This window comes from Acholeplasma granularum ATCC 19168 (assembly GCF_000526235.1).
Lineage (GTDB): Bacteria > Bacillota_I > Bacilli_A > Acholeplasmatales > Acholeplasmataceae > Acholeplasma > Acholeplasma granularum.
Map to the genome: position 1 here is coordinate 1 of NZ_JAFR01000001.1, position 57,671 is coordinate 57,671.

General features: G+C 29.5%; 43 protein-coding genes (1 of these 43 running past the window's edge). 39 read left to right on the forward strand and 4 right to left on the reverse strand.

The window, feature by feature from the left end; translation table 11 throughout:
* From G324_RS07910 to G324_RS0100020, 4 genes are all read left to right on the forward strand, one after another.
* The coding region (locus G324_RS07910; RefSeq protein ID WP_281172277.1) for a sigma factor-like helix-turn-helix DNA-binding protein at positions 1-3,352 on the forward strand (3,352 nt) is incomplete at its 5' end.
* Positions 3,349-5,178, forward strand: a complete 1,830-nt coding sequence (locus G324_RS07520; protein WP_162146754.1) for a hypothetical protein — start codon at positions 3,349-3,351, stop codon at positions 5,176-5,178. The genes G324_RS07910 and G324_RS07520, both read left to right, overlap by 4 nt.
* Entirely contained in the window at positions 5,165-6,046 is an 882-nt protein-coding gene (locus G324_RS0100015; protein ID WP_025724359.1) for a hypothetical protein, read from the forward strand. The genes G324_RS07520 and G324_RS0100015 overlap by 14 nt, the downstream gene beginning before the upstream one ends.
* 2 nt (positions 6,047-6,048) lie before the next feature.
* A complete protein-coding gene (locus tag G324_RS0100020) occupies positions 6,049-6,777 on the forward strand; it encodes a DUF6339 family protein (protein ID WP_025724360.1) in 729 nt (242 codons plus the stop codon).
* Here G324_RS0100020 and G324_RS0100025 read toward each other — a convergent pair.
* On the reverse strand, positions 6,774-8,171 hold the full coding sequence (locus G324_RS0100025) for a Sau3AI family type II restriction endonuclease (protein ID WP_025724361.1): 1,398 nt from the start codon (positions 8,169-8,171) through the stop codon (positions 6,774-6,776). The two genes, G324_RS0100020 and G324_RS0100025, sit on opposite strands and share 4 nt — an antisense overlap.
* 126 nt (positions 8,172-8,297) lie before the next feature.
* On the opposite strand from G324_RS0100025, the gene dcm reads away from it, so the two are divergent.
* Positions 8,298-9,536 carry a DNA (cytosine-5-)-methyltransferase gene (dcm, locus tag G324_RS0100030; RefSeq protein WP_025724362.1) on the forward strand — a complete coding sequence of 413 codons (1,239 nt, stop codon included), beginning with the start codon at positions 8,298-8,300 and terminating at the stop codon, positions 9,534-9,536.
* Positions 9,537-9,697: 161 nt separating this feature from the next.
* On the opposite strand, the gene G324_RS08125 is transcribed toward dcm, so the two are convergent.
* A complete protein-coding gene (locus tag G324_RS08125) occupies positions 9,698-9,832 on the reverse strand; it encodes a hypothetical protein (RefSeq protein WP_281172278.1) in 135 nt (44 codons plus the stop codon).
* A gap of 305 nt (positions 9,833-10,137) precedes the next feature.
* Here G324_RS08125 and G324_RS0100040 point away from each other — a divergent pair, with 305 nt between their 5' ends.
* Positions 10,138-11,253, forward strand: coding sequence for a trypsin-like peptidase domain-containing protein (locus G324_RS0100040; RefSeq protein WP_162146755.1), 1,116 nt, complete (start codon positions 10,138-10,140; stop codon positions 11,251-11,253).
* A 69-nt stretch (positions 11,254-11,322) separates the two neighbouring features.
* Here G324_RS0100040 and G324_RS0100045 read toward each other — a convergent pair whose 3' ends face one another.
* The gene (locus G324_RS0100045; RefSeq protein ID WP_025724364.1) at positions 11,323-12,261 is read right to left on the reverse strand and encodes a GGDEF domain-containing protein; all 939 of its coding nucleotides are present in this window, start codon (positions 12,259-12,261) and stop codon (positions 11,323-11,325) included.
* Positions 12,262-12,482: 221 nt separating this feature from the next.
* Here G324_RS0100045 and galE point away from each other — a divergent pair, with 221 nt between their 5' ends.
* From galE to G324_RS0100160, 23 genes are all read left to right on the forward strand, one after another.
* Entirely contained in the window at positions 12,483-13,475 is a 993-nt protein-coding gene (galE, locus tag G324_RS0100050) for a UDP-glucose 4-epimerase GalE (protein WP_025724365.1), read from the forward strand.
* Positions 13,476-13,643: 168 nt separating this feature from the next.
* Positions 13,644-15,035 carry a dicarboxylate/amino acid:cation symporter gene (locus G324_RS0100055; protein WP_025724366.1) on the forward strand — a complete coding sequence of 464 codons (1,392 nt, stop codon included), beginning with the start codon at positions 13,644-13,646 and terminating at the stop codon, positions 15,033-15,035.
* A 133-nt stretch (positions 15,036-15,168) separates the two neighbouring features.
* Positions 15,169-17,307 (forward strand): UvrD-helicase domain-containing protein, encoded by a 2,139-nt coding sequence (locus G324_RS0100060; RefSeq protein WP_025724367.1) that lies wholly within the window; start codon positions 15,169-15,171, stop codon positions 17,305-17,307.
* 105 nt (positions 17,308-17,412) lie between these two features.
* A complete protein-coding gene (locus G324_RS0100065) occupies positions 17,413-18,366 on the forward strand; it encodes a carbohydrate kinase family protein (protein ID WP_051457504.1) in 954 nt (317 codons plus the stop codon).
* Positions 18,367-18,391: 25 nt separating this feature from the next.
* A complete protein-coding gene (locus G324_RS0100070) occupies positions 18,392-19,159 on the forward strand; it encodes a S1 family peptidase (RefSeq protein ID WP_025724369.1) in 768 nt (255 codons plus the stop codon).
* Between the two features lie 265 nt (positions 19,160-19,424).
* Positions 19,425-20,888 carry an alkaline phosphatase family protein gene (locus G324_RS0100075; protein ID WP_025724370.1) on the forward strand — a complete coding sequence of 488 codons (1,464 nt, stop codon included), beginning with the start codon at positions 19,425-19,427 and terminating at the stop codon, positions 20,886-20,888.
* Positions 20,889-21,053: 165 nt separating this feature from the next.
* Positions 21,054-22,493, forward strand: a complete 1,440-nt coding sequence (locus tag G324_RS0100080) for an alkaline phosphatase family protein (protein ID WP_162146756.1) — start codon at positions 21,054-21,056, stop codon at positions 22,491-22,493.
* Complete coding sequence (locus tag G324_RS0100085) at positions 22,468-22,953, forward strand: GNAT family N-acetyltransferase (protein ID WP_162146757.1); 486 nt, start codon at positions 22,468-22,470, stop codon at positions 22,951-22,953. The genes G324_RS0100080 and G324_RS0100085 overlap by 26 nt, the downstream gene beginning before the upstream one ends.
* On the forward strand, positions 22,950-24,293 hold the full coding sequence (locus G324_RS0100090; protein ID WP_025724373.1) for a family 4 glycosyl hydrolase: 1,344 nt from the start codon (positions 22,950-22,952) through the stop codon (positions 24,291-24,293). The genes G324_RS0100085 and G324_RS0100090 overlap by 4 nt, the downstream gene beginning before the upstream one ends.
* Before the next feature lie 3 nt (positions 24,294-24,296).
* A complete protein-coding gene (gene chbG, locus G324_RS0100095) occupies positions 24,297-25,031 on the forward strand; it encodes a chitin disaccharide deacetylase (RefSeq protein ID WP_162146758.1) in 735 nt (244 codons plus the stop codon).
* A gap of 61 nt (positions 25,032-25,092) precedes the next feature.
* A complete protein-coding gene (locus tag G324_RS0100100; protein ID WP_025724375.1) occupies positions 25,093-26,184 on the forward strand; it encodes an ABC transporter ATP-binding protein in 1,092 nt (363 codons plus the stop codon).
* Positions 26,150-27,946 (forward strand): ABC transporter permease subunit, encoded by a 1,797-nt coding sequence (locus G324_RS07525; RefSeq protein WP_025724376.1) that lies wholly within the window; start codon positions 26,150-26,152, stop codon positions 27,944-27,946. The genes G324_RS0100100 and G324_RS07525 overlap by 35 nt, the downstream gene beginning before the upstream one ends.
* A complete protein-coding gene (locus G324_RS06940) occupies positions 27,946-29,001 on the forward strand; it encodes a carbohydrate ABC transporter permease (RefSeq protein WP_025724377.1) in 1,056 nt (351 codons plus the stop codon). The genes G324_RS07525 and G324_RS06940 overlap by 1 nt, the downstream gene beginning before the upstream one ends.
* Positions 29,001-30,419 (forward strand): extracellular solute-binding protein, encoded by a 1,419-nt coding sequence (locus G324_RS0100115; RefSeq protein ID WP_025724378.1) that lies wholly within the window; start codon positions 29,001-29,003, stop codon positions 30,417-30,419. Before G324_RS06940 ends, G324_RS0100115 begins: the two co-directional genes overlap by 1 nt.
* A 1-nt stretch (position 30,420) precedes the next feature.
* Positions 30,421-31,668 (forward strand): Gfo/Idh/MocA family protein, encoded by a 1,248-nt coding sequence (locus tag G324_RS0100120; protein ID WP_025724379.1) that lies wholly within the window; start codon positions 30,421-30,423, stop codon positions 31,666-31,668.
* Positions 31,669-31,670: 2 nt separating this feature from the next.
* Positions 31,671-33,293: an immunoglobulin-like domain-containing protein gene (locus G324_RS0100125; RefSeq protein WP_025724380.1), complete on the forward strand. Its 1,623-nt coding sequence runs from the start codon at positions 31,671-31,673 to the stop codon at positions 33,291-33,293.
* Between the two features lie 2 nt (positions 33,294-33,295).
* Positions 33,296-35,602 carry a metallophosphoesterase family protein gene (locus tag G324_RS0100130; RefSeq protein WP_025724381.1) on the forward strand — a complete coding sequence of 769 codons (2,307 nt, stop codon included), beginning with the start codon at positions 33,296-33,298 and terminating at the stop codon, positions 35,600-35,602.
* Position 35,603: 1 nt separating this feature from the next.
* Positions 35,604-36,197 (forward strand): RDD family protein, encoded by a 594-nt coding sequence (locus tag G324_RS0100135; RefSeq protein ID WP_162146759.1) that lies wholly within the window; start codon positions 35,604-35,606, stop codon positions 36,195-36,197.
* Between the two features lie 16 nt (positions 36,198-36,213).
* Positions 36,214-38,385, forward strand: coding sequence for a bacterial Ig-like domain-containing protein (locus G324_RS0100140; RefSeq protein WP_025724383.1), 2,172 nt, complete (start codon positions 36,214-36,216; stop codon positions 38,383-38,385).
* Positions 38,386-38,626: 241 nt separating this feature from the next.
* Positions 38,627-40,138, forward strand: a complete 1,512-nt coding sequence (locus G324_RS0100145; RefSeq protein WP_162146760.1) for an alkaline phosphatase family protein — start codon at positions 38,627-38,629, stop codon at positions 40,136-40,138.
* Entirely contained in the window at positions 40,135-41,271 is a 1,137-nt protein-coding gene (locus G324_RS0100150) for a glycerate kinase family protein (protein WP_025724385.1), read from the forward strand. Before G324_RS0100145 ends, G324_RS0100150 begins: the two co-directional genes overlap by 4 nt.
* A gap of 117 nt (positions 41,272-41,388) precedes the next feature.
* Entirely contained in the window at positions 41,389-42,144 is a 756-nt protein-coding gene (locus G324_RS0100155) for a MurR/RpiR family transcriptional regulator (protein ID WP_025724386.1), read from the forward strand.
* A gap of 13 nt (positions 42,145-42,157) precedes the next feature.
* Positions 42,158-42,802 (forward strand): SGNH/GDSL hydrolase family protein, encoded by a 645-nt coding sequence (locus G324_RS0100160; RefSeq protein WP_025724387.1) that lies wholly within the window; start codon positions 42,158-42,160, stop codon positions 42,800-42,802.
* Between the two features lie 176 nt (positions 42,803-42,978).
* Here the strand turns inward: G324_RS0100160 and G324_RS0100165 are convergent, their stop codons facing one another.
* Entirely contained in the window at positions 42,979-43,233 is a 255-nt protein-coding gene (locus G324_RS0100165) for a hypothetical protein (protein ID WP_025724388.1), read from the reverse strand.
* A gap of 196 nt (positions 43,234-43,429) precedes the next feature.
* Here G324_RS0100165 and G324_RS06945 point away from each other — a divergent pair, with 196 nt between their 5' ends.
* From G324_RS06945 to G324_RS06950, 10 genes are all read left to right on the forward strand, one after another.
* Positions 43,430-45,484 (forward strand): glycoside hydrolase family 36 protein, encoded by a 2,055-nt coding sequence (locus G324_RS06945; RefSeq protein ID WP_025724389.1) that lies wholly within the window; start codon positions 43,430-43,432, stop codon positions 45,482-45,484.
* A gap of 308 nt (positions 45,485-45,792) precedes the next feature.
* Complete coding sequence (locus tag G324_RS0100175; protein WP_025724390.1) at positions 45,793-46,773, forward strand: LacI family DNA-binding transcriptional regulator; 981 nt, start codon at positions 45,793-45,795, stop codon at positions 46,771-46,773.
* A gap of 58 nt (positions 46,774-46,831) precedes the next feature.
* Positions 46,832-48,259, forward strand: a complete 1,428-nt coding sequence (locus tag G324_RS0100180; RefSeq protein ID WP_025724391.1) for an ABC transporter substrate-binding protein — start codon at positions 46,832-46,834, stop codon at positions 48,257-48,259.
* Positions 48,260-48,270: 11 nt separating this feature from the next.
* Positions 48,271-49,191: a carbohydrate ABC transporter permease gene (locus G324_RS0100185; protein ID WP_162146761.1), complete on the forward strand. Its 921-nt coding sequence runs from the start codon at positions 48,271-48,273 to the stop codon at positions 49,189-49,191.
* Positions 49,188-50,084 (forward strand): carbohydrate ABC transporter permease, encoded by an 897-nt coding sequence (locus tag G324_RS0100190; RefSeq protein ID WP_025724393.1) that lies wholly within the window; start codon positions 49,188-49,190, stop codon positions 50,082-50,084. Before G324_RS0100185 ends, G324_RS0100190 begins: the two co-directional genes overlap by 4 nt.
* 21 nt (positions 50,085-50,105) lie before the next feature.
* Complete coding sequence (locus tag G324_RS0100195) at positions 50,106-51,683, forward strand: glycoside hydrolase family 43 protein (RefSeq protein ID WP_025724394.1); 1,578 nt, start codon at positions 50,106-50,108, stop codon at positions 51,681-51,683.
* A 9-nt stretch (positions 51,684-51,692) separates the two neighbouring features.
* Positions 51,693-54,662, forward strand: a complete 2,970-nt coding sequence (locus G324_RS0100200; RefSeq protein ID WP_025724395.1) for a sugar-binding protein — start codon at positions 51,693-51,695, stop codon at positions 54,660-54,662.
* 29 nt (positions 54,663-54,691) lie between these two features.
* The gene (locus G324_RS0100205) at positions 54,692-55,588 is read left to right on the forward strand and encodes a glycoside hydrolase family 43 protein (RefSeq protein WP_025724396.1); all 897 of its coding nucleotides are present in this window, start codon (positions 54,692-54,694) and stop codon (positions 55,586-55,588) included.
* A 14-nt stretch (positions 55,589-55,602) separates the two neighbouring features.
* Complete coding sequence (locus tag G324_RS0100210) at positions 55,603-57,396, forward strand: glycoside hydrolase family 2 protein (RefSeq protein WP_025724397.1); 1,794 nt, start codon at positions 55,603-55,605, stop codon at positions 57,394-57,396.
* 14 nt (positions 57,397-57,410) lie between these two features.
* The coding region annotated (locus G324_RS06950) for an Ig-like domain-containing protein (protein WP_035356944.1) crosses the window boundary (this coding region is incomplete at its 3' end): on the forward strand, positions 57,411-57,671 show 261 of its 4,474 nt. Its footprint extends 4,213 nt past the window's final position.

Consider the following 57,671-nt stretch of genomic DNA (forward strand, 5'->3'; position numbering starts at 1 on the left):
ATTCAACTTAAGAGAACTTCAAAGTTTATTATCAGATTCATTTAACGAAGTACTTCCAACATTAATCTATTATAAATTACCAAGAAGTATTGAGGACTTATCACTTTCAAATGAAGTTGTAAATGTCTTAGAAATTGTAGGTATTAAAGATTTAGAAGCATTAATAAAATATGACAAATCAATACTTTATCACATGTTTAAAGATGATGAGTTTTTACTTAATGAAATTAGCAATCTACTTAAGTTTTATGAAGAAGATCCTTTAATTGTAGAAACCTCTGAAACTGATAACAATAAAATACCAATTGATACATATTCAAATTTCTCTAAAAAAGAAATCATTGAGATTTTAAGGATACCTGTTGAAAAATTAAAAATTACCAAAGAAACTTACGATATGTTAAAAGCATCAAGTATTGAAATATTAGGTCATATTAATAGATTTAATTTAATAGATATACAGTTTATGATGGGACATTTATTTGAAGACCTTTTACCTATTTTAGCGTACTATAAAATGCCGAGAGAACTTGATAAACTATCACTAAAAAGTGAGGCAATTTCAATACTTGATAAAGCTGGAATAAGAAACACTAAAACCTTACTAATGCATGATTTAGAAATGCTTAGATATATATTTAAAAATAATGAAAATTTGCTGTATGAAGTTCAACAAATAGTGGAAATCTATAATAACTATAAAGATATTGATGAAAGTTCAATTATTGTTAAATATAATAGTTCTAATGTGAATAGCAACGACAGTCGAGGTATACTCGATGTATTATATAAACTTTATCCCGAATTTAGAATAAAACAAGACATCAAAGATTTAAACAATATATTCAAAGAAGGCATTCTTGTAATAGGGTGGGAGGAATTTACACGTGTAATTTATAACCAAAGTGAAATTAATAAACAGTTAAACTTGAAGCCTTTTAATGACTATATTCAAAATAAGTTTAATGAGTTTAGAAGATTCCACATAGTGAATAGATTGTTTCTCACAATACCGGAAACAAACTACGTCTTTAAGGAAGATAAGCGGACATATTTTGACAGAATGTATGATTTCTTCACAAATACAACTATATTTTTCATAGACTATAAAGATAGATTAAGGTTGGATTTATCTAAGAAAGCGATGATGAAATTAATTGAACAACTCACATTCAAGACTGTTAGCAATGAACGAATGGATGAAATATATTTAGATAGGATACAAACTTATTATGAAGAATACCAGAATGTCAATTCTAGTGCTATCTCTAATCTTATTCATAGTAAAAATGAAGTTCTCTGTTTCATGAATAGTGTTCAAGAAAATAAACTTCTATTTAAACAGTCGATAGAATTATTAGCTAAATATCAGACACTTAATGTAGCTATTGAAGGCCTGCATTCTGATAATAATCAAATTTTATTAAACAAAATTCTTCCTGATAGTTTGTGTGATTTACTAAAAGAAAAAAACATAAAAAGTCTAAACGATTTCAAACAGACTAACATCAAAGAAATTCTACAACCCGAAGAAATAAAAGTCTATTTCGATGAATTATATAATGTAATTTTAGATTTTAATAAATCATATAAAGATGAAATATATGATTTACTTTACGAATTGTCAGATAACCTGACAGAAAAAGAATCATTTGTTTTAATGAATAGGGCGAAAAATAGAACTTTACATGAAATTGGTGCAAAACTTGGGGTAACTCGAGAGCGAGTGCGCCAAATTGAATCTAAGCAATATCAAAAATTATCAACATCAAAAGCTAAGTCCCATATAGTAAGGATTCTAAAAAGTGTTCTAGGAGAGGTTTCAATTATCACAAAAGAACAGATAGATGAAATTGGTAAAGATCTTGACTGGTTGTTTGATATACTAATGAAAAACAATTGGAATCGCTCGACAAAAGGATATTTGTTAGATAGTAATGACTATGAAGTGTTAAAGTTAAAGTATTCAGAACTGGAAGAACACTATTCAATTGAGGATCTTGAATATGCTAATCTTGATGAGGTTTCAAGATTCTTGATTGATAGTAAATATCATAGATTAGGAAAGCATTATTTTAAAAAGAAGCCAAACAAACCTGTTGAATATAAAATAATCATCGAAAAATATTTTAATGAAGGTCTACATATTTACAATCAGAGTCATATCGAAAAATTTAAGCGTCACTATCAGTATGAATATGAAACTAATAAATTAGAAGATATGAGCGATCGTGCATTTTCAGGCAGAATCGTTGAAGTTAAAGGTCTTGTACCTGTTGATAGAGGATTCTACAGAATGCAAGCATATGAATTACCACGAGATTTAGTGGAAAAATTAAGAGCAGATGTACTAAAGTCTCAAAGTTTAATGATTTCTACACTTTATGCACAGAACAAAAAGGATTTAAGAAAGGCTTCTATTGAAAATAGGTATCAATTACATGGCGTCCTAAATAAATACTTAAGTGAGTTCCATTTAAATAGAGACATGATTTCTGTTAGTCAGAATCATCAAGCTTCAAGTACAGAAATCCTTGATGTATTATTTCAAGGGGAACCTTCAGTAATTAGTATTAGCGATATTAAAAAATCAATACCGGGTATAACAGATATAGTTTTATATAGTTATCTAAATAACCGTGGCGATTATTTAAGTATGGAAAATGGTATATTAAAACATATCAGAGAGTTTACTTTGAATCAAACAGATCAACATGAAATTAGACTTAAAATTTATAATATGCTTAAATTACGTGGTTTTATTACAATGGATGCTTTATATGATGAAATTATTGGGTATGAATTCTACCATATTATTGAGCAAAACCAGATTACCAATAGAAGAGTTATGTATAACTTTATTCAATATTTTTATAAAGATCAGTTTCAATTTACTAAATTTACAATTCTCCCCTTAGGAGAAGAGTATGTCAGTGTTGAAAATCGAATCATTAATATAGTAAAACAACATAATAAAATACCAATAAAGGATTTAATGGAACAAATTGAAAAAAACGGGATTAAAATTAACAGTAAGCAAAATATATTGTTATTGACATATAAACAAGGATATTTTAGGATTGATGACAATACTATTGTTAAAAAAGAGTTGCTTCAATTTCCAGATGATTTAATAGAACGTGTTGAGAATTTACTTATCGATAGTATGTTGGGTAATAAGATAACCACAAACCAAATCACTAATTTTAATCATTTTCCCAATATAAACATACCTTGGAATAAACATCTTTTGGGAAATTTAATGATTAACTTTAGTAAAAAAATTAAAGTTAAAGATATTAGTAAATCATATTTAGATGTAGAATTTGAATTTAAGGAGAAAAATAAATGATAAAATGGCATTTTCCGTTAAGTCAGAATGTAAATAGAAAGGGTCTTAATGATTCAGGCATTGAGACATTTAAAGGTCAATTACTAGAATCATTAACTAGAGAAATTATTCAAAATACACTAGATGCTAAATTAGATGATAAGGATTTTGTTATTATAGAGTTTGACCACTTTAAAATTAAAACAGATACATTTCCGGATAAACAGGGATTTGTAAATAATTTACATGAATCACTCATTGAAGGAGAAAGTTTAAAAGACTCCAAGACAAAGGATTTTTTTAATTATGCTATAAAACTATTTGAAAAGGAAGACTTAATATTCTTAAGAATTAGTGACTTTCATACGACTGGATTAACAGGGTCTCGTGAAAGAATTTCAAGCAATTGGAATAACTTGGTAAAGTCAACTGGAATATCTGATAAAGGACAATCCGCAGGTGGGTCATTTGGCATCGGAAAAAATGCACCTTTTGCATGTTCAAACTTTCATACAGTATTTTACTCAACATTAGATTTACATGGTATTGAAGCATATCAAGGGGTAGCAAATTTAATTTCGGTTTACAATCATGAAAAAAATGATTATACACAAGGAATAGGACAGTTGTCAGAGTCTGTTAAACTAGATCCAGTACACGAACAGCTTAAAATACAACCAGGTTATATAAGAACGACTCCCGGTACGGACATTTACATTGCCGGTTTTAGTTTCCCTAAGAAAGAATTTGAGGAAGGAATTATCAGGGGTGTATTAGATAACTTTTTATATGCAATCCACGAAGAAACACTTGTTATAAAAATCAATGAATTAAAAATAGATAAGCAAAGTTTAGGTCGAATTGTTCAATATCATAAGTCCGTTCTAAAACTTGAAACTATTGAGCTTTTTGAACTATTATATTCAAAAGAGACAACTTGGCATTACGATTTTAAAGATAATCAAGCAAAGTTGGCAATTTCTCTTTCAGCTGATGGATCAAGAAGAGTATCAGCAATTAGAAAACCTTGGATGAAAATCCAATCACTTGCAGGGTTTTCAAGGGGAATAGAGTTTAAAGGTGCTTTTATTATAGTAGGAGATAAGCTCAATAAGCTCCTAAGAATGATGGAAAATCCACAACATGATAAATGGGAAGTAGATAGGCTTGATAAAAATCTAAAATCTATTGGAGAAAATACACTTAAGGAAATAAAAAAATATATTAATGAAAAGGTTCAAAGCTTAATATCTATTAATTTAGAAGAAGAACAAGAGGTATATGGTGCTGCAGACTATATTACTTTAGTAGATGAAGATAAAAAAAGTAAGGGTAGAGTTAAAGAATCTGTTACTAGTGTTCAGGTTAAAAAAACTCGAACAGTTTTAAATCCGCAAACAGTATATGATTATGGGATGACTGATGCTATTGTTGATGCTGATGGTGAAATACCTGATTTTGAGACTGTTATTAAAACAGGTGAGAAGCATCAAACACCTGACTCTGATGCTGAAAAGATTACTGTAAAGCAAGGTAAACATGTGAGTATTAGGCAAAATCAAATTAAACTATTTAGAGATATTAAATCAAACAACATTCACCTACATTATAAATCAACAAAGGACGTAAATAGTGTTCATTTTGCTATACATGCATTAGATGAAGAAGGTACTAAAATTAAGAACCTACTCGAAATAGTAGAAGCATATCAAGAAAACGAGAAGTTAGAGACTGTTGGTCATATGATATATAAAGTAAGATTAAATGGTAATATATGTGACATAACATTTAAAATAAATATAAAAGAATCACTTAGTTTAGGGGTAGATGTATATGAGAATAGTTGATAAATATTATGGATATCCAGTCATTTCACATAGTTCGGATGATTTTAATAGTGTATTTGACATACAAGTAGACTCAATCGAGTTACCAGATGAAGAAGTTCTCCTAGTTAAAACAGTCATTGAATTAGAAGATAGAGAAATACTCAAATTAATTAGTGAAAATAAAATCGTTTTTACAATACATTTTGAAGAGTCTAAAACTTGTTATAGAGAAATCGTTCAATTTAAAACTCTTAAAAATGAGTTTAAAATACCTTTTGGGAAAGTAAGAGATAAAATAGAGGTGTGTGGATTTTTAACTACAACAACTGAAATAAAAGGTTTTAAATCAGACAATATGCATCCATTTTATAAAAATATGGAAGTTAACTATGAACCATATCAAATAATAGGTTTTTCTTCAAGTATTGTCATAGATTTGGTAAAGGAAGAGGATGAAATCAAGGAACCAAAATCTATCTTTGCGATTATTTCAAACAAAGATGAAAACTCGAAAACTTATGAATTAGATTGGAATGAAAATCGTATAATAATAAAGATGCCTGAAAACGATTTTAAAATTTATGGACAATTATCAAGCAGGAATTTATTGCAAAATCAAACACAAGAAATTCTTTTAGCTAAAATAGTCATGCCAGTAATGGTTGAAGCTTTTAATTTATTGAAGAATTCCATAGATCTTTATAGCAATTTATTGTGGTTTAAATCTATTGTTAAAACATTCAAGGATAAAAACATCAATATAGAAAAAGAACTCGATAAGGAATCTTTCGATGCTTATAAATATGCTCAAATTTTATTTGATTCAATCTATCCAAAAGCTTTACAGCAAGTAGTGGATTTAATTAATATAAGAGAGGACATTTAATTATGAAATTGATTAAACATGAGGTTTTATATGCTATAAAGAAAAATCCGGGATATTATTTTAATCTTTTTACAAGTGGGAAAATAGATGATGTGCTCTCAAAAGAATTTACGAGTTCTTTTTTCAATCAAAGTGATTTTACATATAATAAATTGGATTTTGACATGAGCATTACTGATTCCGGAAAAATTAGAAGGAAAACTGATTTAAATAATTCTATTGAAATATATAGTAAGTATCAATATTTAACAGAATCACAGGCATCAGATGAGCTTTTTTGGGCAAGTTTAGCTTTATATGAAGATAATTTAAATTACATATTTTATAGATGGGATAAAACAGTAAAAACTATAAAATATAGGATTACTTATCATGCTAGTGGTAAAAGAGGTTATATGTATCACGGCCTTGCTAGACCATGGTGGTTTGCACATTTAACATATGATAGCACACATGAAGATCCATATCATTTAACTAGATTCACCTATGAATATCCTCATATTATGGAAAAGATGATTTACAGAAATTTTTCAAATTCCTCAAAAATTAGAAAGGTAGTAATTGCTAGTATAAAATCATTCATAGAAAAAGGTGGAAAATATTCCACCTCTAAAATAGATAAACTCTATAGATATGTTGGTGTCTTGGGTAGTAACAAACTACTTGATTTGTATGATGAAAAAAATCTGAGTGAGATTTTAGTTAATTATTTAGAATCACTAGAAGTTTAATTTGAATTATCTGAAAACAGATGATTAATAATTTTTAATATATAACTGTTGTTTAGCCAAAAGCTTTGTTTGGTAAAAGTGGTTGACTTTGTAAGCTGATCTGGAACCGGGAGCGGGTACACATCAGCTTTATTTTTTGCATGTGGTCTTACATGTGCTACAGGATTATCAGTTGCTTTAGGAAAAAAATTTCTGGTTATTTTCCCACTTTTCTTTATTATTTTTCCCTGCTTTATTAAATTTACAGTTTCGTGCCACACATCATGAAGATTATTGTCAATATCATGAATAGGCATATTCCAGAACCTTACTCCTCTAAAAAAGTAATCATTCCCCTGTTTTTCGAAAAGTGAAAACATGAATTTAGTAGACTCAAAATAATCCCTTAAATAGGAATCCTCCCACGTTTCTTCAATTATATCTGTGAATTTAAAGGTATTGAAAGACATGTGTTCCTTAATTTTATTATTTTCTTCAAGACGTATTGTTTTGGGTATAATATTTGCTTTTAAAAACTCTTCAGTCTTAGATATCTTTGTGTTTTTTAAACCTAACATACTAGATAAAATCAACTCATTTAAATTTTTTGATTTAGACGAAATATTAAACAACCTAATTAATTCACTTTGAGATTTGTTTAAATATTTATTCGTTCTGTTTACTATTAAATTTTCAAATCCTAACTTTTCTAATTCAACACCATCAACCATCATGTCGATATATTTATCAATTGGTTCTTTATTGAATAATCTAGTCATATAGCTGGGTTTTAAACTATAAGCCCTCTGTTTAGCTCTATCTGGTGAATTGGGTTGTGTACGAAGGCTTTGTGAATTAACACCTTTAGTACATGCGGCCAAATATAAGGTATCTGCTTCCGATATTTCATGAGCTCGCCCATCTTTAATTTTTTTGTGAATTGTTTCCCAATCCCTTTTGATAATTGTCAAATCGGTTTTTAATTCTTGAAAATCTATTAATAAATCTTTTAGTATAATATAGTCTAAATTACTTATATCAGGTTGATAAAGATAGAAAAAAATGTATAAGATAGAGTTTTTTGACCAAAAAGAACTTGTATAGAATGTCTTATTGAGCTCCTCATGATAATTAATTATGTTTAATACCAACCGCTCTTTAGCGGAATAGGTGCCATTTTTAAGTTTTCGAACTGGTGTAACTTTGAGTTCTGTTTTAGCTAGCTTAAAATCAGGACTAGAATCGCTGTTAGGAGTAATGTTATAAACATGTCTTTCAATAAAATGACCAAAGCCACCTTTAGTGATGATGCTGCCATCCTCATTAATTTCACGAAAACTTTTATTTAGAATGCTCTTTCCAATTTCACATATTTCCTGTATTGTTAGTTTTGAACCGTCTATGTTGTTCAACATTATATTACCTCCCCTAAATTATATTACAAAATTAACGACAATACTTGATCAAACTAAATTATTTTGTTATAATCATTGTAACATTATTTATAATCATTTGTATAAGTATAGAAATAGGATGACAATATGAAAAAGACAGTTGTAGAATTATTTGCTGGAGTTGGCGGATTCAGAGTAGGATTTAACTCCGTTAAATTAAGTAAAAAGGGCAAGACTATAGAAAAACCTAATTTTGAATTTGTATGGGCAAATCAATGGGAACCCTCCACGAAATCTCAAGATGCTTTTGATTGTTATCAAAAAAGATTTGGACAATCTAGGAATCATACTAATGAAGACATTTCTAAGATAGATAAAAAGAGTATCCCAAATCATAGTGTACTTGTAGGTGGGTTTCCATGTCAAGATTACTCGGTTGCAAGAACATTAAGTAATGAAAAAGGTATTCAAGGCAAAAAAGGTGTTTTATGGTGGCAAATTTATGAAATTTTAGATGTGAAACGTCCTCCTTTTGTGTTACTTGAAAATGTTGATAGACTATTGAAATCTCCCTCTAAGCAAAGGGGTAGAGATTTTGGTGTTATGTTAAGATGTTTAGATGATTTGGGTTATGCAGTAGAATGGCGAGTTATTAATGCAGCGGATTATGGATTTGCTCAAAGACGTAGGAGAGTTTTTATTTTTGCCTACCACAAATCTACTAATTACTATAACCAAATGATAGATAATAGTTCTGAAGACATAATTATGAAAAAAGGGATTTTCGCTACTGAGTTTAGAGTGTATGATAATGTCAAACAGTTTAGAGCGGCAGATATTAGACCGGAAATTTACAAAGATTTAGTAGACGTATCGGATAAGTTTGAATCTCAGTTTCTCTCAAGTGGTATTATGGTAGAAGGTATTGCATTTTCAGCAAACACAGAACCAATTACTAAGAAATATAAGACTTTAGGTCAAGTTTTAGAAAGAAATGTTGCTGAAAAATATTATATTAAAAACCATGAAAAATTTGAATATTTGAAAGGTTCTAAAAAAATAGATAGAGTTAGTATTAATGGATATAAATACGTTTATTCTGAAGGTAGTATGTCATATCCTGATAAATTAGATTTACCAGCTCGTACCATGTTAACTTCCGAGTCATCAGTCAACAGAAGTACACATGTTGTAAAAGATTTAGATACTAATAGACTTAGATTCATTACTCCTATAGAATCGGAGAGATTAAATAATTTCCCGGATGAATGGACAAATACTGGAATGACAGATAAGCGACGATATTTTATGATGGGAAACGCTCTTGTAACTGGTATACCTGAAAAACTAGGTAAAAGAATATCCGAAATAATTGATTTAGAATAGATACCTAATCTGAAACAAAAAAAGAATACAGTTAATTTGTTATTACCATGTTATAATTAAATTAAGATAAACAATTAAATAAAGTAAGTACTTAATAACGGGGATAATTATGGATATACTTAACAAAATAGAATTAGCAATTCAAAAATCATATGGTAAATCTATTGATTGTCTTTTTCTACTTGATAATTAAATGTACCATCGATATATAGCTTGGTTGAATCGATGTTATCATTTTTAATTAAATATTGGTTATGTTCATAAAATATCTTTTCAAAATGATCACTTAAATACATACTATAAAATCTTTAATATAATTTTCTGCTTAAGTAATTCTTTTAATTTTAGAATTTGCTTATTTAATGAGCATGCTTGATACGCCTTATTCATTGATGTGCATTTATGAGTTTATTTCATCATTTATACAAATGTAATCAATAAAATTTAAATTATAAATATATTTTCATATATCCAATAAAACACCTTTCTTAATTGTATAGTATATGAAGAACAATAATACTATATTTTTATAAGGTGTTTTTTCATATAAAAACACATGTGATAAAATAATATAAAGATGATTAAAAGGATGGTAAACAAGATGAAAAATAAAACATTTATACTTATATATCTATTTATAATCTTATTTTTGGTAGGATGTAGTCCGTATCAGTACATACCAAGTATGGATTTACCGAATAATGATACTGAAGAAAAATACGAAGAAATAATACCACCAATTGATGAAGAAAACCCAGTTATGGAAGAAACTCATAACCCTACCGAACCTGATCTAAATTTAGAAGATAATATACCTAATTCTACTAATGAAGTAGAAAACGAAATTCATATTAATTTCTTTGTTGAGGATAAACTATATAATCAAATAGATGTAGCAAGCATTGATGATATTATTACACCCGACATTCCAAGTAAAGAAAACTATATCTTTATAGGTTGGTATACAAATAATGATGAATTATTTGATTTTGATGATGCAGTAGCTGGAACAACAAACCTCTATGCTAAATATTCAGTTGATTATTTAAAAGTTATTAATAAATTATCAACTGAATATATGTCTACAAATGTAGAGATACACACCAAACATTGGAATCCTCAATTTGGTAGCTTTGGTGAAAAAGATATTGTCTATGGTACCGGTAGTGGCATAATATTTTATAATATGGATGGAATTTATTTTGTTCTAACAAATAACCATGTAGTAGAAAAATTAAATAGAGTATATCATGAGTATCAAATAGAAGACTATAAAGGAAATGTCTATAATGCAAATCTCTATAAGGGATCTGAAAGTTCAGACTATGATCTTGCTATTCTTTATTTTGAAGCACCAAATGAAAGTTTAAGAGTATCTAGTTTTGCTAGTGATAATCCAAAAATAGATACTGAAATGATTTCATTAGGTAGACCACATGGTCAAGATAATACAATTACTTTAGGAGTTATAAAAAGTTATCAAACAATTACTTTAAGTGATGATGAAAAAACAACTTCAAATGTTAAATTTGAAGTTATTAGACATAGTGCACCAATAGGACCAGGTTCTTCTGGTGGGGCGATTTTAAATATGAACTTTGAAATTATAGGAATAAACTTTGCTGGACCTAAAGATACTTTATTTAATGATTTATCTTATGGTTTTAGTATTCCTGTAAATGAAGTGAAAAACTATTTAAATATATACTTTTATTGATAAGTTATTAAGTAAAAATCCATATCTGAATTGATATGGATTTTTTAATACCTAAATACGATATTTATTTTAGAACTTGTACTGGTTTTTACCGTTTTTCTTAGCTTGATACATTAAATCATCAGCATGATTAATCAGTTCATCTAAACTCATTTTTGAATCATACTCAACTATACCTAAACTACCAGATACAGGTAGTCCATGACTAAATTTATAATTTCTAATACTTTGAATTAAGTTTTTTGAAAACTCAATAGATTTAGCTAATGTTGTATTAGGAAGGATAATAAAAAATTCATCACCACCATAACGATAAATTCTATAGCTTGTTTTAGATTCTTTTTCAATGACTTCAACAAAATCAACTAAAATATCATCTCCCATTAAATGGCCAAAAGTATCATTAATCGATTTAAATTCATCAATATCAATCATTACTAAAGAAAAAGTTTTATTATTTTTATTAATTAAGGTTTCTAAATCCATATAAAGCATGCGTCTGTTATAAACCCCTGTTAATATATCATGTTCAGCATAATATCTGAGTTTATCTTCCATTTGGCGTGCCTCTGATATATTAAAGACAATACCATCTAATATAAGTGGATTACCTAACTCATCTTTTTTTGATATAACCCCTCTATCATAATACCAAAGATAATGACCATCTTTATGACGAATTCTATATTCAACCTCATAAGCAGGAGATTTCCCTTTTAGGTGATTTCTCATATTATCCATAACAGCATCATAATCATCAGGGTGTAGTTTTGATGTGAAAAACTCAAAACCAATATCAGCTATATCTTTAGGATTATAACCTAGAGTTGATGCTTTTAAATCATTAAAAATCACTTTATTTTCTTTCAAAAACCAAGTCCAGTGACCAAGGTTACCAGCCCACTTAAAGTTAATACTTTCATCATGCTCTACTTGCTTTAATCTAGCTTCTAGCTTAGTAATATAACTAATAAAGTCACTACTTGTCCAATCTTGATATTTTTTCATGGGCTATCCTCTTTCTTTGAAACAATAAATTTAAATTTACACTTAATTATAGCAGTTTTATAGGAATAGATTTTATATTTTATTTTTATGTTTCAATTATTATATGAAAAAATAATGATAGTTTTGTATATTTTAATACTAATACTTAACTAATTGAGCATTAACTTTCTTTTATGTTAAAATAATTATGATACAAACGATTAATTAAACGAGGTGTAGTAATGAAAGTATTAGTAACGGGTGGTACAGGATATATTGGTTCACATACAGTTGTAGAATTATTAAATTTAGGACATGATGTTGTAATTGTTGATAATTTATATAATAGTCAATTGGATGTATTAGATAAAATATTAAAAATATCAAATTCTAAAGATCTTAAATTTTATGAAGCAGATTGTAAGGACTATGAAAAGCTTGATGAAATTTTTAAATTAGAAAAATTTGATTCTATCATACATTTTGCAGGTTATAAAGCAGTTGGGGAATCCGTTTTAAAACCACTCATGTATTATGATAATAATTTAAATACAACAATCACTTTAGCAAGATTAGCTGAAAAATATCAAATAAAGAACTTTATCTTTTCATCATCAGCAACAGTTTATGGTGAACAACAATCACCACTTAATGAAAATTTAGAACTTAAAACCACCTCTAATCCATATGGTGAAACAAAAAAGATGAGTGAAAGAATTTTATCGGATTTTTCAAAAAACAATAAAGATATGCATATAACATTACTCAGATACTTTAATCCAATTGGTGCCCACGAAAGTGGTTTAATTGGAGAAAAACCTCAAGGTACACCGAATAACTTAATGCCTTATGTAACTCAAGTAGCTAAAGGCATAAGAGAAAAATTATTTGTTTTTGGTAATGACTATGATACTGTTGATGGTACTGGTGTAAGAGATTATATCCATGTGGTTGATTTAGCTAAAGGGCATATTGCAGCATTATTAAATGCTCATAAAGGCTTAAATTTTTATAATCTAGGATCTGGTATTGGTACATCAGTTTTAGAACTCATTCAAACATTTGAAAAAGTAAATGAAATAAAAGTTCCATTTGAAATAGTAGATCGTCGTCCTGGAGACTTAGCAACTGTTTATGCAGATGCAAGTAAAGCTAAAAAAGAACTTAGATGGGAAACTAAAAAAACATTAGAAGATATGGTTAAAGATTCTTGGTTTTTTGAAAAGAATTTATAATTAAATATTAATATAATTTAAGGGGTTATAAAACTTTCATAACCCCTTTAAATATGGTTATTTTTTGACAATTTAAAAATAATTTATTGAGTCAATGCATAAGGCAATTAAATTATGAACCAAGTCACTATAATTATGTATACAAGACAAATAAAAAAGGTGGATTATATGTTTAAAAATTATGAAATAGACAGTATAGGTAAAGGTATACTTTATATTGTTACAATTTTAGTTATTGGACTTCTATATTTTTTAAAGAAAAAACATGTGAAGTTTAGTCAGAGAGTATTAGTTGGTTTAGGACTAGGTGTTTTAGTGGGATTCTTACTTGGACCAATTACTACAAATTTCTACTTTTATGAGGGAACAAATACAACACCTTCTGTAAGAGTTGCAAGTATTATTGAAGTCATACGTCCAATTGGTCAATTATATTTAAGACTTATACAAATGATTGTTGTACCACTAGTATTAACATCAATTATTAAAAGTTTTACATCCATTAATGATTTAACAAAACTAAAGAAAATAGGAACTAAAACACTGTTTTGGTTACTATTAACAACAGCAATCGGTACTGTTATTGGATTTGTGTTTGCTACTTTATTTAATTTAGGTAATGGCTTTGCTGTTGTTGGTGCTTATACACCTAAAGCAATTAAGTTTGTTGAAAATGTCATATTAGATTTCTTCCCTAATAATTTATTTGGGGCATTAAGTGGAAATGTTGTTATACCGGTTGTAGTATTTGGTTTAATTGCATCAGTTGCAATATTAAGAGAAATGAAAAAGCATCCAGAAAGAGTAGAACCTTTTTTAAAATTTAATGAATCAGTTAATAGAATTATGATTCAAATTACTAAAATGATTATGAACCTTACACCTTATGCAGTATTTTCATTTATTGCATTTGCAGTTGCAAGAAACAGTATAAATGGATTAGGTCAATTAGGAATATACATCTTAGTAATGTATCTTGCAATGCTTGTTCACTTTATACTTGTTCAATTAGGACTTATTAAAGCTTTTGGATTAAGCCCTATTCAGTTTATTAAAAACTTCGCACCAGCAATGACTATTGCTTTTACTACTCAAAGTAGTTATGGTACACTACCTGTTACCACACGCGTATTAAAAGAAAATGCAGGTGTTTCTGGTGGTGTTGCTGACTTTGTTGCACCAATTGGTGCTAATGTTGGAATGAATGCCTGTGGTGGAATATTTCCTGCAATGGTTGCAGTTATTACAGCAAACGCATATGGTATTGAACTAAGTGTTATACAAATGTTTTTATTAGTTGTTACAACAACAATTGCAAGCATTGGTATTGCAGGGGTTCCTGGTATTGCTACAATTGCAGCAACTGTAACACTATCTGCAATGGGACTACCTATTGAAGGTATTGCACTTATTGTTGCTGTTGATCCACTTGTTGATATGGGTAGAACAATGGTAAACGTTATAGGAACTGGAGTTGTTTCAGTAATTGTTGCCAAATCAGAAAATGAAATTGATTTAGATATATATAACGCTTCAAACGAGAAATTTGTTCAATCATAATTTAATTTAAGATCTATATGCATAATTTAAAATGCGTATAGATTTTTTATTATCTAATGAAACTAATAATCTTTTAATGCTCATGGTATAATTAATTTAAAGAATAAAAAAAATAGAATTTAAGGGGAATTCTATGAAATATAATTATACAGATGAACAAAGAAGTGCAATCACAACACATGCATCCTGTTTTTTATTACTTGGTGCTGCAGGTACCGGTAAAACGCATGTTTTAGTTGAGCGCATTAACTATTTAGTTAAAGAAACTAAATTAGAACCAAACCAAATCTTAATATTAACAAGTACTTTTAATGAAGTTATGAATTTAAAAGATCAATTAGATGATTTAATGGATACATCTAACATAGCTATTTTTACAATGGATAGTTTTGCATTAAAGATTATTTTAGATTATGAAGGATACAATAAAAACTTTATTTCAAAATCAATATATGATGAAATTAAATTATCAATTACAAAAGATATCATTCCAAATTTAAAACAGTTTAATGAATATCAAAAAAGACCTCATATATTTTCAAATCTAAAAATAAATATAGAAGAAGAATTAGAAAACTACTTAAAAGAAAATAATATATCTTTAAATGAAAACTTTATAAATTATGCTATGAACTTACTTCTAAATGATAAAGATCTACAAAAAAATATAATTAATAGTTATAGTCATATATTTATTGACCGCTCAGAAGATATTTATGGGAATATAAAAGAATTTATTAAACTGATTACATCAAACACTCATAATTTATTTATCTTAGGTAATGCAGATCAAAACATGCATCAAATAGATATAAAAGAAACATATTTATATGAAATTTATGAAAATAAAGATTTTGAACGTATCAGTTTAATCGATAACTATAAAACAAATAACTCAATTATTAAATTCTCAACAATAATTAATCATAATTTAAATAGAATCATGCCAGAAATTAAATATATGAGGCTAGATCATTATAAGCCCGACTTAAACATTTATGATGATGAAAAAACATTATATGATGCTTTAATTAAAGATATAAATGAAATTAAATTAAAAGATAATGATAGTAACTTATCTGATTATGCAATCATAGTACCTAATAATACTTATAAAGATGAATTAACTAAAAAATTAAAACATCATTTTAAATTACCTGAAAAAGACAATCTTATAATAGAAAACCACCAAAAAATTATTCGTTTACTAAATGAACGAATCAATGATACATCAATTAATGATGATAACTTTTTTATTACAATATTAAATATATTAGATGATGAATCAATTGATAAAAGACTAAAAGATTATTATACAAACATATTATCAATCTATATGAAATTTACTAAAAATTTTTCAATAAAGTCATTTATAATATTCTTACAATTAAAAGCATATGAAAAAATAAATATAAAAAGTGATTACTTAATTAGTATATTAACATTAGAAGAAACAAAAGGTGTAGACTTTAAATATGTATTCACATTATTTTTAAGTCAAATGTTAAATGAAGATAATGAATTATCCAGAAGAATTATGTATAACATTTTATTTACTGCTCAAGACCATATCATGATGTATGATCTTAAGATAAATCATCATGATATATTAGAGGAACTTATTTATATTAAAAATAATTGGAATAAAATAAAAGTTTTAAAATCAGGATATTCTAATATCATATCCTCTACAAACTCATATTTAAGACCCAAAGAACTAGACATATTTGAACAAATAAAAATTAAGTATAAAACTTATCCAAAACTAAGTAGTGAATTAAAGTATTTAATTGAACTTATCATTTACTTTGATCAAAAACTAAATATGATAGATACACCAAAAAATATAGATATCTATATGCAAGCATTTAGATATTTTATTCAACATACCTTAAAAGTAACACTTGATACTATATTTGATGAACAAAGAAATAAAATAGCAAGTTACTTTTCAGGTGGTTCAGCAGGTGGCTTTAATATGGATAGAGACTATGAGTTATTAATTAAACAAAAACTACTAGACAAATGCTTTACTAAAAATGAATTTAAATCGATTCACGATATTTATAGATACTTATCAGCAACACATCATAAAAATGATTATGTAGTCTTAAATAAAAAAGAACTTAAAGATGCCTCAAAAAACATTGAAATTTATAGAAAACTAACAAACAGAGATAAAGTGAAATATTTTTGTAGTGTCATTAATTTATATGATGCATTAAATTTAAGTGATAAGCACTTAAGAGTAATTGAAGAAAAAATAGAATAAATATCAATATAGATATAAATTAAATGAATATTCTTGTACTATACTAGAAGTGTATTCATAAATATATAAGGATAGTGTATATTAAATACACGAATAGGTGCAATTATGAAAGTAATAACTATGGGTGAATTATTAATAGATTTTATGCCTAAAGAAAAGGGTTTGGATCTAACAGGTGTAAGAAACTTCATCAAACATGCAGGTGGTGCACCTGCAAATGTGAGTGCTGTTGTAGCAAAACTTGGAGGAGATGCAACATTTTTAGGTCAAGTTGGGCATGATAGTTTTGGTCACTATCTAATTGATAAATTAAAATCATTTAATGTAGATACATCATATATACATCAAACATCTAAGGCATTAACATCAATTAGCTTTGTAAGTTTAAAAGATAATGGTGAACGTGATTTTATGTTTTATAGAAATCCTGGTGCTGATGAACTTTATGAAGCAGCTATGGTTCCTAAATTATTATTTGATCATAATATCTTTCATTTTTGTTCAGTATCACTAACAGATAACCCAATTAAAGATGCCCACCTAAAAGCAATCAAATTAACAAGAGAAAATAATGGACTAGTAAGCTTTGATCCAAACATTCGTCTATCTTTATGGCATGATCATAAAAAGTTATTAAACAGAATTTATGAATTTTTAGATTTAGCAGATATTTTAAAGGTTGCTAACGATGAGTTATCATTTTTAACGGGATTTCACGATGAAAAAATAGCGATTAAATCGCTATTTAAAGGCTCTGTTAAAGTAATCATCATAACACGTGGTAAAGAAGGAGCAAGGCTTTATTTTAAAGATATAGAAGGTTTTATCGAACATACAGGGTATGTTGTAGATAGTATTGATACAACCGGTGCAGGCGATGCATTTATGGGGGCGTTTTTATACCAACTAAGTAAAAACAATTTAGTTTTAAATCAACATAACAGTTATGACATCTTAAAGTTTTCAAATGCATATGCAGCACTATCAACAACTAAACTAGGTGGTATGGAAAATATACCGAGTATGCAAGAGTTAAAATTATTTATAAAGTCTAATTAGCTAGATATAAGTAAGGGGAGTTTAAATGTTAAGCCACAGAGTAAAAAAACTTGGACTTAAAAAGAATCAAACGATTAATAAACGTAATAAGCCAATACATTATAATTTTAAATATCCAAAGATCATGGAATCTTGTAGACAAATCATATTAGAAGATGGTAGTTATGGTACAGGTTTTATATTTAAATATAATAATCAGTATTTCATAATAACAGCCGCACATGTGATTAAAGAAAAATATCATATTAAAAAGAAAAAAATTAGTATTAAAAAAATAGGTGGTACACACATGTTTTATAATGCTCATGTATATTTTCATCCAGATGAGGATGTTGATATATGCATCATAAAGTTACCTGAAAATGATATACCTGATAGTTATCTTACATTTAATTTTGAACCGGTTACGATTGGAGAAACATATTATATGTTTGGATTTCCAGGTGCAATTGATATTACTTATGAATACAATGAGGAAAAGGGAAGTTATCCGATACCTGTAATTAGAAAAGGTATTGCATCTAACTTTCAACTAGAAAATGATATTTCACATATTATATTAGATGCAATATCAGTACCCGGGTTTTCAGGTAGTCCGATTGTAAGAATAGAAGATAGTGAAAACTTTTATGTTGTTGGTGTACTCATAGAAAGTAATAACATATTTAATAGTATATATGATAGTGATAATATAGAATTAGACTACTATGTTCATAATACTTCTGGATTTTCAAGGGGTATTCACATAGCTTATGCAATTGATATAATAGAACATTATAAACTAGATAAATAAAATATTTGTTTAAATATTATAAAGATTAATAAGGATACATTAATAATATTCGACATTAGGTAGTTATTGCAAATGTATCTTTTTTATTTGTTGTATACTATATTACGACAGCTGAATAAAACAAGACACATTAGGTGTGTAAAAGGTAATTTTTTATGAACAAAAGTTTAAAATGTTACAAGTTACATTTTTTGTAATATAATGAAAGCGTTTTAATTGTATAATCATATATATGAAAAGATGCATAGTTTAGGAGGCATAATTTATGAAAAAGTTCTTAATTGCAATTTTACTTATAATTTCATCAATATTTTTAATCGGTTGTAAAACTGATGAACCAATAGATGATGATAAAACCCCGCCTGTAGAAGATACGGTTTATAAGGGTACATTTGACCGTGAATTTCCATCATACTACGAACCTGGGGTTCCTTTAATTGATGATGCACATGTTGTATATATTAATTGGGATGGTTTTGCTAGATATTATTTAGATGAATTTTTTAAAGATGCAGTAGGTAAGGCAAGTCCTACACTACAAAAGATTATGGAAGAAGGCGTATTTTTTGATAAGTTAGAAAGTACTTTTCCTTTTATTACGAATCCTTTACAAAATGCAATTATCACTGGATCTACTTCGGCAGTAACTAAAAATGTGTATCGTTATTATGATAAAACTGTAAATAGAGTCTTTCAGCAAACTAGAGAAAATAATAATCCTACAATCGTGGATGTTGCAGTAGAAGCCAAGTTACCTGTTGCAAGTGTACGTTTTTATTTAGCAGAAAATCAGTTGACATCAACTGATCCATCTAAGATTTATATTACAGCATCTAGTACAGAAGATCATTTTGTACAGCTTGCTAATTTAGTTACAGGTAAACCAGTTTCCACATACAGTAATCCAGTTGTAGTTCCTGAAATACCTCGTCTAACATTCTTTTATATATCTACACTTGATGGGATAGGTCATAATTTTGAATCCGTTGATGGGTATCCAAAAGCTACCACTGAAGAAGAAAGAATGGCTAATATATTAAGTGCATTAAAAGAAGCAGATAAGTTCTTAGGTGATTTTATTGCTAAAGCAAAAGCTGCAGGAGTTTATGATAAACTTACATTCTTTTTTACAACAGATCACGGGATGGCACCATACGGATTATTAACACCAGATGAAAGTTCAGACTATGGACGCTCAAAAATAGGTGATTTACAAGATGCATTAAAACGTATAAATAGTAATTATATTTTAGAGATGGTTGCAAGTGATGAATCACCGAAACCAAAAACAACAGTAGTAGGAGTTGGTACAAACTTAAACTTACAATTAACTTTTAGAGATGGAACAATTGAAGCAGAATTACAAAGAATTAAAACTGAATTACTTAAAGAGCACTATGTAGGTGATGTTTATACAAGGGCAGAACTAATTGAACATGGATATGATGTCAAAGATACGGATATGATAGTAGTTCCTTCAGAAAGATATTTCTTTGGTTCTAATCCTTTATCAACATTCTCAGCAAGAGCTCAACATGATACTACAAGACCAGAATCAAAACACATAGTTGGTTGGATTTGGGGTAAAGGAATTAAGAAAAATGTTATCTTTGATGAAAGAGCATTTAACTATGATTTTGGCCAAACTATGGCTGCAGCATTAGGTTTACAAATACCTAATGCAAACGGAATTGTCTTAGATGTTTTTGAAAGAGACGATAAAAATTAGTTAATATATTAAATAGTATAAAAACACTGGGGATTTTAAATTTAACCAGTGTTTTTATTTATGTAAAAGTAATTATGTTACAAATTACATTTTATGTAATAACATGAAAGCGTTTTTATTATATAATGAACATAGAAAATGGATGATAAAAGAGGAAGAAATAACATGAATAACTCTGAAAAACATACTGGAACTTTTAATCGTAAATATCCTTCATACTATAAACCAGATGTTCCACTAATTAAGGATGCGCACGTTGTATATATTAATTGGGATGGCTTTGCAAGGTACTATTTAGATGAACTTATAAAAATAACTCAGAATAAAGAACTACCAACATTGAAGAAATTAATGAAAGAGGGCATATTTTTTAATAATCTTAGAAATACATTTCCTTCAATTACAAATCCAGTTCAAAATCAAATATTAACTGGCTCGACCTCTCTTATCACAAAGAATGTTTATCGATATTATGATAAGGAAACTAACCGTGTCATTCAACAACATAGAGAAAATAATAATCCTACAATCATTAACCAAGCACTAGAAAAAAATCTATCAGTAGTTAGTATTAGACACTTTTTAACAGAAAAAGATTTAACCTACACGAATCCTACTAAACTATATGTTGAAGCAGAAACTGACTCAAATGCTGTTAAAAATCGAGGAGATTTAAAATCAGGAGATTTTTTCTCGAGATTTGAATCGTTTGATAATCTATTAAGAGGTAGGCCTCTTAAAACAAAAGAAGGTAAAGTTACTGTTAAAAGAATGCCTTCATTAACAGCAATTTATATGGATGATTTAGATGGCTTAGGACATAATTTTGTTGATAATTATGGGTATAAAAAAGGTGAAACAGAAGAAGATAGAATGAATAATGTAATGTCTTCTTTAGTTGAAATGGATGAAAAATTAGGAGACATTATTGAAGTAGCAAAAGAAAAAGGAATTTATGATAAACTCACCTTTTTCCTAACAACTGATCATGGTATGTCTCCATATGGTTTGAAAGACCCTAATGAAAAAGCACCTTATGGACAATCAAAAATTAGTAATCTAAAAGAAGCGATTAAAAAAATAAATAATAATTATAATTTAGAAATGGTCTTAGCAAACCAAAGCCCCAAAGAAGATACTACAGTTGTTGCAGTTGGAGCAAACCTAAATCTTCAATTAACCTTTAAAGATGGTATTGAAGATGAAATGTTACAAGAAATTAAAAAAGTCTTATTAAAAGAAAGTTACATTGGCAAAATATATACAAGACAAGAACTAATCGATAATGCATATGATATTAAAAATACAGATATGATCATAACGCCAAAAGATAGATATTTCTTTAATGCCGATCCAAATGTCATTTATACAGCAAGAGGACAACATGATTCAACACTCGATACATCTAACCATATCGTTGGATGGATTTGGGGCAAAGGCATTAAGAAAAATATAGTTTTTAATGAATTAGCTTTTAATTATGATATTGGACAAACAATGGCTGCAGCATTAGGGTTAGTCATTCCAAATGCAAACGGTATCGTCTTAGATGTATTTGACATAAAGGAAGAAAATAGCAATGGACTTACTAGTAAATTTATATGAATTAAAATTTGAAAACCAAAAAATCATAGATGGTATTAAATACTTAAAAATATTACCCACCAATTTTGAATTATTAATCGAATTTATTCGTGATAATTTTGCTGATACAAATTGGGCATCAGAAGTAAAGGTAAGTTTATATAAAACAAACCCAACATGTTTTATTGCAACATATAATAATGAAATTGTTGGATTTGCTGCTTATGATGCAACAGCCAAAGGATTTTTTGGACCCACAGGTGTAAAAGAAACTTTTAGGGGCAAAAACATTGGAGCAAACCTTTTAATGAATACATTAGAAGCAATGTACTTTGATGGGTATGGATACGCAATTATAGGTGGTGCTGGTAATGGTAAGGCTAAAGCCTTTTATCAAAAGGTTTGTAATGCAACAGTTATTCAGTCTGATAATAGCGTTTATGACCGACATATTAAACATACAGAAAGAGGAAACAAATGAAAAAACTTGATATATGTATCGCTGGTGGAGCCAGTACTTATACTCCAGGTATCTTGATTGGTTTAATTAAAAAAATGAAAAGTTTTCCAATCAATAAATTAGTATTATATGATATTGATGAAGAAAAATTATCCTTAATGGGGCAATATTCTAAAATCTTAATGAAAGATTTTGCACCTAATGTTGAAATCATTTATACTAGTAATAAAGAGGAAGCCTTTAAAAATATTGATTACGTCTTTTGTCAAATTAGAACCGGTGGGTTATTAATGAGAGAACAAGACGAATTAATCCCGTTAAAATATGGAGTAATTGGTCAAGAAACTTGTGGGCCAGGTGGTTTTTCGTATGGAATGAGATCCATTAGAGATATGATTGAATTAGTTAAAGATATTAGAAAATATAGTAATGAAGCTTGGATATTAAATTATACGAATCCAGCTGCAATAGTAGCTGTTGCACTTGACCGTGAGTTTCCTGATGATAAAAGAATATTAAACATATGCGATCAACCAATAAGTTTATTAATGTCTTATGCAAGAATTTTAGGTAATATTAACTATAAAGATATGACACCTCATTATTTTGGACTCAATCATTTTGGTTGGTTTACAAAGATAATAGACAATCATACTGGAGATGATTTAGTACCTAAATTAAAACAACTCATATTAGAAGAAGGATTCTATCCAGCTAATAAAGAAGAACGTGACCCATCTTGGTTAGTAACTTATAGTGCTGTTGTTGATATGTTGAAACTAGACCCTACTTATTTACCAAGTACTTATCTTCAATATTATTTAATACCTCAAAAAACATTTAGTCATTTAAATAAAGAACGCACGAGAGCAAGAGAAGTAATCGATGGAAGATTAAAAAGAGTTTATGATGAATGTAAATTAGTAATTAAAGAAGGAACAACAAAAAAACTTAAATCAGTTCAAGATGAGTTTAACAAAGTTGATGCACATGGTGAAATGATTGTTGAAATAGCAGAGTCCATCTATTTAGATCAAAAAAGACCTTATATTGTTATGGTAAGAAACAATGGAATAATTGATAATCTAAACAAAGATGCTATGGTTGAGGTTAAATGTTTATTAGGTGCGAATGGTCCAATACCTGATATCATTGGAGAAATTGGAACATATCATAAAGGTTTAATTGAACAACAATATGCATATGAAAAATTAACAATTGAAGCATATTATGAAGAATCATATTTAAAGGCACTCCAAGCATTAACTATAAATAGAACAATTGTAGACCAAGAAGTTGCTAAAAAAATACTAGATGACTTAATAGTCCTTAATAAAGGCTATTGGCCAAGATTGAAGTAGACTATGAAGTTAGTTATTAATGCAGATGATTTTGGGTTATCTAGAGGTGTAAATTACGGAATTATAGATGCGCATCAGTTAGGAGTCTTAACCTCAACAACATTAATGGTTACTATGGATGCCTGTGATCACGCTGTTGAACTTAGTACAATGCATCCTAACTTAGGTATTGGACTACATCTAAATATAACACTGGGAAAACCAATTACAAAAGCAAAATCATTAATTAAATCTAATGGAGAATTTTATAAACCAAAAGAAGAACCGGATGAGTCACTATTTGATGAAGAAGAAATTTATAATGAGTTTAAAGCTCAATATCAATTATTTGTTGAAAAGTTAAATAGAAAACCAACCCATCTAGACTCTCATTTGTATGCACACCAAGTATATGAAAAAGCAGGAAACGCTATTAAAAGATTAGCCATAGAATACGATTTACCTGTAAGAGATATGAAAATAAATGGTTATGACGTAAAATTCTTTGACTGGTTTAAACTAAAACAAAATAAGATTGATAATTTGACAGAATTTCTTGAAAGTAACATTAAGAAAATGCAACAGTACCCAGTTTGTGAGTTAATGGTACATCCTGCTTACCTAGATTATTTTATTTCTACTAAATCATCTTATAATAATCTACGTTATTATGAACTTGATATTTTAACAAGCGATATATTAAAAAATATAATAATAAACAACAAAATTGAACTCATTCATTATGGTCATACAAAATGAGTAATCAATATTTTAAGGAGAAAGGGAGTTTCCAGTTATCTAAATTGGAAAGAAAGTATATATGTCAAAAATAATGTTAACAAATATAACTAAAATATATGGAGAACCCAAAAAGAAGGGTCTACTACCTGAAGGGACTAGAGCAGTTGATGATATTTCATTAGAAATACCAGATAAAAGCTTTACAGTTTTAGTTGGTCCATCAGGATGTGGTAAAACCACTCTTTTAAGAATGATTGCAGGACTAGAAACTATTACTTTAGGAAATATTACAATTGGTGATGTTGATGTCACACATTTAGAACCAGGAGATAGAGGGATTGCAATGGTTTTCCAAACATATGCTTTATATCCCCATTTAACTGTTTGGAAAAATATTGAATTTGGATTAAAGAATGCAAGAATTCCAGATTATGAAATCAATAAAAGAATTAAAAATGTTCTTAAACTAGTAAACCTTGAGCAATATGCTAATAGAAGACCAGCAAACTTATCTGGCGGTCAACGACAAAGAGTAGCTTTAGCTAGAGCCATTTCAAAGGAACCTGAAGTGTTTTTAATGGATGAACCACTTTCTAATTTAGATGCTAAACTACGTTCTACAATGCGTACAGAAATTATACAAATGCATAAAAATTTAAATACGACCTTTGTTTATGTTACGCATGATCAAATTGAGGCGATGACAATGGGAGACCATATTGTTGTAATGAATGAAGGATTAGTTATTCAAACAGGTACTCCAACAGAAATACACGATGAACCAAATTGTGTTTTTGTTGCTAAATTTATTGGTGATCCGGGTATGAATATCATTAAATTAGGATCTAACAAACACATTGGGTTTAGACCCCGTAATATCCAATTTCTATCAGATGACTTAGTTGTTGGTAAAGATGATGTAGTTATCGAAGCGCGTATTGTAGCAGTAGAAAATCACGGATCAGAAAAACTATATTTTATTAACTTTGGTAAAGATCATATCTATATTAAAGATGCTGAAAAAGAAATGAAAGAAATGGGTAGCGTTGCTAAAATATTAATTAGAAAACGTGACATTTATGCATTTGATGAAAACGAAGCACGTATTTATGATGAAGCGGAGGTGAACAATATTTATGATGAATTTAGAATTATGGAAGTCAAGTTATAATTTTAAACAATATCAAAAAATTGAATATCACCTAAAGGAAATTGTTAAAGAGCAAAAAAAATCAGAGTCGATAATAGAAAAATTAAAGCATAACTATTACGATAAAAGAAAGCATGTTCTTGAAAAAAAACTTACCTCAAAAGCTAATCTTGAAGATTTAAATAAAAATAAGAGAGACCATTTCAGAAAAATAAAAACTAATTATAATAATCAAGTTCAAGAATTAAAAACAAACTTTAAATTTGCATTAAATGAAAAAAAGACTAATGCAAGGTTATATTTGTTAAAGGTAGAAGTAAATTATAATAAAGTTTTGGATGGATATGATAAAGCTATCAAAGATAATGAAATTGATGCAAAGGTTAAAAAAGAAAATTTTGTTGCAGGGTATAAACAGTTTTATGAAATAGAAACTAAACTCGTAAATCTTAAGTTAAATGATGAAATAAATTTATTAAAAACAGAACTTTTTGACAATATCAATAAAGAAAAACAGCAATATGTCAATGAATTATCGAATCTAAAAACCTATTACAAAGATAAAAATCATGAATATTCTGATTTAAATAAAACTAATTTAACCATTAATCAATTTAAGAAATATGAATATAAATCTATTATTAAATCTTGTAACAAAAGACTAAAAGAACTTAAAAAAGAATATAACGATGAGAAAACTAGTCTACAACAAGAAATAATTTCTGCAAAAAAGTCATATCAAAGATCAAAAGAAATTCATTTTCAAGAAATTAAAAAAGTTAAGTTAGAAAATAAAAATCACTACAATTCATTATCAAAAGAAGATAAAAAGGTATATCGCACAAATCAAAAATTTGTCAAAGACCACGAAAAATCTAGATTTTTACAAACATTTGATAAATATGAGAAGAAAGTTTTTTCTAAAATAAACCCTGCGTATATTTATGTACTTCCAGCAACAGTAGGATCACTATTTTTTACAATATTACCATTCCTATTTATGATTATTGCTTCATTTTTTAGAGTTAATCTAACCAGATTAGATCGCTCTAGATTCGTAGGATTTGATAACTTTAAGAATATTATTAATCTAGACACTGAGTTTCAAAAAGCATTTGGTAACACATTATGGTATGCTTTTGTCACAGTCATATTATTAACAATCGTAGTTGTTGCAATGTCTGCATGGTTAGCTAGAAATACTAGAATCCACAACTTAGCACAAACTATGATATTCACACCGCATATTGCATCACTTGTAGCAATATCAATTCTTTGGATTGCGATGCTTCATCCAACAGGGATTATAAACCAAGCATTAGCATTCTTTGGAATTGAAGGACCTGGATGGTTAATCCAAGAAAATACATCTTTAATAAGTGTTTCATTTGTTACTATTTGGAAAGATATTGGATATTATGTATTAATTATAATATCAGGATTACAAGCAATTCCAGGATATATTTATGAGGCAGCTAAGCTTGATAAATCTACTAAAACTAAAACTTTCTTCCAAATGACACTACCATTATTGATGCCAACATTATCATTTGTCTTTGTTACAAAGTTTATTGCATCATTTAAAGTATTTGCACCAATTGAAATTATGACAAATGGTGGACCAATGGGATCATCAATGGTTCTTAGTTATTGGATTTATAAGGTTGGTAGAATTGGATACAACTATGGTAACGCTATGGCTGGTGCGATTATACTTACAATTTTAATCGGTTCATTTACATTCGTAAATTACCGTTACTTTAGAAAGCAGGTTACATATTAATGAATAAATATGATGATGTAAAAAAAATTATTAATAGTATTCCTGATGAAACGAATTTTAATGCTTATTCTCCTGTTATAAAAGAATTAACTCCAAAAGAGTTAAAGGGAATGAAAGTTAAAAAAAGAATCCAATATATTTTAAAGATTATAAACTATCTTTTAATATTATTGGTAGGTGTTTCATTTATTTACCCATTCGTATGGATGTTTATTATGTCTGTTAGAAGTCAAGCTGAAGCCATTTTATTTGATGCAGGATTATGGGTTAATGAATTCCACTGGAATAACTATCTTGAAGCTTGGAATAGAGCTAAATTTAGTACATATTTAGGAAACTCCATTACATATGCTGTATTGGTAATGGGGTTACAATATATCTTTATCGTACCTGCTGCATATGCATTTGCAAGGATGAAATTTAAAGGTAATAAATTACTATTTGCTATTAAACAATTAGGGATGATGTTACCTGCAGAAGCAACATTAATACCTGTATATTTCTTCTATTCTAAATTAGGATTAGTAGATACATGGACAGGGTTAGTATTACCATCATTAATCTCTATGTTTGGTATTTATATGTTCACCAATCAGTTTAAAACAATTCCACAAGAAATTATAGATTCAGCTAGAATGGATAAAGCTAAAAACAGAACAATCATGTTAAGAATTATGGTTCCGATGATATTTCCTGTATTTATAACGCATTTGTTATTAACATTTATTTCTAACTGGAATGATTACTATTGGGTATTAGTTATGACAAACTCAGAGGCATTAAAAACACTGCCAGTAGCAGTAAGAGGTCTATTAAAGGCTGACGGAATTGTACCACCATGGCACATCGTTATGGCTGGTAATATGATGCAACTTGCACCAATATTAGTTATGTATATTTTAGCTAACTCGCAAATGAAAAGAGCGATGATAGGTGGACGTAAAATTAATTTTGGTGGTAAAAAAAATAGTCCTATAAGTAATTTATTTAGTAAAATCAAAAATATATTTACGAAAACTAAAGTAACTGAAACCATTAAGGAGGTTGAACGTTAATGAAAAAGATAATAATTTTACTTACACTATTTATGACATCACTTATATTAATATCATGTGATGAGTATATAGAAGAAAGTGATAACGGAGAAATCTATACTGATCAAGTATGGGATGTGTATGATGAAGGACATCAAATAACATCACCCATTGAAATAGATTTTTGGTCAGCAAATTCAGCTGTTGATATTCACGGTGTTGCACTTGCTAATATGATTGATGAGTTTAACCAATATCAAAAAGAAACATATCCTAATTCTTGGATTAAAGTTAACGCATCCTTCCAAGGTGGATATGTGAATCAAAACTCAAAACTGCAATCTGCACTCATATCTAATACAAACCCTGAATTAGCTATGGTGGGTGTTTCATCATTTGCTTTATACCATGAAAATGTAGTAGATATGAGACAAGTATTTACATATGATGATATTAGAGATGTTTATGAGGGCTTCCTTCAGTTTGCTATGTATCGTCATGTATTTGTAGGCTATCCATTCTTTGCTGCAAGTAATGTCATATTACTAAACAGAACAATGGCTGAAGCAACAGGTCTAGATGTACCAACAGTTCAAGAAATTATTGCAAATCCTGAAAACTCAAACTGGACTTGGGAGCATATGAGAAATTTAGCTCAAGCAATGCGCGATTCAAGTGGTGAACAACAAGTTTACGGATTAGCAGCATCAGGACCGGCACTTTATGAAATGATGTATACGCAAGGTGTACCTGTATATAATGAAAATGCAACTCAACAATTATTTAATAATGAATATGGACGAAGAGGACTAGAATACTGGCAAAATTTAGTCAAAGACGACATTATGAAGAATCCAGTATTAGATCCTAATCATGGCACTAGAATTCAAGGTGAGTTCACATCTGGTCATGCTGGTATGCTATTTAGTTCTTCATCAGCTATTGGAACATTATTTGATATTATCAGTAAAAACGGTCCTGAAGGCGGACCTGGTTTTGAAGTAGATGTTCTACCTCATCCAAAAGTAACTGATTTTTATTCAAATCAAAGTGGCGGTGGTATTGTTATTTTCAACAACAAATCAAAAGCTAGAACAACTGCTGCAGTTGAATTCTTAAGATGGTTGCAAGCACCAGAACAAAGTGCAAGATATTCAATTGAAACTGGATATCTAACTACTACTAGATCATCTACTCAAACGGATGCTTGGCTCGCACATAAAGAAATTAATCCGTTATTAGATAGAGTCATTCAGTTAATGGTATTTGTTCCACCTGCAGGAATTAAGGTACCAATTGGACGTGCTAAAGCACTTGCTGATACTGATTTTGGAAATTATGTTAAAGGTATTTTCTATGAAAATGCAACTAGGAATTTGGATGATGTTCTAAAAGAAACAGCCGAACGTGTTCAATATATATTAGATACGAATAGTTAATATGAGAATATCAAAACCGACAGATAAGGTTACTTTCAGTATTGTTGGCGCAGGAAACCGTGCCGGAGCATATATTGAAATGTTGGAAAGACATTATAAAGGTCTTTATGATGTTGTAGCAGTGTTTGATCCAGATAAAATCCAACAAGAAAAGTACCGTAAAACTTATAATTTAAAAAATGATCAAATATTTAATTCACTTGAAGATTTTATAAAATTACCTAGATTAAGTGATGTCGTTATAATTGCAACTCTTGACACACAGCATTATGATCCGACAATTTCTGCACTAGAACTTGGTTATGACATTATATTAGAAAAACCAATTAGTCTTAATTTGGAAGAAACGATTGCAATCGGGAAGTTAGGAGAAAAATATCCGAATCAATTAGTAGCTGTATGTCATGTTTTAAGACACTCTCCATTCTTTAGAAAGATAAAAGAAGTAATAGATTCTAAAGTACTAGGAAATGTTATTAATATACAACACAATGAAAATATAGGATATTATCACTTTGCACACTCCTATGTAAGAGGTAACTGGCGTAATACCGATATTGCTGCACCAATTATTGTTGCAAAATCATGTCATGATATGGATATTTTACTTTATTTATTAGGTGATAAACATTGTAAGAGAATATCTTCTATGGGTAGTCTTAACTATTTTACCAAAGATAATATTGATAAATGTAAAGATGAAGGTCCATATAGTGCAGAAGCAATCTATGGTGGAAATAAAATTAGAAGTGTCGTATTTGACAATTCATCAGCAGAACGTCTGAAGAATGAATTAAGTACGAGTAAATATGGTAGATGCGTATTTGATTGTGATAATAATGTAGTTGATCATCAAGTAACCATATTAGAATTTGATGGAGGCGTACATGCTACTTTCAACTTAAGTGCATTTACAAACACTATTCACAGATCATTAAAAATTATGTGTGAATTAGGAGAAATTAGAGCAACTGAAGCAACAAATGAAATAGAAGTTTGGCCATTTGGTGGACAAAAAGAAATATTTAAAATCGAAAAAGGGTATGGTGGACACGGAGGTTCTGATGAAGGATTTGTTAAGAATTTCATGGAGTCATATCTATATGACAAACCATTTGATTCAACATTGAGTATGTCAATTGAGTCTCATGTGATGGCTTTTGCAGCAGAAGAATCAAGAATTAATCACGGTCGATTAATCAACATTGATAGATACTACAAAAGAATTTTAAAAAGAATGGAGAAATAGTTATGAATAAAAAAATTTATATCATACTAACGACAATCATTTTATCCTTACTGTTAATTTCTTGTGGAGAAACTAATATTCCGGAAGATGAAGACTTAAAAGCAGTTACAGCAGTAGAAGAAAATCTAGAACTGCCAGTTGAAGACTTAAATGCTGTAACAACTAGTTTTGAACTACCTTCAGAAATGGATGGTGTAGCAATTAGTTGGCATTCTGATGAACCAACAGTTATTAATACTAGTGGAAATGTTACAAGACTTTTATTTGATGTGACCGTAGAACTAACAGCAACATTAACTAAGGGTAAACATACTAAAACTAAGATATTTACATTAGTTGTCCTTAAAAAAGAAGCAGATGATGTTGAGGTTTTTGAATATAAAATGCAACTTCCTTCAACTGAACTTTTAGAAGATGCAACTGATATTGCAATTATAGAGGATGCACCTGACTTACTTATATTAGGTGTAGTCTTAGATACATATCATTATTTCCAATATGAAACGATGTCTGGTTTTGAATATATTAAGGTTTATAACAATACAGAAGAACCATATAATTTGAAAAACCATAAAATATCTTTAGCTAATCCATTACAAGGACAAAACGGAGAAGATGCAGATGTTAGAGTTGGTAATAAAGCAATAGCTACAGGTTTCTTATTTAATTCCTTAATTGATGAAGATGTTTATATACCAGCTAAATCGATTATTCTTATTTGGTTAAAACCATATTACTGGACAGCTGGAAGTGGAACTGGTGCTTATAATAAACCATTTACAACAGAAGTTGTTTATAAAGATAGTGATGGTAGAACTGGTGCATTTAACCAAACAACAGATGACTTTAAAGCTTTTTGGAAAATGGAAGATAGCGATATAGAAGTATATGCAGCTACAAACATGGCAATTATAGGTATTCGCCCAGAAGGTGGTACTGAAGAAATGTTTCCAATTATTACTCCAGGTGGAGGAACAGGGTATACACATCTAAATTCTACACTTTTAAGATCACTTGAGATATCTAAATTTAATGATCAAGGTGGCAGTGCATCTATTGGTTTATTAAACAAATATTCAGAATTAACCTCAGAAAAACAACAAGATCCAGATCTAATATATGGCAAGAAAATATTTAATGTCATTGAAATAAAAGATAACAATGAAGTAGTGGATGGCTATTTATTTACTAATACTTGGAAATATTTCGATCCAATTATTAAGATTAATTTCTTAGGGTTAATAGATTTAGCATCAATTGCACCAGGCCAGGAATTTATTGATTTCTTAGCAACAGGTAACCCAGGTGTTAAGGGCTGGGATAATACAGTAGAATTACAGTTTAGACCACCTGTTGTTGGCGAACGCTTAATGCAATTACAATTACCATTAAGAGAACTTGCTAAATATCAACAATATCTACTACCAGCACAAATGGAAGTTATGCGTTTTGCAGCAGCAAATGTTACAACTTATCGTTTCGTTGAAAAAACAATTTTATTAACAGTAGATCCGGCAAATGGTATGGAATTTATCAATTGGAGAACAGATGAGATTTATAGTGAAGGCAGAATGAGTAGTGCTGCTCCAACAAAAATTAAATTAATAAACATCACTAGGCCATAATTATGTTTAAAAGTATAGCAAACAAATTTAATATTATTGTATTATTTTTCCTAGTTATCATTTTAGTTTCATGCAATGCAAAGGAAGTACAATTTGAGCTAGTTTATGGTAATGGACAAATAGGTATTGTTTCATCATATGATGATATTAAGTTAAATGATGAGAAGTTAAGTGTCTATAAAACAACAAATGAAAAGGTTAGTATTCATTTTGAAAGCCAGTATTTAGATGATGGTTATCAAAACATTTTATTAATAAATGAAAACCACCCCTTAGAGTTAAAAAGGGGTGGGGATTATGAATTGTTTACTAAAACAAAATATGAAATTATTAGTCCTAATATCATTAATGGTTCGCTCACTTTAAATTTTATAAGTGGAACGAACGCAGTTGGTACTTATGACAACTTTTTTATCAGAAATATATTCATAGTTATAAATAATGAACAAATTTGGTCTAATGAATATTCAGAAGATGAGTATTTAAACGAATCTCTGAAAATGGGAAATGATGATTTAAGAAGTGAATTTAGATTTGGATATCAACAAAATATTCAAGTTACCTTTGATATACCAGATAAGCATTTAAATAGATATGGTGCATTATTAAGTAATAACGAAGAATCATTTAGTTTTAACGCTAATGGAAAAACTTATGACATAACAAATCAAGCATATCTTAAGTACGATATAAACATAAATGATAATGAAGTCATTAATGAAACAAAAACAATTACTGTAACAAATGATACAAATACTAAACATCAAATTTATTTAGATGGCATCGAAATAGAAAATAACTTGAAATTAACTAAAGGTGCTTGGTCAAATGGAGAACATAAACTCAATGTTGTTTTATACAATGATTTTGGGTTTAAAGAAATTAAAGAAATAGAATTTGAGTTAGAAGCAACTGATTTAATCGAAAATAACCATAACTATACAGCATATAACTATGGAATTATATCAAACTTAAACATTGATTTTAAATCTGGTAAAGAGGTTAGCTTAAGTGATGAAAATCCTTTCCTAACGCCATTTGGCGAGTATGGAATGATTGGATTTGAAATAGATTATAACTTAGATAAACTACAATTTAATTATGAAGGAACATCACTACCTAATAGAAGCATATATTTACAAATTTATAATAATGAAAATAAAGTTTGGCAGACAGTTTCAACCTATATAACACCTAATGATGCATTATTTAACCTAGGTTATGACTTTAGCGAAAATAGTAATCAGTATAATGTTGAAAATAAAGTCAGATTTAGAGTTGTATCTGTTAATCTAGAAAAATTATCAACGGTATCAGAGTATTTATATCACCTAACAGATATTCAATATATTACTCAAAAAATTGCTAAAGCAGAAGATTCAAGTATAGGTAAGGCTGCAATTGATGCATTAACTAAAATGCAAGAATACATCATAGGTGAGACTAATAACAACAAACTCATCTATTCAATGATGACCGGAGACTTTACTCAAACTTTAAATAATGCAGAAGTAGAATATGAAAAAGTAATGCAATATTTATTTAATCCATTATTAGAAAACAACATAGCTTTTGGCGTACTATCCGGAAATCACGATGTTGGTGGTGTATCTGAAAATATTAATGGAGCACAAGCGTTAGATGAAGATTTGATTTATGAATATTGGAATGCTAATTTAGGTGAAAATGTGTTTAGTCATAATGATTTTTATAAATCAAATTATGATAACAACCGTAGTCATCACGATCGTTTAAATATAAACGGACTTAATTATTCCTTTCTATACTTAGGGTGGGGTTCATCCATTAAAGGAATAAATGTTTCAATACTCGATATAAATTATGCAAAAACAGTATTAGAACAGTACCCTGATGACATATTTGTTTTATTATCACACAACTATATGGGTGGTTCTGGATTAAGAAGTTCCACAGGAGAGTATGTATATAATTTATTAGTAAAAACATATCCACAAATAAAACTTGTCATAAGTGGTCACATCAATGGATCAAGTTCAAGAATTGATTATTTAGATGATGACAATGACGGCTTATATGATCGTAGAGTATTTCAATTTCTTACAAATTTCCAAGAAGAAGATAGTTTATATGGTGCATCATTTATAAGACGTATGGGCCTAGATTATGAAAACAATCGATTTGTTTTTGACTTGTATTCACCTTTTTATAACAGTTCAGATATTTATGTTGCAAGCAAACACAAAATTGTGAATGAACATAAATTATTTAAATATGATTTTGATTTATCAGGAAATGGATTTTCATTAAAGTCCTATGGAGTTAAATAAAATGGAAAATGATAATCAATTATACGATATTGATGGAAATCCTATAGATTTTAGTAAAGATGATTTAGTCTATAAATTATCATTTGAAACAGCAAACCTAGTTAGACGATTAAGTGCATATATTATAGATCTATTATTAATAGTAGTTATCTGGTACTTAGTTACTTTATCACTTTTTAATGAACTAGATAAATTTGTTCAAAACTTAGGAGTTGATTCAACCGATTTTGAAAACTTAATACTTTTAGATACATTTAAAAACATGGTATTAGAGTTATTCTTTAAAGCAATTATTTATTGGATAGGTATTAAAATTGCATACTTCACATTAGTTCCAGCAATTATAGGTAACGGTCAAACAATTGGCAAACTATTAGTTGGAATAGGTGTGGTTAGATTAAATGATTTAGAAGAGGTATCTCCAACAAGATTAATTATAAGAGAGGTAGTAGGCAGAGCTTTTATAGAAACATTATTAATCATACCTTACATAGTTTCAACATGTATGATGTTTATCAGTAAAGATTCTCGCTCGCTACACGATAGAGTATCAAAAACAATAGTTATTAAACTAGATTTATATAATCTAGAATAAAAAAAAGGAGAAGTAAATGAAGAAAAATCTATTATTAGGTCTGCTAATGATGATGTTATTAGTACTTGTTGGGTGTGTTGATACAAACCCACCAGTAGAACCAACATTACATAGCATAGTAGTTAAGAGTGAACCAACTAAGACAACTTATACGCAAGCAGAAGATTTAGACTTAAGCGGTTTAGTGATTGAGGCTAAATATAGCGATGATACAACTAAAGTTGTTGCAAGCTCTAATTATACAGTAACTGGTTATGATAAAAACAAACTTGGGGAGCAAACTCTAACCGTTACACATGATGGTAAAACAGTAACATTTAAAGTTACCGTTGAAGCATTAGTAGTTGAAAAACAAGAAGTCGGAATTGAACTTACAAATCCAACTAAACTTGAATATTTCATTGATGAAACATTTGATGATACAGGATTAGTTGTTAAAGTTAAGTTTGATGATGATTCAGAAGAAGTTTTAGACAAATCTAAGTACACAGTAACTGGTTTTGATAGTACCAAAGCTGATACAGTAACAATTTCAGTTACATATAAAACGTTTACTAAAACATTTGAAGTAACTGTTGTAGCTGAAGATAAAGCACCTATAGTTGTTGGCCTTATTCATCACTGGATGCCTGGTGCAATTGATGCTTTGGTTACAGCATCTGTAGATTTAACTACAGCAAGCGTTGATAGTTTCTCTATTAAGTATGGAGAAATTGTATTAGAAGAATTCCTTGACTATGAACTTGATGGCGAAGAGTTGACTATATTTGGAGCATTTCTACACGCTCAAAATTTAGAACCAGGAGTATATGAATTTACTTTAATTTCTGCTAATGGTGAAACGCCTTTTGAAGTTAGCGTAGTCCTAGATCCTCGTGATACATCAATTCCAACTAAACTTGTTGAAGGTATTGATATGAGTGGCGTTGAACATTTTGCACTTACAGCACCAATAGCTGGAGCACCTTCACTACTAATTACTGAAATTGGTGGTGACATGGGATCTAATGACTTTATTGAAGTATTTAATAATACAACACAACCATATAACTTAAAAGGACATAGAATTGTGTTTGCAGATACAGCAAGAGCATTAAATGCAGATCCAAATCTTGCATTTGTTGAACCATTTGCAATGTCATCAGGCGTTTATATTTATCAAGATTATATAATTGAACCATTATCTAGTGCAATTATTTGGGTAGTTAATGCGTATCCATGGTCTTTAGAGGCTACTCATACTCCAAATACTGAACCACGCGAAATTATTGAAGATGAAACTGTAAATTCTCAAATATTTGGACCAAATTCTTCAAACTTAAGCATTGATAAATTTAAAGCAACTTGGAATTTTGCTTCAGATGTTGATGTTTTCCCTGTTAGACCTCAATACTTTATTCATAATAATACATCTGCATATAATGCAGTAGACGGTTTAGGTCAACCAGTAGCAAAAGCTGCAGCAAGTAGATGGGCTGGATTTAATACATCAATTGATAATCGTGCAGTACAAATTCAAAAAGTAGACCAAGAAACATATTTTGAAGTTTCAGAGGATACCACAGCTCCAGCAGGCAGTGTATTCTTCAAATACGAATGGGTTGTAACTAATAAAGAAGAAGAAGTCTATGTTGATGGTGTATTAGATCGTGCAAAACTTGTAGGTTATGGTACGCCAGGATCTTCAAACTACCGACAATCAATTAATGGTGTAGGTATTAGAGTAGAATACTTTAATGCAGCTAAAGAATCATTAGGATATGCAACTACAACTGGTAAGACAGTAGATGCATATAACTACGGTAATGCAAATTACTTAGAATTATATGAAAACGCAGTTACTCCTATAGTTTCTGCAATGATTTATCCACGTTTAGAAGATACGGCTGGAGTACTTACAACTGCTAAATGGGGTCCAAGAATAACATTAGAGTATACAGTTCCAGCAGCTGATAGTATATTCATGAGATTTATTCCTCGTGATAGTGAAACAATATATGAAACCTTCTATGCTGATAAACCAGTAAGATTAGCAGGTTTAGCTAAAGCAGTCACAGAAACACAACAAAATAATATAATTGTAGTACCTGAAAGTAGTGCCTATCCTGTAAGCTATCTAAGTGATGGTTGGAATACAGCAAATAAACAAGGTTGGTTCAATTTCTATTTAACAAAACCTAGTGCATAAAAAAGATTTAATAAATTAATTAAATTATAGTGATGAACATGAAGGGTTTAGGATTTTATTTTAAAACCCAAACCCTTCATAATCACTGTAATTTATATAAAACAATATAATAAGAACTTTAAATAATTAAAAAAACATAGATGTCTTTTATATTGTTTTATACGATTAAAAATACAATTAACAAAAATAGATTTTTATGTAGTCTATTTAACATCTTTAGAAGATGAGGTGAACTTATTAAATGAAAAAATCTTTGATATGTATATGTCTAATAGTCTTAATGTTAGTGTTGGTTTCATGTAAGGTAAATAGCGATCAAGAACATATCGATAATCCACCTGTTGTGATTCCAGATCCTGATATAAAAGACCCAAATGATGCAGACCCAGATATAAATAATCCAATCGATCCGGATCCTAAAGACCCTATTGAAGTTAATAAGCGTTTTGTAGTTTATATCAATATAGATGGATTTGCTAAATACTATTATGATGAGGCATTGGTAAAGGGATTAGTACCTAATCTATCAGCGTATATTAATGATGGTATATTTTTTGATAAATTATATAATTTATTACCATCAATTACTAATCCTGTTCAAAATATGATTATATCTGGTGCAGATAGTAGTGCTACTCATAATGTCTACAGATATTTTGATAGAACTAATCATATTGTTGTACAACAACAAAGACAAAACGATGCAGAAACTATCTATGATGTAGTAAAAAAAGAAAAAATAACATCAGCAACAATCAGACATTTTTTAGCAGAAGAAATATTTAGTCCAACAAATCCAAATCACTTATATATAAGAGAACCTCATGGTACAGTATCTGATGCTATTGTTCGCTTTGATCAGGCAGTAAAGCTAGTAAGTGGCGAAAGTTTTATGAATGGATCAGTTAGTATGAAGGTAGATGATATCCCTCAATTTTTATCAATATATGTCGATGATTTAGATGCTTTAGGCCATAATGAAAGTAGTTACTATGGATATACAAAAGCAAAAACAGAAACTGAACGCATGTCAAATGTATTACATAGATTAAATATCATAGATTCAAAGATTAAAGAATTAGTAGATGTATATAAAGCTAAAGGTATTTATAATGACACGGTATTTTTGATTACAACAGATCATGGTATGACACCATTTGGAGCAAATTCTGATGGAATTACTTCACTTACAAATAAATATTCTAAAACAAAATGGCCAGCTTTAAAAGATAAATTAAAAGCAATTGATAGTAATTTAATTTTTGAATATTTAGGACCGGGTGAAAAACCAAAAGAGTCAACAACGCTTGTTGGTTTTGGAGCTGGTTTAAATATGCCAATAAGTTTTATGAATCCAAGAGTTCCAATTATAGAATTAGAAAATATTGCATTAGAATTAGAAAAAGAAGTATATATAGAAAAAGTATTTACTAGAAATGAATTAATTCAAATGGGTTTTTGGAGAAATGCTAATGTTGATTTATTAGTAATACCAAGTGAAGCTTATCACTTCCATGGCAGGTCTAATGTAAATGGAATTTATGCAGTTAGAGGTCAACATGATTCATATCTAGATAGTTCTAGAAATATATTTGGACTCGTATTTGGTGGTCAGGTAAAAAAAATAGGTATTTTAAATGAAGAAACATATGTTCATTCTTTTGGAGTCATGATTGCAGATGCTTTAAATGTTATATTACCTCATGCCAATGCTTTAAAAGTTGACTTTTTAATAGAGGATGAAACATCATGAAAATCATTATAGCTCCAGATTCATTTAAGTCAACATTAAGTGCTTTAAAAGTAGCTTCAGCTATTAAAGAAGGCTTCTTAGAAATTTTTAATGATGCAACATATATTTTAATCCCTATTGCTGATGGTGGTGAAGGTACTTTAAATAGTTTAATGTATAATCAAGATGGGAAAATAATAGAAGTTAGAGTTAAAAATGCATTATTAGAAGATACTAAAGCATATATTGGCATAACAGATGAAGGTAAAACTGCGATAGTAGAAAGTGCTTTAGCATGTGGTATTGAACAAATTCCACCAAAAAATTTAAACCCCTTAAAGGCCTCCAGTTATGGCGTTGGACAGTTAATTAAAAATGCACTTCAACTTCATGTTAAAAAAATAATTATTGGTGTTGGAAGTACTGCCACTAATGATTGTGGTGCAGGTATGTTAATAGCACTTGGTGCCAAACTAATTAATAAGTCCGGTCAAGAAATGAATTATAAAAATATAGATTTAAACGAAATTGCATCAATTGATTTAACTCATTTTGATAAGAGTATATATGATAAAGAAATTATAGTGGCATCTGATGTTAATAATCCTTTACTTGGTTTAAACGGTGCCACATATACATATGGCCCACAAAAAGGTGCAACACAAGATATCCTTCCTATATTAGAAAAAGGTATGAAGAATTTTAGTACAGTATCAAATAATTTGATGCATAAAAGTTATCAAAATCATCCTGGAAGTGGTTCGGGTGGTGGCTTAGGATTTAGCTTATTAACATACTTTAATGCGACTATTATGAGTGGTATTGGTTTAATGATTCAAGCTAAAAACATAGAAACTCTAGTATATGATGCTGATATCCTAATAACAGGAGAAGGCAAAATAGATGAACAAACCATATTTGGTAAAGGGCCTTATGGTCTTGTTAGACATGCAAAACTCATTAACCCTAAAATTCTAACTATAGGTATTAGCGGATCGTTAGGAAATAATTTAAATGAACTATATAATGATGGATTTGATGCAGTTTTTAACACCATATTAACACCTGGTAAATTAGAAGAAATTAGTGAAAATACATATCAGAATATTAAAATAGTATCTTCAAATATTGCAAGGTTATTAAAGGTAAGGTAAAAAAAATAAGATTTTCATCATATAAATTAAAGCATAAACCCCTCTATTTGATAATTTAAGTACATATGTAAAATATGGTATAATTTATTAGTAAACCAACTAAAGGGGCTGTTAACTGTGATCAATAAAATGACCATTAATCAATTAAATTCATTATCCATATTAGAACTAGAACTCTTAAGATATCTAGATAGCCATAAAAGCGAAATTCAAAATCTAAGTATTCAAAAATTAGCAGAAATGAGATTTGTTTCTACAGCTACTATTATTAGGTTATGTAAAAAAATAGGCTTTAAGGGTTATATAGAGTTAAAATACTATCTTCAAGAAGAAACTCTAAAAGATAGTCTTAGATTAAAAACAACAGGTGTTATCGATGTTTTAAATAATAGTGTTGAGACAATTAATAAAACATCAAAAATGTTAAATCTGAAACAAGTTGAAGCTTTAATTGATTTAATGTTAGAACCAAATAAAAGAATTCATTTTTTTGGAAAAGGATTAAATTCCACTATACTTTCTTACTTTAATAAATTACTCTTAACAAGAGGTGTCATTAGTGGATTTTATGAAGATACTCACATTGCATACATAGCTGCAGAAAAAATGAATAAAGATGACATCGTGGTTTTATGTAGTTTAAGTGGTAAAACACATCAAGTGATTAGAATGGCACAAATATCCAAATCAAGATCTGCAACCATTGTAACTGTTACATCTAATGATCCAAATGAAATAGCAAAGTCAGCTGATTTTCCATTCTCATTTTATAAATCAGAAGAACATATTGGACCAGATGATATTGCTTCAAGAGAAGCAATTATGTTTATTTTAAATATTATTTTCCAAGAATATTTAAAAAGAAAAAAATAAAGAGGAAATCTAGATGATGTTAAATAATAATCAAACAATCGTTTTTTTTGGAGATTCTATTACAGAAGGGCATAAAACAAATACAGAATCTATTCCTGGACATGACACTTTAGGTACTGGGTTTGTTAATTTAGTGCATTCATATATCATGGTTAATCATCCCAATTTAAATTTAAAAATAATTAATCAAGGCATCAGTGGACATAGATCAATGGATTTAATAAATAGAATTCAAAAAGACTGTCTGGATTATCATCCGGATTGGGTTGTCATGATGATTGGTACCAATGATGCTTGGCGTCAAGTTGATTCACCACATATTCCAAAATATATCATGAAACCTAATGAATATAAGGATAACTTAAGAAAACTTATTGAAACATTTAAAAGTAAGAACATCAAGTTACTTTTACTAAGCCCATTTATGATTGAACTTAATCATGAAAATAAATTAAAGTCACTTATTAATGGTTATGTAAGCGATATGGAGAACCTAGCCATAGAGTATGAGCTTCCCTTTATTAATATCAATCATGCATTTAATGAATCATTAAAAACATTAACACACAATCAATTATCAAAAGATCAAATTCATCCAAATTTAGCTGGACATATGATCATTGCAACAGAAATTATCAAATATTTTTCATCAAAATAAGCCCCTAAAATAAGAAGGTTCCAATATGCTATTTTTAAAAGGCATATTAGAACCTTCTTTTCTTTTTATTAACTAGGAAAGTGCGTCAATTCCAAAATTCAAACATCCTTAGTCAAAAAATAGTCAGACAAATCTAAAACACCTAACTTTTGATAGGTAACATAAAGACGATGGAACTATTTATTATTTAGTGCATTTAACACATCTTGATTACCATCAGAATCGACAATAACCTTAGGATATAAGGTGCCTTTTAATTTAGTGTGACTACATTTAGGACAAGCTAAAGCATGTAGTGATTTATTACTGAAGTTCAGTTCGATCAAAATGTTGTGTGCTACGTTTTCTTCATAACCACACTTACAACAAACCATATCAACTGAGGGCTCTTTATAAAGTGTATCAGGATCATTTAAATCGAAGATTAACATGCCCAGTTCATCGGTTTCATCACCATTGTAAATCCTATATTAAGAAATTAAGTTTTAGTAATTCACGTAAACAATTATAATATTAATATTATTTATTTTGAATTTTGATATAATAATAATCAATCTATATAAAAAAATGTCTTAAAAAAAATTAGTGTCTGGAAAGAATTGACTTATAATCATATAGGAAAAAACAATGAAAATTAATTTTAAGAATTTAACTTTTAACATTTCAAATGATGTTATTACATTAAAAAGAATTGGAAATATAATCAATAATAAATCGTTTCCTTTTTTGGATATCCATATTGCAGGAGAAAATAAAGATAGAAATTTAGGTATAAAAACAGATAATTCCTCTGAAGGTTCAAGACTTAAATATCAATCCCATATTCAAGAAAAAGATAAATTTATTGTAACCCAAAAAAGTAATCAAATTGAGGTTACCTCATATTTTTATACATATCCTAATACAAATGCTATAAGTGTTCAAACTTCAGTAAAAAACATTTCAAATAACTTCATAATAATTGAAGAAGTATCCACTTTAAAAGTTAATGGATTTGAAGATATTGCTCCAGAAAAAATTTATTTTACACGATTTACTCAAAGTCATCATGGGGAGTGTCAACCTGTTCGCCATAGTTTTGCTGATTTTGGATTGTATGGTACAACCGGAGCTTCTCAGAAAAGAATTGCTTTTGCAAATGTTGGCAGTTGGTCAACAAAAGAAGAAATTCCACAGGGTATCATAGAGTATGATGATACATTTGTAATGTTTCAAATTGAAAGTAACAACAGCTGGTACTATGAAATATCCGACAAGGATAAGGCTTATTACTTAAGTCTTGGAGGACCAAATATTACAAACGGTAGTTGGTATAAGCGTCTTGAAATTAATGAATGTTATATGACACCATATGCCGTTGTTTCATTTGGAGATTCTTTGAATGAAGTTGTAGGAGAAATGTCTAAATATCGCAGACACATAAAAGGTGTGTGTGAAGCAGATGAAAATCTTCCGACTATATTCAATGAATATATGCATCTTTCCTGGGATAGCCCGAGTGAGGATAAGACAAGAATATATGCCCCAGTTATTTCAAAGTTGGGAATTGAATACTATGTTGTTGACTGTGGTTGGCATAATGAAGAAGATGGAAATATAATCTATCCGTATGTAGGACAATGGAAAGAGAGTAATAAACGCTTTCCAAACGGTGTAAAGAAAACTGCAGATTACATTCATTCACTTGGAATGAAGTTTGGTTTATGGATAGAACCAGAAATCATTGGAATAAAATGTGCCGATATGCTTAACTACTACGATGATGATTGTTTCATTACAAGATTTGGTAAAAAGATTTCTGTGATGAATAGATACTTTTTGGATTTTCGTAATAAAAAGGTTCAACTTTATCTTACTCAAAGTATCAAGCGAATGGTAGAAGAATATGGCGCAGATTATATCAAACTTGATTACAATGAGGATTTAGGCATAGGTACCGATAAAGATTCTGATAGTTTTGGAGAAGGTTTGGAGCAGTGTGCTAATGCATATCTTTCATGGATAGATAAAATAAGACAAATGTTTCCTCAAGTGATATTTGAAACCTGTTCTTCTGGTGGAATGAGACTTGATTACAACACACTTAGACATTTTCCTATTGTATCGACAAGTGATCAAATAAGTTACAAAAAATATCCCTATATTGTTGGAAATATTTTATCTACTGTCCTACCTGAGCAAGCTGCAGTTTGGAGTTATCCAGTTGGACTGCCAAATATGGAATTTAATCCAACCAGAGCATGGGTGGAATCAAACATTTCTGATGAACAAGTTATAATGAACATGATTAACTCATTTTTAGGACGTATCCACCTTGCAAGCCATCTTGAACTTTTATCAGACAATAAACTTGATTTAGTAAAACAAGGAATTACTTATTATAAAAAGTTATCTTCTATAAAAAAGGATGCATTACCATACTTTCCTATAGGATTTACTAGATTCAAAGAACAAATGGTAGCAAGCGGTCTTAAAAAAGATGATAGGATTTATCTTGCAGTATATAACCTTGATGGATCAAACCATAAAGAAATAGTTCTTAGAAATAATATAAAGACTATACATATTGCTTATCCAAACAAGTGCGATGAAGTCAAAGTTTCATTTGACAAAAATATAGTAAAGATTGATTTTACTTTAGATTATCAAGCAAGATTTTTGGAAATAGAATTAAATGATTAAAAATTATATGAAATAATATATGCGCTTTAATTAAATATCAATGTTTGTGTTATTTAATATGGCTCATCAAAATAAGCCCCTAAAATAAGGAAGGTCCAATATACATTTTCTATAAATATATTGGGACTTTCTTTTTATTTTGGTCCTTTAAATATGTTATATACTTAAAATAAAATCTTAAAAGATGTTTGTATGATAAGTTTTTTTGATATTTTTTTTATAAAACATTAAATGAGTTGACATAGATTATGATTCGGTATATAATTACAATAACGATAATGTAAAACGCTTACAGACTGGAGACTTGGATGCAAAAAAGAGTATTACTTAAAGATATTGCAGAAAAAATGGGATTAACAATTAATACTGTATCTAGGGCACTTAAAGATAAAAAAGATATTTCTGAAGATACAAAAACAGAGGTAAGACGTATAGCTTATCAAATGGGCTACATTCCGGATACCATAGCAAGCAGTTTAAGAAGTGGTGTTACCAAAACTATTGGAGTCATGTTTGATAACATTGCCAACCCATACTTTGTAATTATGACAGATTTACTACATCAAGAACTTAAAAAAGATGGATATGAAATGATGATTTACACTAATAGTGGGGATCATGCACAGTTAGATGTTGATAATTTTAATTTAATGGCCTCACGCAGACTAGATGGAATAATTACTTTTCTAAAACCTACCGAAGATGTTGTTAGATTAGCTAATAATAATTCCGTTCCAATGGTAATATTAGGTCGGGAAGGCGAAGATATCAATGTGGATTCAGTCTATACAGATGACTACCTAGGTGGTCAACTTATGGCGCAATATTTAAGTGCGAAATACTTAGATAAAGTTGCATATGTAGGTGCTCCAATTGATATTATGTGTTCGATTAAAAGATCTGAAGGTTTAATGGATTATTACCATGACCTTAATCACCCGATTAAAAATGAATATATTATTTATATTGAACACTATATAAGAGATTTTCATAAACATATTGATTTTTTAGTTGAAGAAGATATAAAAGCAATCTTTTGTTTCAACGATAGTATGGCATACGATGCTATGAGTTATCTAAAAAAACATTATCCATATAAAAATATAGAGGTTACTGGATATGATAATATTGGTTACGGTCTAAGAATACCCGTTGATCTTACTACGATAGATTCTGATAAAGTTAGTATGGTTAAAAAAGTAGTTAGATTCATAAAAAATAGAATTCAAGATCCAAACATGCCAATTCAAACGAAGGTATACCAAACTAAGCTAGTAAAATTCGAATAAAATCAAATTTTACAAGTTTATAACATTAACGTTAATGTAAAATAAAAAGGAGAAGAAAATGGAAACATTTAAGAAAGTACTTAGTATAACATTACTTATATTATCACTCTCAATTCTTGCTGCATGTGGAGGTAAAGACCCACTTGCTGAGGGAAAAACCCAAATCAACTTTTGGGGTTGGGGTGACCAATCAGAGGTTGCAGTATTTAGATCATTAGTTGATCAATACAATGAAACTAATGAAGATAATATATTTGTCAACTATACTCAAAAACCATCAAGTGGTTATGAATCAAGTATGGAAAGAACACTATCAGGTTCTAGAGCGCCAGACATTTTCTATGTTGGTGATGGGACTGTTAAAAAGTGGGTAGAATTAGATTATTTATATGACATCACAGAATTAGTTAATAATTCAGAAGTGATAGATTTAGAAAATATTTGGCCAACAGCAGTTTCTAGATATCGATACAACAAGGAAAATAGAACATCAAATGAAACAGATCCTATATATGCTTTACCTAAAGATATTGGACCAACAGTTATTTACTATAATGCAGATGCATTAAAAGCTGTAGGCGTTACAATCGTTAGTAAAGATCTTGATGACGCTACAATTACCTCTGAAGAACAACAAGGCTTTAATTTAGAAGCTAAAATATTTAATAATCGTATTCCAATGACTTGGGAAGAAACACAAGAATTATCTTATTTACTAACTAAAAAACATAATGCAAATGCTATCACCGATTATGGTTATTATACTGAGTGGTGGTTTAACTATGTTTGGAGCGTTGGTGGAGATGTTTTAACTATGAATAACAATGGAGATTATGAATTCTCATTAGGTAGTGAAACACCAAATGGAGAAAACCTACCAAGCACAAGAGATGCATTTAAACATTTTGTAGATTTATCAACAGTTCATGAAACTTCACCTAAACCAAATACAATTTCAACAGTAGGTAAAACAAACTACTTTACAACTGGTAAGGTAGCAATGATGGTAGATGGTAGATGGTCAACAGTTACTATTAGAAAAGATGCAAACTTTGATTGGGACGTAGCACCACTTCCAGTTCATGAAAATGGAATTCAAGCAGGTCATTCCGGCTCAATGGGATTCGGAATATGGAAACGTACATCTAAGAGTCAAGAAGCATTTAAATTTATGGAATATTTATCAGGACCAATCGGACAAGCTGCTCAATCAGAAACTGGATTCAACATTCCAAACCAAATTGATTTGGCAAACACAGAAGTCTTCTTACAAAGTGATCAAAAACCAAAGAATGCTAAAACATTTATTGAAGCAGCGATGCATCAAAGACCTGGTGACTGGGCATATCTTCCAGACTCAGCATGGATTACAGTATGGGCACCAACGTTAAATGGTGCTGTACTCAATGGACAAACAAACATTGATCAATTCTTTAATCAAGTAACATCTGCAACAAATCAAATATTAAAAACATATACAGAATAACGGAGTAAGTCATGACATCAACTGAAAAAAGAAAAACTTTAAAGTACATACCAAATAAATCTAAGTGGGGACTAGGTTTAGCAATCATACCTTTAATAGGGTATGCAATATTTGGACTACTCCCACTGATTTTAAGTGTTGTAATTAGTTTATTTGATTTAAACGGTTACCGTTTTGAAGGTATGGAATTTGTAGGTTTTAATAATTTCAGTCATGTCATTACTGACCCACTGTTTTACAAAAGTATTTTAAACACACTCTATGCTATGTTATCAATCCCTATAACAATAGGTTTATCACTGCTTATCGCAACAGTATTAATGAACCCGAAAATTAAAGGAAAAGCAGCATTTAGAACAATATTTTTTATTCCTTATGTATGTAGTGTTGTTGCAGTTTCTATTATGTGGCGTTGGCTTTTAGATGGTGAGTATGGAACGATAAATCAAATACTTAGTATGATTAACATAGACGGTCCAGACTGGTTAGGTGATTCTAGAAGTTTCATGCCAGCGATGATCATGATGAGTGTATGGGGTGGGTTAGGATTTAATGTTATATTATTTTCTGCAGCACTTACAAACGTAGATCATTCATTATATGAGGCTGCTCAAATAGATGGTGCTGGTACGATAAGAAAATTTGTCAGTATTACATTACCATCTATATCTCCTGTGACTTTTTATATATTAGTTATTAGTTTAATTGGTGGATTACAAGATTTTGCTAGATTCCAAATTATGGCACCAGGTGGTGGACCTGATAATGCAGGATTAACAGTAGTTTACTATCTATATAACGCAGGATTTACAAATGTAGTTACATATGGAATGGGTATTGCATCAGCAGTTTCATGGGTATTAACAATTATTATTGCAAGTATTACAGCAATGAACTTTATTGCATCGAAGAAGTGGGTGGCAAATTCATGAGAAATGAAAATTTAATTAGAAAATCAAAATTTCACTATAAATGGAAAAGCTATTTACAAACTATTTTAAGTTATACATTCTTGATTCTACTTTCATCATTTATAATTATTCCATTTTATGTCATATTTATTACCTCAGTAAAATCAAGAGCAGATTCTTTATCCATACCTTTTACATGGTTACCCAGTCAAGGTTGGCATTTTGATGGATACTTTAGTGTGTTATTTTCTGACCTTTCTGGTGGCGGTGATGGGACATCAACAATTATTAGAGGATTTATGAATACACTTATAGTAGTCATACCATCTACACTCATTGGACTTTTAACATCAGCACTATCTGCTTATGCATTTGCAAAACTCAAATTTAAAGGTAAGAAAATAGGCTTTGGTGTATTACTAGTCACAATGATGATTCCAGGTGTCATCATGCTTGTACCAAGTTATATGGTATATGATGCATTAGGATTAGTCGATAGTTTCTTTCCTTTAATGGTACCTGGAATGTTTGGAGCGGCAGCTGCTGTGTTCTTCTTAAGACAATTTTTCCAAGGCATACCTGATGAATTACTCGAGGCAGCAACAATTGATGGTATGGGAGAATTAGGTATATTTTTTAAGATTATGCTACCTTTATCAAAACCAGCATTAATTGCACAAGGCATCTTAGGGTTTATTGCAGGTTATAATGATTATTTTGGACCTTTAATATATCTACATGATCCAAAAAAATATACATTACAAATTGCACTATCATATTTTGAAGGCACATATGTTAATGACTGGCCAACAGTCATGGCTGGTGCAGTTATCACACTTGTACCAACCATAGTAATATTCTTAATCGCACAAAAATATTTTGTTCAAGGTATTACAATGACTGGATTTAAATAATTTGAAAGGTAAAAAATATTGATGAAAAAAACATTGACAATCATAACAACATTTAGTTTATTATGCTTACTTGTAGCTTGTGGTTCTGATACAGGTAACTATTTTGATGGTTTAACGGAACCATACAATGAAAACTTATTTTTTAGAAATGATTTAGAGGTAAGAATAGCGGACCCCTCAGTAATTTACATTACAGAAGGAAAAGAAGCAGGTTACTTTTACTTATACGGTACTACAGATCAATTAAGCGCAACAGGTATTTATGCATATAGAACTAAAAATTTCAATGACTGGCAATTAATGGGACCAGCATTTGTACCCCACAAAGATTCTTGGGGAATTAGTTCGATTTGGGCTCCCGAAGTTATTTATATGAATGAAAAATACTATATGTACTACTCAGCAACTAATCGTTTTAATAACAATTTAAAGGGATTAGGTGTTGCAGTTTCAGATAGTCCTTATGGTCCTTTTGAAGTCTATGAAGGAACAACTATTGATAACCGTGAAATCACTGTTGCTGATCAGCCATTTGATGTAGGATTTAAAGCAATTGACGTATCACCTTTTATAGATACAAATGGCGATTTTTACCTTTACTTTTCTAAAGACCAAGTTGATGGTATCTCATCAATTTGGGGTGTAAAAATGTTGGATCCTGTTACACCTGATTTATCGACTTTAAAACAATTAACACAACCAAGCTTTAGATCGATGGATGCATATGAAAATGCCATATTAAGATTTGGTCAAGTATCATGGGAACATGCAAATGACTCACAAGGTTATGTCATGTGGAACGAAGGACCATTCATGTATGAAAAAGATGGTGTATACTTCTTAAGTTATTCAGCAAACCCATATTGGTCTAGAGAATATGCAGTAGGTTATGCAACATCAAATAGTCCTTTAGGAGATTTTGTAAAACCAGAAGATAACCGTATTCTTGGAGTTGATACAAACTGGGATCATATGTCAGGTACTGGACACCACGTATTCTTTGAAGCTGGCGATGAATTATTTGTTGCATATCATGCTCACCAAGATAGAGTATTTGGTAATTCAAGTAGAGCGGTTGCATTTGATAGAGTATTTATAAATGAAGATGAACTATACATAAATGGACCAACATATTCACTACAACCATTACCTGAAATTATTACAGGCTATAAAAATATTGCAAAGGATGCAACATTTGAGGCAACCAATACATTAGATGTTGAAAAACTAAATGATAATATTGTTGCAATGCATTATAAAGATGCCTCAACTCAAATGGATGTAGAAACAGGTAGCACAACCATTACAATTAAATTTGATTCTGAAAAGTTAGTACGTGCGCTATTAATATATAATTCTGTAGATTATGAAACAGCATTTTTTGAAATAGAGTCCATTAATGTTTCAAATCAAGTTAAAATTAAAAATCTAGGATTTAATAATAATTATATAAATAGAGAATTTCCAGATTTCCCTGAAATGAGACCGGGTGGAGCCTTTATTGCTGAATTTAATGAAACAACAACAAAAGAAATAACAATCACTATTAAACAAGAAGGTTCAATTTCAATACCAGAAATTGTTATATTAGGAAAGTAAGGTAAATAAATGAAAAAAATAATAAATTTATTTATATTAGGGTTGGTCCTCATATTAATAGCCTGTCAACCAACTAAATACAGTTTTGAGAATCCAATTTATCCTGAGGATATTGACTTTAACTCAAGTGAACTTGATGAAAATATAAGTCTTGATGGTAAATTAGATGAAGCATTTTATAATGACCTTGAAGATTTAAGTTTTACATCAGCTCAAAACCCAAATCAATCCATGTCAATTAAAGCATACTTTGCTAATAAAGGGCTTCTTGTAGGTATTTTTAGAAATGATAAATCAGTTTACAGTGACGAATCAATCCAAGTGTTTAGAAATGATTCAGTCGAATTATATATTAATCCAACAAACAATAAACAATCTTTAACAAAAGATTATGTACAACTAAGAATCTCTGCAACAAATCTAAAAGAATCATGGATTGGTACACCTTCACCTGATGGTTACCCATGGAGCTATTATTTTGTACCATTTATGTCAGAAGTATATGTTGATGGTCAAATCATTGACTCATATGAAAATGATATAGAAGACAATAGAAAGTCAAATGGATATAGTATAGAAGTATTTATCTCTTGGGAAACATTGGGATTAACATCTAAGCCAGACACCATTGATCTATTCCCAGCATTTGTTGATAAAACCGGATTAGGTGTCAATGAATTTAAATGGAATGGATATGGAACTGCACATAATAATCCAAGCGGTTATGTTACATTCAATCATCAAAAACCAGGTACTGAATCAGGAAGTATATTTGGAGATTCTAATTTTGGGATGTATGCAACAACCGGATTTGATGTTAAAAACGATAACATTTTAGTTCAACAAAATGGTGGGTATGATCAATACACATTCTTTAAGAATGTTCATGGATCAAAATATGGATTTAGTGTTGAAATATCAGACTTAAATATTTTAAATGGTGATCAATATCCAAAAGTTGGAGTGATTGTTGGACAAAACGAAAGTGAACTATTAGTATTCTTACTCGATCCATTCGTTAATTTTGATAATTTCTATGGTGTATTAGTACCAAGAAATAAAGTAAATGGAGAATGGGGACAATGGGGATGGAATGATGGTATACCACTACCAATTGGCTTTAATTATCAAAGCAAAAACAAAATTTCTGTCGTTCGAGATGAAACATTTGTTTATATATTTGTAAATGATGAATTCATTGTAAAAAGAGAACATAATTTCACAGAAGACACACAAGCCGGACTATTCACAATGAATATGACTGCTAGATATACCAATGCAACAGCATTTAATGAAACAGTTATTGATAATTTAATTACTTTATCAGAAACTCCGGAAAATGATACATTTATGCAACCAACACCAGGTTTTAAAATTGAAGAAAATAGTGCAATACAAAATGGTGGGTATGATCAATGGGTTTACCTAAAAGAAGTACAAGGTAGTGTATATGGATTCAGTGTAAATATATCTGATTTAATCATTTTAAATAATGATCAATTTCCTAAAGTAGGTATCGTAGTTGGTAAAGATAGTAATAGAATTCTTAATTACTTCTTAGATCCATTTCCAGGTTTTAACAATTATTATGGATTAATTGTTGAAGGTGCACTAAAGGGTAGTGCTTGGACTGACTGGCAGTGGCCAGATGGTGTGAATCTACCTGTAGGTTTTAGTTATCATGACAATAATAAAATAACATTATTAAAAGATGAAACAAATGTATATATATTAGTTAATGATGTCTTTGTACAAAAACAAGCACATGGATTTACAAATGACACACAAGCTGGATTGTTTACCATGAACATGCATGCAAACTATACAAATATAGAAGTATTTGATACAGCATCCGTTCAAGCTCAAATTGAATCAATTGAATCAAATAGTTCAAATCTATATGAAAATATTACAGCAGGATTTGATGTTACAGATGAAACAAATGTAAAACAAAATGGATTAGGTGTTCAAAGTCTTTACTTTAAAGATATGATTGGTAATGCATTTATGGCAACCACATACATAACAATCGGTTCAAATTTAGATAATGACCAGACACCAAAGATTGGTATGGTTACAAGAAATGATAATGGTGGTCAAATCGCATACTTATTAGATCCACATGCTGCTAAAGATTGGAAAGATGTTGTTATCGTAAGAAAACCATCAGGTAGTGACTATAACTGGCCAGGAACACAAATTTGGTTAGATGAACTAGACTACAATAACGAAATAAAATTAACAGTCGTTCGCTCATTAAATACACTTTATTATTTCGTTGATGATGTCTTAATCCACATTGGTACAACATTAAATAGTTTAGATTCACAACCAGGATTAATGACAATGGCACATACTGGTACATTTAAAAACTCTTATGCAACAATAGATCAATTAGAAATTGATGCATACTTAGATAACTACATTTTTAATGCAACAGATAATTTTGGATGGGAAGGTACTGGTAACTTTAATGTTGTATCACAAACAGAAGTAACTATGAATCCAAATCCATATCAAGTTAATGAACCAAACAACTTAATTGTTAATAAAGATATTGAATTAACAGGAGACTTTTCAATTGAGTTTGATATTTCCAATGTAACATACGTAGATAAAGCAGCACCAGGTATCGAAGTATGGCCAAAGCTATCATTCTTACTCATTCAAAGTGATAATACAAAAAATTATGTTTCATTTGGTGCAGCATTAGATAAACAAAATAGAATTGAAACATTCTTTGATACATGGGTTAATTGGCAAGAATTTACAAATGTTGACTGGCAAACAGGATTTAATATCAAAATCATTCGTACAATCTTAAACAACCAAGCAACAATTCAGATTTACGTAAATGATGTTTTAATTCAAATTGATAGTGAAACAAGTTCAATTACAACTGATTATATTGGTACTTATACAATAGGTTTAACTTTTAATCATGCAAGTGGACAAATTTCAAATATGATACATACATAAAATATACGAATAAGACTAGGTGAATTATAATGAAGTTTAAAACAAAAATTAGTGACATTGGAGATCCATTTGTAGTAAAGCATGAAGATTTATATTATGTATATGCTACAAGCTATAAAAGTGGATTCTATGTTTGGGTATCCAAAGACTTAAAAACATTTTCTGAACCAAAGGTATGTTATGAAAAGAACAATAAAAGCTTTGGTTACAGAGATTTCTGGGCACCCGAAGTCATATATGATGGTAAAAAATTTATCATGCATTACACAGCAAGATCGAAAAAATCTGATTCACTAAGAATTGGAGTAGCAGTTTCAAGTAGTCCTTTAGGACCATTTGAAGATATTTATGATGGAGAACCAATGTTTGATTTTGGCTATGCAGCCATCGATGGCCATGTATTTATAGACAGTGATGAAAAAAAGTATTTCTACTTTTCAAAAGACTGTAGTGAAAACTGGGTTAATGGTGTGAAAACAAGCGAAATTTATGTTGCTAAACTTTCAGATGACTGTCTAAGATTAGAAAGCGAACCAAAAAAACTTATTACGCCTACTAAAGCATATGAAACTATTGCATACTTTGATGGTGATACATACTTATGGAATGAAGGAGCATATGTCATAAAAGAAGCAGATACATATTATCTGATGTATTCAGCAAACCATTATGCAGATAAATACTATTGTATTTGTGCTGCGAAATCAAAATATCCCGACAAAGATTTTGTTAAATTTGATCAACCGATTTTAACTTATAAAGATATAAATGAAAGTGGACCAGGGCACCATATGATGCTTAAAAATGGTAAGGGATATATTTGTGTATTTCACGTACACACACATAAAGAAAAACCATCTGGTAACCGCACAATGTGTTACATTCCTGTAACAATAGAAAACGATCAATTTTTATTTGATAAATAATAAGGGAGGTACATATGAATAAAGACTTATATCCAAGACCACAATTCATTCGAGATAATTACCAATTATTAGATGGTATTTGGCAATTTAGTTTTGATGATAATATGCAAGGTATTAAAGAAAAATGGTTTAATAACTTTCCTAAAGATAGTAAACAAATTCTTGTACCTTTTGTATTTGAGTCAGAAAAATCAGGCATTCATGATCTAGCGTTTCATGATCATGTATGGTATCAAAAATCACTTCTGATACCAAAAGATTGGAATCAGCAAGTCATACTCAATTTTGAAGCTGTTGATTATATAACAAGAGTATATATAAATGGTCAATTTGTAGGTGAAAATGTAGGCGGATATAATCGATTTTCATTTGATATCACACCATACTTAAACTATAAATTAGAGAATTTAGTTGTTTATGTAAGTGATCCATCCACTGAAGAAAGAATACCTCGAGGTAAACAATCTTGGGTGCCTAAACACCATAGTATATGGTATCCAAGAAATACAGGTATTTGGCAATCAGTTTGGATGGAACCCATACATCAAGAATCCATAAAGAGATTAAAAATTAATTCTGATATTGATGAAGGTAGTATAACTTTAGAACTTGAAACATCTACTCAAAATAAAAAAACTTTAGAACTCATTATTAAAGATGGTGATGAAGTTATTGTTTCTGATAAGTACTTAGTAAGTGATGAACTTAAAAGAAACATTCAAATTTGGAACCATAAAGTCTTTTATACAAACCAACATCACCATGGAAAAACATGGAGTCCAGAAAATCCACATTTATACAATATAGAGTTTAATCTATATATGGATAATGTCTTAACAGACCATGTAAAAAGCTACTTTGGCATGAGAAAGATTCATACTGAAAATGGCATGGTATACCTAAATAACAGACCATACTATTTAAAATTAGTATTAGATCAAGGATATTTTAAAGATGGATTATTAACAGCATCTAGCGATGAGGCATTAAAACAAGATATTGAGTTAGCAAAACAAATGGGTTTTAACGGTGCAAGAAAACATCAAAAAGTGGAAAGTGAAAGATATTTTTACCATGCAGATAAATTAGGATTCATTGTTTGGTCTGAACTACCTGCCACAGCATCATTTGATCAAAAATTTGTACCAGAAATAATCAATCAATGGACAAAAATGATTGAACGTGATATCAATCACCCATCCATTATTGCATGGGTACCAATCAATGAATCATGGGGAGTACCAAATATTAATCATGATTATATTCAACAAAATTATGCATTAACACTATATCATCTTACAAAAACTTTAGATCCAACCCGTCTGGTAATTTCCAATGACGGATGGGAGTTAGTAACAACAGATATTGCTGCTATACATAATTATTCACATGGCAAATTACATGATAAAACACAACACGAAATATTTAATGCATCTTTAAAAACTAAAGAAGCAATTCTAAATCATTATCCAGCAAATAGAAATATATTTGCAAATGGATTTGAATATGATGGAGAACCCATCATGCTTACCGAGTTTGGCGGCATCTCATTTACAAACACACACGAGAATGGCTGGGGCTATTCTCATGTAGATAACCCGGATGTATTTTTAGAAGAATATGAACGTATTTTAAAAGCAATTCAAAATAGTGAGGCAATCGTAGGCTTTTGTTATACACAACTTACAGATGTTGAACAAGAAATCAATGGATTATTAAACTATGATCGCAGTGAAAAAGTATCACTAGAAAAAATCAAACTCATAAATGACCAAGTCTCATTTATGATTTCTAAAAACAAAAAATAGAAGGGATTGAAAAAATGAGGAAATTATTATTACTGGTTCTAGGACTCATTGGCTTATTATTCGTTGTTGCATGTGATAAACCAAACCCACCTGTAACTGAAGAGTTAAAAGCACTATACTTAGACCAGACCAATCTTACTTTAAAGATAGATGATACCTATCAATTAGTAGTCACTAAAGACCCAATTAACGACACATCAGAACTTACATGGTCTTCAACGGCTTTAAATGTTGCTGAAGTTTCACAAACAGGATTGATAACAGCAAAAGCAACC

Bases quoted from the DNA above. Each gene is read 5' to 3' on its own strand.
- G324_RS0100025 (WP_025724361.1), bottom strand. From the start codon at position 8,171: ATGTTGAACAACATAGACGGTTCAAAACTAACAATACAGGAAATATGT.
- G324_RS0100150 (WP_025724385.1), top strand. From the start codon at position 40,135: ATGAAAATCATTATAGCTCCAGATTCATTTAAGTCAACATTAAGTGCT.
- G324_RS0100120 (WP_025724379.1), top strand. From the start codon at position 30,421: ATGAGAATATCAAAACCGACAGATAAGGTTACTTTCAGTATTGTTGGC.
- G324_RS0100015 (WP_025724359.1), top strand. From the start codon at position 5,165: ATGAGAATAGTTGATAAATATTATGGATATCCAGTCATTTCACATAGT.
- G324_RS0100160 (WP_025724387.1), top strand. From the start codon at position 42,158: ATGATGTTAAATAATAATCAAACAATCGTTTTTTTTGGAGATTCTATT.
- G324_RS0100190 (WP_025724393.1), top strand. From the start codon at position 49,188: ATGAGAAATGAAAATTTAATTAGAAAATCAAAATTTCACTATAAATGG.
- G324_RS0100085 (WP_162146757.1), top strand. From the start codon at position 22,468: ATGGACTTACTAGTAAATTTATATGAATTAAAATTTGAAAACCAAAAA.
- G324_RS07525 (WP_025724376.1), top strand. From the start codon at position 26,150: ATGATGAATTTAGAATTATGGAAGTCAAGTTATAATTTTAAACAATAT.
- G324_RS0100060 (WP_025724367.1), top strand. From the start codon at position 15,169: ATGAAATATAATTATACAGATGAACAAAGAAGTGCAATCACAACACAT.
- galE (WP_025724365.1), top strand. From the start codon at position 12,483: ATGAAAGTATTAGTAACGGGTGGTACAGGATATATTGGTTCACATACA.
- G324_RS0100020 (WP_025724360.1), top strand. From the start codon at position 6,049: ATGAAATTGATTAAACATGAGGTTTTATATGCTATAAAGAAAAATCCG.
- G324_RS0100075 (WP_025724370.1), top strand. From the start codon at position 19,425: ATGAAAAAGTTCTTAATTGCAATTTTACTTATAATTTCATCAATATTT.
- dcm (WP_025724362.1), top strand. From the start codon at position 8,298: ATGAAAAAGACAGTTGTAGAATTATTTGCTGGAGTTGGCGGATTCAGA.
- G324_RS0100200 (WP_025724395.1), top strand. From the start codon at position 51,693: ATGAAAAAAATAATAAATTTATTTATATTAGGGTTGGTCCTCATATTA.
- G324_RS0100175 (WP_025724390.1), top strand. From the start codon at position 45,793: ATGCAAAAAAGAGTATTACTTAAAGATATTGCAGAAAAAATGGGATTA.
- G324_RS0100055 (WP_025724366.1), top strand. From the start codon at position 13,644: ATGTTTAAAAATTATGAAATAGACAGTATAGGTAAAGGTATACTTTAT.
- G324_RS0100145 (WP_162146760.1), top strand. From the start codon at position 38,627: ATGAAAAAATCTTTGATATGTATATGTCTAATAGTCTTAATGTTAGTG.
- G324_RS06945 (WP_025724389.1), top strand. From the start codon at position 43,430: ATGAAAATTAATTTTAAGAATTTAACTTTTAACATTTCAAATGATGTT.
- G324_RS0100180 (WP_025724391.1), top strand. From the start codon at position 46,832: ATGGAAACATTTAAGAAAGTACTTAGTATAACATTACTTATATTATCA.
- G324_RS0100115 (WP_025724378.1), top strand. From the start codon at position 29,001: ATGAAAAAGATAATAATTTTACTTACACTATTTATGACATCACTTATA.
- G324_RS0100040 (WP_162146755.1), top strand. From the start codon at position 10,138: ATGAAAAATAAAACATTTATACTTATATATCTATTTATAATCTTATTT.
- G324_RS08125 (WP_281172278.1), bottom strand. From the start codon at position 9,832: ATGTATTTAAGTGATCATTTTGAAAAGATATTTTATGAACATAACCAA.
- G324_RS07520 (WP_162146754.1), top strand. From the start codon at position 3,349: ATGATAAAATGGCATTTTCCGTTAAGTCAGAATGTAAATAGAAAGGGT.
- G324_RS0100165 (WP_025724388.1), bottom strand. From the start codon at position 43,233: ATGTTAATCTTCGATTTAAATGATCCTGATACACTTTATAAAGAGCCC.
- G324_RS0100065 (WP_051457504.1), top strand. From the start codon at position 17,413: ATGAAAGTAATAACTATGGGTGAATTATTAATAGATTTTATGCCTAAA.
- G324_RS0100045 (WP_025724364.1), bottom strand. From the start codon at position 12,261: ATGAAAAAATATCAAGATTGGACAAGTAGTGACTTTATTAGTTATATT.
- G324_RS0100140 (WP_025724383.1), top strand. From the start codon at position 36,214: ATGAAGAAAAATCTATTATTAGGTCTGCTAATGATGATGTTATTAGTA.
- G324_RS0100090 (WP_025724373.1), top strand. From the start codon at position 22,950: ATGAAAAAACTTGATATATGTATCGCTGGTGGAGCCAGTACTTATACT.
- G324_RS0100080 (WP_162146756.1), top strand. From the start codon at position 21,054: ATGAATAACTCTGAAAAACATACTGGAACTTTTAATCGTAAATATCCT.
- G324_RS0100125 (WP_025724380.1), top strand. From the start codon at position 31,671: ATGAATAAAAAAATTTATATCATACTAACGACAATCATTTTATCCTTA.
- G324_RS0100070 (WP_025724369.1), top strand. From the start codon at position 18,392: ATGTTAAGCCACAGAGTAAAAAAACTTGGACTTAAAAAGAATCAAACG.
- G324_RS0100135 (WP_162146759.1), top strand. From the start codon at position 35,604: ATGGAAAATGATAATCAATTATACGATATTGATGGAAATCCTATAGAT.
- G324_RS0100195 (WP_025724394.1), top strand. From the start codon at position 50,106: ATGAAAAAAACATTGACAATCATAACAACATTTAGTTTATTATGCTTA.
- G324_RS06940 (WP_025724377.1), top strand. From the start codon at position 27,946: ATGAATAAATATGATGATGTAAAAAAAATTATTAATAGTATTCCTGAT.
- chbG (WP_162146758.1), top strand. From the start codon at position 24,297: ATGAAGTTAGTTATTAATGCAGATGATTTTGGGTTATCTAGAGGTGTA.
- G324_RS0100130 (WP_025724381.1), top strand. From the start codon at position 33,296: ATGTTTAAAAGTATAGCAAACAAATTTAATATTATTGTATTATTTTTC.
- G324_RS0100185 (WP_162146761.1), top strand. From the start codon at position 48,271: ATGACATCAACTGAAAAAAGAAAAACTTTAAAGTACATACCAAATAAA.
- G324_RS0100205 (WP_025724396.1), top strand. From the start codon at position 54,692: ATGAAGTTTAAAACAAAAATTAGTGACATTGGAGATCCATTTGTAGTA.
- G324_RS0100210 (WP_025724397.1), top strand. From the start codon at position 55,603: ATGAATAAAGACTTATATCCAAGACCACAATTCATTCGAGATAATTAC.
- G324_RS0100100 (WP_025724375.1), top strand. From the start codon at position 25,093: ATGTCAAAAATAATGTTAACAAATATAACTAAAATATATGGAGAACCC.